The 57,163-nt window shown below is 34.0% G+C and carries 56 protein-coding genes; 26 read left to right on the top strand and 30 right to left on the bottom strand.

Annotated features, from left to right (window positions below; genetic code table 11):
• The first annotated feature begins 164 nt into the window (after window positions 1-164).
• The gene (locus ACFOUY_RS14805) at window positions 165-326 is read left to right on the top strand and encodes a hypothetical protein (protein ID WP_378961673.1); all 162 of its coding nucleotides are present in this window, start codon (window positions 165-167) and stop codon (window positions 324-326) included.
• A gap of 3 nt (window positions 327-329) precedes the next feature.
• Here ACFOUY_RS14805 and ACFOUY_RS14800 read toward each other — a convergent pair whose 3' ends face one another.
• From ACFOUY_RS14800 to ACFOUY_RS14790, 3 genes are all read right to left on the bottom strand, one after another.
• Window positions 330-1,058 (bottom strand): esterase family protein, encoded by a 729-nt coding sequence (locus tag ACFOUY_RS14800; RefSeq protein WP_378961670.1) that lies wholly within the window; start codon window positions 1,056-1,058, stop codon window positions 330-332.
• Between the two features lie 41 nt (window positions 1,059-1,099).
• A complete protein-coding gene (locus ACFOUY_RS14795) occupies window positions 1,100-1,711 on the bottom strand; it encodes an SGNH/GDSL hydrolase family protein (RefSeq protein ID WP_378961668.1) in 612 nt (203 codons plus the stop codon).
• A 73-nt stretch (window positions 1,712-1,784) separates the two neighbouring features.
• Window positions 1,785-2,657 carry a hypothetical protein gene (locus ACFOUY_RS14790; RefSeq protein WP_378961666.1) on the bottom strand — a complete coding sequence of 291 codons (873 nt, stop codon included), beginning with the start codon at window positions 2,655-2,657 and terminating at the stop codon, window positions 1,785-1,787.
• Window positions 2,658-3,016: 359 nt separating this feature from the next.
• Here ACFOUY_RS14790 and ACFOUY_RS14785 point away from each other — a divergent pair, with 359 nt between their 5' ends.
• The 5 genes from ACFOUY_RS14785 to ACFOUY_RS14765 all read left to right on the top strand — a co-directional run bounded on the left by ACFOUY_RS14785 (window position 3,017) and on the right by ACFOUY_RS14765 (window position 9,991).
• Window positions 3,017-6,286, top strand: coding sequence for a SusC/RagA family TonB-linked outer membrane protein (locus ACFOUY_RS14785; RefSeq protein ID WP_378961665.1), 3,270 nt, complete (start codon window positions 3,017-3,019; stop codon window positions 6,284-6,286).
• A gap of 11 nt (window positions 6,287-6,297) precedes the next feature.
• On the top strand, window positions 6,298-7,824 hold the full coding sequence (locus ACFOUY_RS14780) for a RagB/SusD family nutrient uptake outer membrane protein (protein WP_378961663.1): 1,527 nt from the start codon (window positions 6,298-6,300) through the stop codon (window positions 7,822-7,824).
• A gap of 81 nt (window positions 7,825-7,905) precedes the next feature.
• Window positions 7,906-8,829 carry a glycerophosphodiester phosphodiesterase family protein gene (locus tag ACFOUY_RS14775; RefSeq protein WP_378961660.1) on the top strand — a complete coding sequence of 308 codons (924 nt, stop codon included), beginning with the start codon at window positions 7,906-7,908 and terminating at the stop codon, window positions 8,827-8,829.
• Between the two features lie 267 nt (window positions 8,830-9,096).
• Window positions 9,097-9,483, top strand: a complete 387-nt coding sequence (locus ACFOUY_RS14770; protein WP_378961658.1) for a MerC domain-containing protein — start codon at window positions 9,097-9,099, stop codon at window positions 9,481-9,483.
• Window positions 9,484-9,556: 73 nt separating this feature from the next.
• Window positions 9,557-9,991: a Fur family transcriptional regulator gene (locus tag ACFOUY_RS14765; RefSeq protein WP_378961657.1), complete on the top strand. Its 435-nt coding sequence runs from the start codon at window positions 9,557-9,559 to the stop codon at window positions 9,989-9,991.
• Window positions 9,992-10,064: 73 nt separating this feature from the next.
• On the opposite strand, the gene ACFOUY_RS14760 is transcribed toward ACFOUY_RS14765, so the two are convergent.
• Both ACFOUY_RS14760 and ACFOUY_RS14755 read right to left on the bottom strand, forming a co-directional pair.
• Window positions 10,065-10,235, bottom strand: a complete 171-nt coding sequence (locus ACFOUY_RS14760; RefSeq protein ID WP_378961655.1) for a hypothetical protein — start codon at window positions 10,233-10,235, stop codon at window positions 10,065-10,067.
• Between the two features lie 222 nt (window positions 10,236-10,457).
• A complete protein-coding gene (locus ACFOUY_RS14755) occupies window positions 10,458-11,318 on the bottom strand; it encodes a helix-turn-helix domain-containing protein (protein WP_378961653.1) in 861 nt (286 codons plus the stop codon).
• Window positions 11,319-11,518: 200 nt separating this feature from the next.
• Between ACFOUY_RS14755 and hxlB the strand changes: the two genes are divergently transcribed.
• Both hxlB and hxlA read left to right on the top strand, forming a co-directional pair.
• Window positions 11,519-12,118, top strand: coding sequence for a 6-phospho-3-hexuloisomerase (gene hxlB, locus ACFOUY_RS14750; RefSeq protein WP_378961651.1), 600 nt, complete (start codon window positions 11,519-11,521; stop codon window positions 12,116-12,118).
• 38 nt (window positions 12,119-12,156) lie between these two features.
• Complete coding sequence (hxlA, locus tag ACFOUY_RS14745; protein ID WP_378961649.1) at window positions 12,157-12,789, top strand: 3-hexulose-6-phosphate synthase; 633 nt, start codon at window positions 12,157-12,159, stop codon at window positions 12,787-12,789.
• Window positions 12,790-12,851: 62 nt separating this feature from the next.
• On the opposite strand, the gene ACFOUY_RS14740 is transcribed toward hxlA, so the two are convergent.
• The 13 genes from ACFOUY_RS14740 to ACFOUY_RS14680 all read right to left on the bottom strand — a co-directional run bounded on the left by ACFOUY_RS14740 (window position 12,852) and on the right by ACFOUY_RS14680 (window position 27,559).
• Window positions 12,852-13,601: a sulfite exporter TauE/SafE family protein gene (locus ACFOUY_RS14740; RefSeq protein ID WP_378961648.1), complete on the bottom strand. Its 750-nt coding sequence runs from the start codon at window positions 13,599-13,601 to the stop codon at window positions 12,852-12,854.
• Complete coding sequence (locus ACFOUY_RS14735) at window positions 13,550-13,948, bottom strand: FixH family protein (protein ID WP_378961645.1); 399 nt, start codon at window positions 13,946-13,948, stop codon at window positions 13,550-13,552. The genes ACFOUY_RS14740 and ACFOUY_RS14735 overlap by 52 nt, the downstream gene beginning before the upstream one ends.
• 38 nt (window positions 13,949-13,986) lie before the next feature.
• Complete coding sequence (gene ccoG, locus ACFOUY_RS14730) at window positions 13,987-15,357, bottom strand: cytochrome c oxidase accessory protein CcoG (protein WP_378961644.1); 1,371 nt, start codon at window positions 15,355-15,357, stop codon at window positions 13,987-13,989.
• Window positions 15,341-16,288: a cbb3-type cytochrome c oxidase N-terminal domain-containing protein gene (locus tag ACFOUY_RS14725; protein WP_378961643.1), complete on the bottom strand. Its 948-nt coding sequence runs from the start codon at window positions 16,286-16,288 to the stop codon at window positions 15,341-15,343. Before ACFOUY_RS14725 ends, ccoG begins: the two co-directional genes overlap by 17 nt.
• A gap of 9 nt (window positions 16,289-16,297) precedes the next feature.
• Window positions 16,298-16,453 (bottom strand): hypothetical protein, encoded by a 156-nt coding sequence (locus ACFOUY_RS14720; protein ID WP_378961642.1) that lies wholly within the window; start codon window positions 16,451-16,453, stop codon window positions 16,298-16,300.
• A 2-nt stretch (window positions 16,454-16,455) separates the two neighbouring features.
• A complete protein-coding gene (gene ccoN, locus ACFOUY_RS14715) occupies window positions 16,456-18,597 on the bottom strand; it encodes a cytochrome-c oxidase, cbb3-type subunit I (protein ID WP_378961641.1) in 2,142 nt (713 codons plus the stop codon).
• Between the two features lie 69 nt (window positions 18,598-18,666).
• On the bottom strand, window positions 18,667-18,846 hold the full coding sequence (gene ccoS / locus ACFOUY_RS14710; protein WP_378961640.1) for a cbb3-type cytochrome oxidase assembly protein CcoS: 180 nt from the start codon (window positions 18,844-18,846) through the stop codon (window positions 18,667-18,669).
• Complete coding sequence (locus ACFOUY_RS14705) at window positions 18,843-21,224, bottom strand: heavy metal translocating P-type ATPase (protein ID WP_378961639.1); 2,382 nt, start codon at window positions 21,222-21,224, stop codon at window positions 18,843-18,845. The genes ccoS and ACFOUY_RS14705 overlap by 4 nt, the downstream gene beginning before the upstream one ends.
• 11 nt (window positions 21,225-21,235) lie before the next feature.
• Complete coding sequence (gene hemN, locus ACFOUY_RS14700; protein ID WP_378961637.1) at window positions 21,236-22,582, bottom strand: oxygen-independent coproporphyrinogen III oxidase; 1,347 nt, start codon at window positions 22,580-22,582, stop codon at window positions 21,236-21,238.
• On the bottom strand, window positions 22,582-23,013 hold the full coding sequence (locus ACFOUY_RS14695) for a Rossmann-fold NAD(P)-binding domain-containing protein (protein WP_378961636.1): 432 nt from the start codon (window positions 23,011-23,013) through the stop codon (window positions 22,582-22,584). The genes hemN and ACFOUY_RS14695 overlap by 1 nt, the downstream gene beginning before the upstream one ends.
• Window positions 23,014-23,441: 428 nt before the next feature.
• Complete coding sequence (locus ACFOUY_RS14690; RefSeq protein ID WP_378961635.1) at window positions 23,442-24,473, bottom strand: response regulator; 1,032 nt, start codon at window positions 24,471-24,473, stop codon at window positions 23,442-23,444.
• Window positions 24,474-24,488: 15 nt separating this feature from the next.
• The gene (locus ACFOUY_RS14685; RefSeq protein WP_378961632.1) at window positions 24,489-25,682 is read right to left on the bottom strand and encodes a PAS domain-containing sensor histidine kinase; all 1,194 of its coding nucleotides are present in this window, start codon (window positions 25,680-25,682) and stop codon (window positions 24,489-24,491) included.
• 50 nt (window positions 25,683-25,732) lie between these two features.
• Window positions 25,733-27,559: a hypothetical protein gene (locus ACFOUY_RS14680; protein WP_378961631.1), complete on the bottom strand. Its 1,827-nt coding sequence runs from the start codon at window positions 27,557-27,559 to the stop codon at window positions 25,733-25,735.
• A 351-nt stretch (window positions 27,560-27,910) separates the two neighbouring features.
• On the opposite strand from ACFOUY_RS14680, the gene ACFOUY_RS14675 reads away from it, so the two are divergent.
• The 3 genes from ACFOUY_RS14675 (at window position 27,911) to ACFOUY_RS14665 (ending at window position 31,934) form a co-directional block, all read left to right on the top strand.
• Window positions 27,911-30,352 (top strand): outer membrane beta-barrel family protein, encoded by a 2,442-nt coding sequence (locus ACFOUY_RS14675; protein WP_378961630.1) that lies wholly within the window; start codon window positions 27,911-27,913, stop codon window positions 30,350-30,352.
• A 436-nt stretch (window positions 30,353-30,788) separates the two neighbouring features.
• Entirely contained in the window at window positions 30,789-31,559 is a 771-nt protein-coding gene (gene xth / locus ACFOUY_RS14670; RefSeq protein WP_378961628.1) for an exodeoxyribonuclease III, read from the top strand.
• A 96-nt stretch (window positions 31,560-31,655) separates the two neighbouring features.
• Window positions 31,656-31,934 (top strand): hypothetical protein, encoded by a 279-nt coding sequence (locus tag ACFOUY_RS14665; protein WP_378961627.1) that lies wholly within the window; start codon window positions 31,656-31,658, stop codon window positions 31,932-31,934.
• Between the two features lie 16 nt (window positions 31,935-31,950).
• Here ACFOUY_RS14665 and ACFOUY_RS14660 read toward each other — a convergent pair whose 3' ends face one another.
• Both ACFOUY_RS14660 and ACFOUY_RS14655 read right to left on the bottom strand, forming a co-directional pair.
• Window positions 31,951-34,344: a hypothetical protein gene (locus ACFOUY_RS14660; RefSeq protein ID WP_378961625.1), complete on the bottom strand. Its 2,394-nt coding sequence runs from the start codon at window positions 34,342-34,344 to the stop codon at window positions 31,951-31,953.
• Window positions 34,345-34,799: 455 nt separating this feature from the next.
• Window positions 34,800-35,096 (bottom strand): RNA recognition motif domain-containing protein, encoded by a 297-nt coding sequence (locus tag ACFOUY_RS14655; protein WP_378961624.1) that lies wholly within the window; start codon window positions 35,094-35,096, stop codon window positions 34,800-34,802.
• Between the two features lie 292 nt (window positions 35,097-35,388).
• Between ACFOUY_RS14655 and ACFOUY_RS14650 the strand changes: the two genes are divergently transcribed.
• From ACFOUY_RS14650 to ACFOUY_RS14630, 5 genes are all read left to right on the top strand, one after another.
• Window positions 35,389-36,261: an OmpA family protein gene (locus ACFOUY_RS14650; protein WP_378961623.1), complete on the top strand. Its 873-nt coding sequence runs from the start codon at window positions 35,389-35,391 to the stop codon at window positions 36,259-36,261.
• 545 nt (window positions 36,262-36,806) lie between these two features.
• Window positions 36,807-37,376, top strand: a complete 570-nt coding sequence (locus ACFOUY_RS14645; RefSeq protein ID WP_378961622.1) for a UbiX family flavin prenyltransferase — start codon at window positions 36,807-36,809, stop codon at window positions 37,374-37,376.
• A gap of 89 nt (window positions 37,377-37,465) precedes the next feature.
• The gene (gene mtaB / locus ACFOUY_RS14640; RefSeq protein WP_378961619.1) at window positions 37,466-38,788 is read left to right on the top strand and encodes a tRNA (N(6)-L-threonylcarbamoyladenosine(37)-C(2))-methylthiotransferase MtaB; all 1,323 of its coding nucleotides are present in this window, start codon (window positions 37,466-37,468) and stop codon (window positions 38,786-38,788) included.
• Between the two features lie 159 nt (window positions 38,789-38,947).
• Complete coding sequence (locus ACFOUY_RS14635) at window positions 38,948-40,099, top strand: prolipoprotein diacylglyceryl transferase (protein WP_378961617.1); 1,152 nt, start codon at window positions 38,948-38,950, stop codon at window positions 40,097-40,099.
• A 59-nt stretch (window positions 40,100-40,158) separates the two neighbouring features.
• The gene (locus tag ACFOUY_RS14630; RefSeq protein ID WP_378961615.1) at window positions 40,159-40,950 is read left to right on the top strand and encodes an inositol monophosphatase family protein; all 792 of its coding nucleotides are present in this window, start codon (window positions 40,159-40,161) and stop codon (window positions 40,948-40,950) included.
• Between the two features lie 118 nt (window positions 40,951-41,068).
• Here the strand turns inward: ACFOUY_RS14630 and ACFOUY_RS14625 are convergent, their stop codons facing one another.
• The 5 genes from ACFOUY_RS14625 to ACFOUY_RS14605 form a co-directional block, all read right to left on the bottom strand.
• Window positions 41,069-41,620 (bottom strand): NifU family protein, encoded by a 552-nt coding sequence (locus ACFOUY_RS14625; protein ID WP_378961613.1) that lies wholly within the window; start codon window positions 41,618-41,620, stop codon window positions 41,069-41,071.
• A gap of 87 nt (window positions 41,621-41,707) precedes the next feature.
• On the bottom strand, window positions 41,708-43,054 hold the full coding sequence (purB, locus tag ACFOUY_RS14620; RefSeq protein WP_378961611.1) for an adenylosuccinate lyase: 1,347 nt from the start codon (window positions 43,052-43,054) through the stop codon (window positions 41,708-41,710).
• A gap of 132 nt (window positions 43,055-43,186) precedes the next feature.
• Window positions 43,187-43,399, bottom strand: coding sequence for a hypothetical protein (locus ACFOUY_RS14615; protein ID WP_378961609.1), 213 nt, complete (start codon window positions 43,397-43,399; stop codon window positions 43,187-43,189).
• Between the two features lie 94 nt (window positions 43,400-43,493).
• Entirely contained in the window at window positions 43,494-43,658 is a 165-nt protein-coding gene (locus ACFOUY_RS14610) for a hypothetical protein (RefSeq protein WP_378961607.1), read from the bottom strand.
• A gap of 130 nt (window positions 43,659-43,788) precedes the next feature.
• Window positions 43,789-44,004 (bottom strand): hypothetical protein, encoded by a 216-nt coding sequence (locus tag ACFOUY_RS14605; protein ID WP_378961606.1) that lies wholly within the window; start codon window positions 44,002-44,004, stop codon window positions 43,789-43,791.
• Window positions 44,005-44,211: 207 nt separating this feature from the next.
• On the opposite strand from ACFOUY_RS14605, the gene ACFOUY_RS14600 reads away from it, so the two are divergent.
• The 4 genes from ACFOUY_RS14600 (at window position 44,212) to ACFOUY_RS14585 (ending at window position 47,075) form a co-directional block, all read left to right on the top strand.
• Entirely contained in the window at window positions 44,212-44,778 is a 567-nt protein-coding gene (locus ACFOUY_RS14600) for an RNA polymerase sigma factor (RefSeq protein WP_378961605.1), read from the top strand.
• 8 nt (window positions 44,779-44,786) lie between these two features.
• Window positions 44,787-45,881, top strand: a complete 1,095-nt coding sequence (locus tag ACFOUY_RS14595) for a trypsin-like peptidase domain-containing protein (protein ID WP_378961604.1) — start codon at window positions 44,787-44,789, stop codon at window positions 45,879-45,881.
• Between the two features lie 162 nt (window positions 45,882-46,043).
• On the top strand, window positions 46,044-46,679 hold the full coding sequence (locus tag ACFOUY_RS14590) for a peroxiredoxin (RefSeq protein WP_378961602.1): 636 nt from the start codon (window positions 46,044-46,046) through the stop codon (window positions 46,677-46,679).
• Window positions 46,680-46,877: 198 nt separating this feature from the next.
• Window positions 46,878-47,075 (top strand): cold-shock protein, encoded by a 198-nt coding sequence (locus ACFOUY_RS14585; protein WP_378961599.1) that lies wholly within the window; start codon window positions 46,878-46,880, stop codon window positions 47,073-47,075.
• Window positions 47,076-47,144: 69 nt separating this feature from the next.
• Here the strand turns inward: ACFOUY_RS14585 and ACFOUY_RS14580 are convergent, their stop codons facing one another.
• From ACFOUY_RS14580 to ACFOUY_RS14565, 4 genes are read right to left on the bottom strand one after another with little or no spacing between them, the layout of a single operon-like run.
• Window positions 47,145-48,326, bottom strand: a complete 1,182-nt coding sequence (locus ACFOUY_RS14580) for a THUMP-like domain-containing protein (RefSeq protein WP_378961597.1) — start codon at window positions 48,324-48,326, stop codon at window positions 47,145-47,147.
• A gap of 13 nt (window positions 48,327-48,339) precedes the next feature.
• On the bottom strand, window positions 48,340-49,605 hold the full coding sequence (locus tag ACFOUY_RS14575; RefSeq protein WP_378961596.1) for an aspartate kinase: 1,266 nt from the start codon (window positions 49,603-49,605) through the stop codon (window positions 48,340-48,342).
• Between the two features lie 3 nt (window positions 49,606-49,608).
• Window positions 49,609-50,076, bottom strand: coding sequence for a GNAT family N-acetyltransferase (locus ACFOUY_RS14570; protein WP_378961595.1), 468 nt, complete (start codon window positions 50,074-50,076; stop codon window positions 49,609-49,611).
• A gap of 9 nt (window positions 50,077-50,085) precedes the next feature.
• Window positions 50,086-50,787 (bottom strand): YggS family pyridoxal phosphate-dependent enzyme, encoded by a 702-nt coding sequence (locus ACFOUY_RS14565; RefSeq protein ID WP_378961594.1) that lies wholly within the window; start codon window positions 50,785-50,787, stop codon window positions 50,086-50,088.
• Window positions 50,788-50,799: 12 nt separating this feature from the next.
• Here ACFOUY_RS14565 and ACFOUY_RS14560 point away from each other — a divergent pair, with 12 nt between their 5' ends.
• From ACFOUY_RS14560 to ACFOUY_RS14550, 3 genes are all read left to right on the top strand, one after another.
• A complete protein-coding gene (locus tag ACFOUY_RS14560; RefSeq protein WP_378961592.1) occupies window positions 50,800-51,399 on the top strand; it encodes a DUF4296 domain-containing protein in 600 nt (199 codons plus the stop codon).
• 2 nt (window positions 51,400-51,401) lie between these two features.
• Complete coding sequence (locus tag ACFOUY_RS14555) at window positions 51,402-53,780, top strand: endonuclease MutS2 (RefSeq protein WP_378961591.1); 2,379 nt, start codon at window positions 51,402-51,404, stop codon at window positions 53,778-53,780.
• 71 nt (window positions 53,781-53,851) lie between these two features.
• A complete protein-coding gene (locus ACFOUY_RS14550; RefSeq protein WP_378961589.1) occupies window positions 53,852-54,943 on the top strand; it encodes a PQQ-dependent sugar dehydrogenase in 1,092 nt (363 codons plus the stop codon).
• Here ACFOUY_RS14550 and ACFOUY_RS14545 read toward each other — a convergent pair whose 3' ends face one another.
• Entirely contained in the window at window positions 54,944-55,108 is a 165-nt protein-coding gene (locus ACFOUY_RS14545; RefSeq protein ID WP_378961587.1) for a hypothetical protein, read from the bottom strand.
• 147 nt (window positions 55,109-55,255) lie between these two features.
• Between ACFOUY_RS14545 and ACFOUY_RS14540 the strand changes: the two genes are divergently transcribed.
• The 3 genes from ACFOUY_RS14540 to ACFOUY_RS14530 are packed head-to-tail and all read left to right on the top strand — an operon-like array spanning window position 55,256 to window position 57,058.
• Window positions 55,256-55,957, top strand: a complete 702-nt coding sequence (locus tag ACFOUY_RS14540; RefSeq protein WP_378961585.1) for a CoA transferase subunit A — start codon at window positions 55,256-55,258, stop codon at window positions 55,955-55,957.
• Window positions 55,958-56,006: 49 nt separating this feature from the next.
• Entirely contained in the window at window positions 56,007-56,369 is a 363-nt protein-coding gene (locus tag ACFOUY_RS14535; RefSeq protein ID WP_378961584.1) for a four helix bundle protein, read from the top strand.
• Between the two features lie 29 nt (window positions 56,370-56,398).
• Window positions 56,399-57,058 carry a CoA transferase subunit B gene (locus ACFOUY_RS14530; protein ID WP_378961583.1) on the top strand — a complete coding sequence of 220 codons (660 nt, stop codon included), beginning with the start codon at window positions 56,399-56,401 and terminating at the stop codon, window positions 57,056-57,058.
• Window positions 57,059-57,163: the final 105 nt, after the last annotated feature.

Here is a 57,163-nt window from a genome sequence, read left to right as displayed (position 1 = left end):
TGTTTTAATACACCATTAAAATACAAAAAAGGGAGCAGAAAACATAGTTTCTAACTCCCTTTTTTAAACAATTTTATGGGTGGACTTTTTCAGTGCCCTCGAAAATTATCAGCCTTTTTTATCGCCATCCAAATGTTAAACTTTGCCTGAGTGGGCATCTTCATATGAAAGATAAGGTTGTGTATAATGGCGTTACTTATTTGTGTAATGGCGCTGTTTCTGGTGCATGGTGGAATGGAAACAGGAGAGAAACCGCACCTGGTTATGGGTTGATTGACCTTTTTGCCAATGGAAGTTTTGAAGAGAAGTATGTGAATTACCTATAAAAATTAAATATAGAGCGGCACCATTTTTCTCCAGAAATAGGGTTTGTGTGCATCGCTTTCCCAGGTATGAAATTCGTTTCCTATTCCTTTTTGCCAAAGTAAACTGCTTAAATATTGATTGTTGCTTAAAAACGGATCGGTTTCTCCAACAGCCAGAATAATATGCATTTGCCTAACTGCATCAAGTTGCTCGCTATCATTTAAGTTGGCAATATATTGTGCAGGCATATTGTAATAAACTTTTTCATTATGAAATCCATTCAGTAAATCTTTGAAATTGCCAGGAGCATCAGTTAAATCATATCTTCCACTAATGCCAACAGCCTTTTTAAATATTTTTGGATACTTCATAGCTAAATTGATTGCATGATAGGCACCCATGCTACAACCGGCAGTTTCGATATAGTTTGAATCATTTTTTAAATATATGAGCGGGATGACTTCTTCTAAAATATACTTTTCATATTGTAAATGGCGTTCTATTCGAACTGTAGGAAAAACATCATCATTATAGAAACTTTCTCCATCTACACTATCTACACAAAATATCTGAAACGTTCCGTTTTCTATTCCTGATTTTAATGCATCAATAATACCCCAATTTTCGTAATCATAAAATCTGGCCATTCTTGTCGGGAAAAAAAGAACTGCTCGTCCACCATGACCAAAAATTAAAAGCTCCATATCTCGTTGAAGACTATTGCTGAACCACTTGTGATATTCTCTTTTCATGTAACATTATCTGTAGTGGAAAAATAATTAGGTGATGTTACTTAGGTATTAATTAATGGTAATGATTTAATCAATCTATCCTTAATAATTTCCGTCCATAAACGATAGCCTTCAGCACTTAAATGAAGTCCGTCGTGGTCATAGTAAGCAGGGTTGGGCTTGCCAGATTTATCTAGCATTTTTTTAAAAACATCGATAAATTTCCAGTTATTATTTTGCTTTATAATTTCACTTTCAATCAAATTATTGGTGTATCTAAATTTATCGGCCATTTGCCATCTGGAAATACTTGGTTTTAACGAAATAAAATAGCAGGGTAAGTCGCTAAACTTTAAGTTAGCCTTAACCATAAGTTGCTGAAAAAAGATAAAAATTTCTTCAGGATTTCTTCCGTCGCCCAAATCATTGTCGCCAGCATAAACAACAAGAGCTTGGGGTTTGTAATCGCTAAGTATCCGTTCGAAAAACCAAACACAGGCAGCCAATGTAGCCCCTCCAAAGCCGAGGTTGGTTACTTTTAAATCTGAAAAATCTCCTCTCAAATTATTCCACAATCGGATTGAAGAACTTCCGTAAAAAATAATTCCACAGTCTGCTCTATCTTTCAGATGTGTTTTTTCAAGTTGTTTAACCTCTTCTTCGTACCAATACATTAAATTAAAGATAGTAACACTATAACTAAATAAATATTTTTGGTTTTAATTGGCATGCTTAGCAAAGGAATTTTTATTCCCAGCTTAAATTCATTAAACTAACATTATTCTTCCGGGAAGAGCTTACTGCAATTCCATGTTGTTCGTTATCGGTTAGGGTAAAGCCTTCCAATTCATCTGCTTTATCTGTATCTACAACTTTAATTACCTTTTCTTTTCCTGTTTCAATTGATTTGTCCAAATCAAGAAACGTTAATCTCCATTTGCGGCCTTCAATCTGATTTTGGATAAGTACCAATATCCCTTTATCTTGTATGAAATATAGATTTTGTACCCATGGCGAACAAGTAAATTTCTTATATAAAAGACCTTTTTCACTTGTCTTGCGAGCTTTTGTCAATTTGTTAGCGTCGTAAAGGCGAACCTCGTTAGCCTTATTGCCATAATCTGCAGTGGCCATTAGCCATTTTCCTTTATGGTTTACATATTCGGGTCGCGTTCCTTGAATACAAGCATCGTCTTCTATAGTGTTCAATAAATTTCCATCAAGTGTTCCGGTTTTCAAAAAACCATCCCAGTTAATGTTGTAAATCATTGCTTTCCAAATTGTGCCTTCTGCATTTTGACGAACTGAATTGCCAATAAAAGTTGGCATTCCTGCTCTTCTGGCAATTCCTGTAGGGTGCTTAATTATGTTTTCGCCTTTAATCGTAAATCTGTATTCTTTATTTTGATAAACAAGCGAATCTTTTTCTAAATGATAAGCTCGCATTACGCCAACCTCTCGGTCGCCATATAAATAGTAATTGCCATTTTGGAGCGAAATCCCCTGACAAGCGCCTAAAGAATCAAGAGTGAAAGATTTAACCAATTTTCCATCAATATCGTAATTGCTGATAGAGGACATGAACAAACCAGCAACTAATCCTGTGTAAAGTAATTTCATTTTTTTAGTGGATATAAGGTGTTAAAATATTGATATATAATGTTTTGAGATGTTTTTCGGTTGAATGAAAATTTATTAGAATTGATGATGTAAGCTAATAATCGATTCGTTAAGGAAATGTTAAGAATCGATTATTTCTGTTGATGTTTAATTTTCGTTAAATGATAAACCAGATAAAAACTGCACAAATTCTTCTCTCAGAATTAATATAGAAGATACATAGTGTTAAAAGTACACTTATACTTTTGTTGCCAGCAGAATAAGCTAAGGCAGACTTTTAACTAAAGTTAAAGTTAAGCTAATGCTGCAACACGCCTCACCAAACCAACATTATTTAAATTATTACTAACAACAAAAAGATGACATCATTTTTTTTAACAGCTGGTATTAGAAGTACCTGCAGTAAATTACTTTTGCCAATAGGATTGCTGGCAATTTGTAATGCTCCGTTAATGGCTAAAGAAAGTAATAACCTTTCTTTTTTTAGTGTAAAAAGCAAATTGGCTTTTACCGTAAGCGGTATCGTTACAGATGAAAAACAACAACCAATTCCAGGTGTAAGCGTTTATGATAAAAAAACGAAGAAAACGGCTGTAACCGATGTAAATGGTAAGTATTCTATCTCTTTAGAAGAAGGAACTACTTTAGTATTTGCCTTTGTAGGTTATAATTCTGAAGAGGTTTCAGTATCAGCTAGCCGTACCTTAAATATTACGCTAAAAGAAAGTAATAACACCTTAGATGAGGTGGTTGCTATTGGTTATCAAAAAATCAGAAAATCTGACGTTACTGGTGCAATCAGTAGCGTTAAGGCATCAGAATTGAATTTAACATCACCAACTGTTGGTCAGGCGTTGGTTGGTAAAGTGGCAGGTGTGCAGGTTTCTCAAACAAGCGGTGCGCCTTATGCAGGCACCAAGATAAGAGTTAGGGGAGTGGGTTCCATCAACGCAAGTTCAGATCCTTTATATGTAATTGATGGTTATCCGGCAGGAAATAATATTTCTATTAACCCTGAGGATATTGAAAGTATAGACATTTTAAAAGATGCGGCATCTACAGCAATTTATGGTTCAAGAGCATCTGGCGGTGTGGTTTTAATTACCACTAAACGTGGCGCAGATGGTAAAGGCCGTTTCGAATATGATGTTCAGGGTGGCGTTTCTCAGCTCGCCAAAAAGATAGATTTATTAGATGCCAACCAGTTTATTCAGTTATTAATTGATGGTCGTAATAATGCTTACAAAGATTTGTGGGTAAACGCAGGTAAAACCTGGAACGATGCCATGTTTGGCGATAACAATGCTACACGTATTACAAATGTAGGTAATGGTAGCAGTGTAAGTATTCCAACCGACCTTTATAATTTCTCAACTCAACAAGCAATTCCTGCAAAATACAATACTGATTGGCAAGATGAATTGTACAGAAATGCAGCCTTTCAACGTCATAATCTTTCATTTTCTGGTGGAAATAAAGATGTTAGATATTTTATGAGTGGTGGCTATCAGGATAACGACGGTATTGTAACGAACACCAATCAAAAAGTAATCAACTTTAGGGCAAATATTGATGGAAATGTGAGTGAGCGTTTGCATGTTGGTGCAAATATGTCTTACACTCAAAATACAAACCGTGAGGTTCGTGAAGGTCGTTACGATTTAAGTCCGATGATGTCGGCTTTAATATACCTTCCATATTTACCTGCTCGCGATGCAAATGGTAATCCGATTCAGTTTGGAATGGCTTCTTTAGCATCTGTGTATGGTATTCAAAATCCAGAAAATCCTTTGGCAACAGTAGAGCAAGTTAATATTACCAGAAAAGGCGATAGAAGTACCTATAATGCAAATGCAGCTTATAAAATTATAGATGGTTTAAGTTTTAAAGCAAATTTAGGTATGCAAACTTATAGCGAAAAGTATGATTTTTATCTACCGACAAGTTTAAGTAATGGTAATAATCCTCCATACTCTACCGCATCTTTAGCTGCGGCAACGGCAATTGCGCAAAACTTAAAACAAATAGATCAGTTGGCAGAGTTTACTTTAAATTACAACAAAACATTTGGTAAGCATAAGATTGATATTTTGGGTGGTTACTCAGCTCAAAAAACAACGAGTGATGTAATCCGTGTTTCGGCAAAAGGATTTCAAAATGATAATATTGGCGAAATTACCGATAAAGGTGCTGATGCAAGTTTCTTTACTTTAGATAATGCCGGCAAATCTGCCAATACCTTGCTTTCTTATTTTGGTCGTTTTAGTTATAACTACGCTGGTAAATATTTCTTAACGGGTTCATTCCGTCGCGATGGTTCTTCAAGGTTCGGGCCGTTAAATAAATATGGTAATTTCCCATCTGTAGCTGCTGGCTGGAATCTTTCGGAAGAAGAATTTTATCACAACTTCCTTGGTGAGCAATCTACGGTAAAATTAAGAGCAAGCTGGGGTTTAAGTGGAAACAACAATATCCCTAACTACAGAACACAACAAGAAATGAGCTCGCCAGGTGGTGCCGTTTTTGGAAATACTATTTCAACTGCTATTTGGCCAAATTCAATTCAAGAGGCTAAATTAGGATGGGAATCTACTTCTCAATATAACTTTGGTGCCGATATCGGTTTATTTAAAAACCGCGTTTCGGTAATAGCCAACTATTATCTGAGTTATTCTTACAACTTATTATTTAATCAACCAATTTCAGCAATCTCTGGTACCTCATCAATATTAACAAACCTTGCAGATAGCAAAATCAGAAATAAAGGCTTTGATGTTCAGGTTGATGGACGAGTTATTCAGAAGGAAAACTTTACATTAGGTTTAAGCGGAAATATTTCCCTAAACCGTAATAAGGTGCTAAATATGGGTGGAGCAAGTACAATTTTAACCAATGGTGCTGAGCGTTCTTATATTACACATATTACGCAAGAAGGACAGCCAGTTGGTATGTTTTACGGATTTAAAGTATTAGGCAGATTAACAGCAGATAATGTAGGTAAAGTTGCGCCATCAGCATCTTCTACTAATCCGGCAAAAATTGGCGATTTATATTTTCAGGATACTGATGGTAACGGCATAGTTAACGATGCAGATAAAACCGTTATCGGAACACCATATCCTAAATTTACTTATGGTTTTGCTTTAAATGCATCTTACAAAACCATCGATTTCAGGGCATCTTTTAACGGTTCTAAAGGTAATCAGGTATTAGATGGGCAGGATTATTACTTGTATAATTTTGAAGGTTCTGGAAACCAATATGCAGAAGTTGCAGACCGCTACAGAAATGAAGCTAACCCAGGTAGTGGTTTAAACTACAGAGCATCTCGTGCAGGAACGCAAAGCAACAGTACACGTTTATCATCATTCTACATTCAGGATGGTTCATATTTCAGATGTACAAACATTACTTTAGGTTACAGCTTCCCTAAGTCGTTAGCAAATACACTTAAAGTAAGTAATATCCGAATTTATGCTAGTGTAGATAACGCTTTTACCATTACAGATTACAAAGGCTACAACCCAGAAGTTGATTATAGCGGCGGTTCTAATTTAACGCCTGGCGTAGATTATGGCAATTATCCTTTAGCAAGAAATTATAACCTTGGTGTTAAACTTACTTTTTAGAATTTAAGAAAATGAAGAAACATATTTTAATATCGGCTTTAAGCATAGCAGTTTGCTTAAGTGCCTGTAAAAAAGAATTTTTAGAACAAAACAATCCAAACGCTATTACGGTAGATAATTATTTCAAATCGGAAAATGATGTATTGCTTGCTGTTAATGGTGCTTACCAAGCTTTAAGAAGCAGCAATACCGTTGGCGAAAACAGTGGTTTGTTTACAGATGAGCGCTCTGATGATACTGGACGTAACGATAATCAAAGTAACGCTGGTGAGCCATTTCAATTTAACGATTTCTCCCTTTTACCAAGCAACTCTTACCTAAAAAGTCATTGGTTAACGCTATATCAATCAATAACAAGAAGTAACGTTATTCTATCAAATATTGATAAAGTAACCTTTACAAATGTAGCTAATAAGAATATTTACGCTGCTGAAGCTAAATTTATAAGAGCAATTATGTATTTTGAATTGGTTCGTAAGTGGGGTCCGGTTCCTTTAGTAACCAAGCAACTTTTAACTACTGAAGAGGTTACCGCAAGCACTTTTCGTGTTCCGGAGGCCGATGTTTATGCACAAATTGTTGCAGATTTAAAAGATGCTTTAAACAGCGATTTGCCAAATTTTCAGCCGGTTTCCGGAATCGGAAGAACTTCTAAAGCGGCAATAAACGCTTATTTAGGTAAAGTATATTTAACAATGGCCACTACACTTCCTGCAAACAAGGCCGAAAACCTTACCAATGCAAATACCTATCTTTTGGCTGCATATAACATGCGTGGTTTCGGTAATTTATCTGAAATTCCTTATGCTGATGTTTTCGATGTAAATAAAAAAACAACTTGTAAAGAACTTATTTTTCAGATTAATTACAAGCAGGGCGATATTAATTACAGTTCAAGTATTGCTGCAAATAATCAAGCCAGAGGCGAATCTATCAATTCATTAAAAGTTTCTACAGGTATTGGAGGTAATGTAAAGCTCGATTTAATTGATGAGTACGAAGCTGGCGATTTAAGAAAAGACTTCTCTGTAAAATATGCAAATGATGCTAACGTTAAAGATTGGTTTATTACCAAATTTCGCGATGCGAGTGCTGCCGCATCTATAAATGGCTACGGAGGAAACGATTGTATTATGATGCGTTATGCTGATGTAATTTTAATGCTTGCCGAGGTTGCTAATTTACAAGGTAACGATGCTTTAGCTACGCAGTATCTTGATATGGTTAGAGCAAGAGCTGGCCGACCGCTTTATGCAGTTGCCAAAACCGACCCTGTTTACGCGGCAAAATTCCCGACAATGAAACTTGCTATTTTGCATGAAAGACGTGTAGAGTTGGCTTTTGAACATCAAAGGTGGTTCGATTTACTAAGAGCTTTCTCTGCAACCGAATTGGTCACATATCTTAAAGCTAAGCCACAAGCTTCTTATGGAATTGCTAAACTATCTAACGTAACCACAAAAGACAGATATTTTCCGATTCCTTTTGATGAAGTAAAACTTGACCCAGTAAAAATGTATCAAAATCTGGGTTATTAACTGTTAATTCTTACAACTTATAAAAATATGGTGGTTGATTTTATCAATCGCCATTTTTTATAAAATTTAATATTTTAAAACATGAAAAATAATTTTGCTACCTATAAAAGTTTTAAAACGATTCTTTTAGCTGTTTTATTTGTAATACCAATAATTACGGTTTCAGCACAAAACCCAGCTAAGAAATTAGCTGCGATTTTTAATAAAGGCAATAAAGAAATCTTGGTAGCAGCCCATCGAGGCGATTGGCGAAATGCTCCAGAGAATTCGTTGAAAGCACTTTTAAATTGCATAGAAAAAGGCTTTGATATTATGGAATTAGATGTTAAAATGACCAAAGACAGCCAAATGGTTGTTATGCACGATAATACAATAGATAGAACAACCAATGCCAAAGGAAAAGTAAGCGATTACACCCTCGAAGAAATTAGAAAATTCCGATTAAAGAATGGTTTAGGCAGAGTTACACCACATCCAATTCCAACAATGAATGAAATGATGCTGGCTGCAAAAGGCAAAATTATTATCAATGTTGATAAGGGAAATGATCATCTTCCAGAAGTTTTTAAAGTTTTAAAAGAAACCGAAACTGTTGACCAAGCCATTGTTAATGTTGGCGATAACATCGATTATGTAGCATTAAGTTCAAAAGAAAAAATCCCTGCCGAAGCTTACCTAATGGTTGTCGTAAATGCAAAACGCAATGATTTTGCAGAAATTATAAAAAGTTATAAAGCGAATAATAAAAGTATTATACAGCCCATTTTCGATACCGATACTTTAGAGAATTTAAAGCGTATTCCAGAAATTGCAAATAACCAAATTATTTGGCTGAATAGCTTGTGGCCATCTTTAAATGGCGGTCACGATGATGATAGAGCAGTAGAGCAAGGAGAAACAGACGAAAGTTGGGGGTGGTTGATAAATAAGAAGCCAGGTATATTACAAACTGATAGACCAACCGATTTGCTTAATTATCTGAAAAAAAGAAATTTACACAATTGAAAGAAATATTAAAAATTAACCATTTAATCAATTCTTAACATTAGGTTAATAGCCTCGCATTACCTTTGTATCATTAAATATTTGGTTAGTATTTAAAAGTTTAGGTTAGTTGATAGAGATAAGCACGGGTGGATGTCCGTGCTTATTTTATTTAAAAGATATGCTCAATTTCACAAATTATAATTTTAATGCAATTTAGTTGCAAATAAATATATAAACGCTTTCAATGCAACATAATTGCCTTTATATTTGTGCTCAATTACAATAATGAAAACTTTTAAACTTAACCTAGATAAACTTGGCATTACAGCATCAACTTTTTGCGCTATTCATTGTGCAATTGTTCCTCTTTTATTGACTTTTCTTCCATTATGGGGGCTTGGCTTTTTAGCTGATGAAAGGGTAGAGATTTTTATGATTGTAATATCTCTCCTGCTCGGAATTTGGTCTATGAGTAGTTCCTATCGTAAATTGCATCGAAAAGTTACGCCGTCAATAATTTTAATAACTGGTTTTTTGCTAATTGCACTTGGGCATTTCTCTGGAATTAAACATTTAGAACCAATATTGATTCCTTTCGGAGGCTTAGCAATAGCTGCTGCACATTTTGTAAATTTAAAACTTGCCCGAAATTGTCCGGCGCCAAATAATTAATTCGAATTTTTAAGCGAATTAATTTTTAGAAAAAGATTTATACCCAGCCAATTAATTAGTTATTTTTACCAAGATGGATAATAATACTGCATATTTTGAAAAGTTGCTGGCTCAAAACGGATTAAAACGTACTGGTGCAAGGCTTCAGGTTCTTGATATTCTTCGAGGGCGGGATTCTGCAACTTCACAACCATTTTTAGAGCAAGTTGTTGGAAAAGATGTAGATCGGGTTACACTCTATCGTATTTTGAGGGTTTTTGAGGAGAAGGGAATTATTCATAAAGTATTAGATAATCAGGGAACGGCTAATTATGCAATTTGTTCGGGCGGTTGTAGCGAGCATGCACACCACGATGAACATGTACACTTTAATTGTGATAATTGCCATCGGATATTTTGTTTAGAAAAAATAAGTATTCCCGAAATTAAAATTCCGGCAGGGTTTAAAGTAGGTGCCCTGAAACTAGTTGCCACTGGTATTTGCGAAGAATGCTACAAGGTATCCTAAAGCAAAAAACAATAGAAATATCTAATTTATAAACTTGGAAAGTTATCTTGTTTACCAATTTTCAGAAGCTTTTCTAGCGAAAATCTCGCTGGGGATCTTTCTTCGGCAAAAGTAACCAAACATAAAATGCCCAAACTAAGGCTGCGGTAGCAAAACCAAGTTCTGGGTCTGATAATTTTGAAGAAGAAAGTACTGCGCTTACGGAGATTAGACACGCAAGCAGAAATAGTAGGATATTTTTCATAATATTCTGTTTGTTAATGCTTGTATGTCAACAATATAGTGAAAAATAATCAATATATAAAAAAGTATATCAAAATTTTTCTGTTCATTTTGTGAACAGTAGTAATTGTGATTGATTTTCGTGTTTTTAAGTGTTTTATTTTGAAACTACGATGCGGATTTGATAGAAAGAGCAATTTATTTAAGTCTTTCTTATATTTATATTGAATTCTGATTTTTTAAGCTAAATAAGTGTGTTGAATTTAGATTCTATGTGTGCTCTTGCCTTTTTTTGAAATTCTTCTGGTGTTTCTCCGGTTTGTTTTTTGAAAAACCGACTAAAATATGGTCTGTCAGTAAATCCTAAATCGTAAGCAATCTCTTTTATGGTTACCTCACTATGAATAATTTTTCTTTTTGCTTCTAAAATAATTCTATCGTGTATAATTTGAGTGCCGGTTTTGTTTAATTTTTCTTTTAAAATTTGATTAAGCCTTTTAGAGCTTATTCCAAGTTTCCCTGCATAAAAATCGATATTGGTTACGGTCTGAAAATTGCTTTCGAGCAACATTAAAAACTCATATAATCTTTTTTGATGGATATCATGATGAGTAAACTCATGTTCCTTTACACTAATGAGTTTCAATAAGAAGACTTTGAGCAGTGCTTTCAGCATTACAAAACTGTTGCTTTCGCGGTTATACTCAGTTTCTATTATGTGGTAAATATCTCCAAGCTCTTTAGATGAAGCTTCATCAAGTCTTAAACACGAGAATTCGCCTTGAACGTTAAATATTCTGAAAAGATCAAGTAAAAAATCTTTGTCTTCTTCTTCCAACATCGATCTTTTAAAAGAAATAAGCTCGCCATTTTTGCCTGCTTTATTTAACTGATGTACACGGTATGGTGGAATCAAATAAATCCAATCGCCTTTTATGCCCAAAGCCGGGTCGCTAATGCCATGAAGTGGGTCTTCATTCTTCAACCAAACTATTTCGAAAAAATCCTTTCTTCCAGGGTCATTTAAATAACTCGGCGGGCAATTGTTCAAATTACGGATATATAGGAGCGATTTCTCCAGGTTAGAAATAGGATTCTGATTCATATCAATCAAAGATATAAGGTAAATAATTATCGAATGGGATAATTGGAACATATAGGAGGACTATTCGGAAATACTGCTTTTTTTATGATTATAATATGACTTTTAACAGTTGTAATGTCCTGATAATCCCACGTTATGTGCCAATTGTATAACCTTTCGGCGTAGTGCTCTTTCTAACTTTGTTGTATCAAAAAATCAATATGGAAACATTAGAAAAAGATGTAGTGGATAATCAGCAATTGATTTGGGATTTACAGCTCAATTTAGATTTAGTGCTAAATGAAAATACACAATTGGCAAAGAAAATAGATTTAGAGTCACTTATTCCATTCATAAACTACATCCAGAAATCTGAGCGCATTTTTATAATAGCAACGGGAAGGTCGGGTTTTGCAATGGGTTGTGCAGCCATGCGATTAATGCATTTAGGTCTTACAGTTTATTTTGCTGGCGAAACTACAACTCCGGCAATTAAAAAAGGCGACTTATTAATCGCGGCATCTGGTTCGGGTACCACAGCAACCATTGTTAGAGCAGCAGAAAAAGGAGTTTCTGTTGGCGCAAGTGTAGTTGCATTAACTACAAATTCTACATCAGCTTTGGCAAAACTTGCTAATCACATCGTTATAATTCCGGCTGCAGAAAAAGAAGACCACGAAGGTGGAAAATCTAAACAATACGCAGGTAGTTTATTTGAACAGTTTTTATTGCTGATGATGGATGCCGTTTTTCAATCCCTTTGGAAAATGGACGAAACACCAGCTGAAGAACTATGGAAGCGACATGCAAATTTAGAATAACAGAGTTTAATTTTTTTTAATCATAAACAAATATAATCATGGCAAAATTACAAGTAGCAATAGATTTATTAACAACAGAAGAGGCATTAGCTTTAGCAGCAAAAGTTGCTCCTTATGTTGATATTATAGAGTTAGGAACTCCATTAATTAAAAATATGGGTTCATCGGTTATTACAGCAATGAAAAATGCACATCCAGATAAATTAGTATTTGCCGACCTTAAAACTGCTGATGCAGGAGAACTGGAAGCTGATATTGCGTTCAAGGCAGGGGCAGATTTAGTTACCGTTATGGGTGCAGCAGGTAATGCAACAATTATTGGTGCGGTTAAAGCAGCAAAAGCGCACGGAAAGGGAGTAGTTGTAGATACAATTGGTTACCCTGATCGTGTAAAAAGAGCACAAGAGGTTACAGAATTGGGCGTTGAATTTGTAGAATTACATGCAGGTCTTGATGAGCAATGGACTGCCGGTTACTCCATTCAGGTTTTAATTGATGAAGCTGCAAGAGCAGGCGTTCCGGTTTCGATAGCTGGTGGTGTAAATATTGATAACATTACTGCAGTAATTAAAGCTGGTGCGCAAGTTGCAGTTGCTGGAGCAGCTATTTACGGAGCAGAAGACCCAGCTGCAGCTGCAAAAGCGCTTCGCGAAGCGATTGATGCTGTATAAGCTAGCGTTTTAATTTTGATCGTATTCGAAGTGCATTAAATAGTCTTCGACTACGATCACAATTACTTACAATCTGCTGTAGAACCAAAATGCAAACCTGTATTTGGCGAAATAAATGGAATGCCGAGCTCTGCTGAACGAAGTAATAGCAATACACCCATAAAAAACATAAACCAGGGGATTATTTTTTTGGTGTTAAAACGGACGTATTTCTTTAAGTAAATCCCACCGAGAGAAATCATCAGCAATAGGGGCAAAGTACCTAATCCAAAAAGAAACATAAATTGCGAACCGTTGATTGCCGAAGCTGAATTAACAGCTGTTGCCAAAGCGAGATAAACCATCCCACAAGGAATTATGCCATTTAGAATTCCGGCAAAAAATTCCCACAATGGTAGCTTAAAAAGCTTACCCATCAATTTACTTATTGGATTTATAAGCTTAAATTGAAATGAACTAAGTTTATTGCTATAATTGGAATTGAGCTGTAGCAGGGTAAAAGAGATTAATAGCACTCCAATAATTACACCCAGCGCTTTTTGGTTGGCAATAATACTAAACGTATTGCCGAGCCAGCCTGCAAAAGCGCCCATTGCAGTGTAGATTAATATGCGGCCAGTTTGATAAAGTAATAAACTAAAGCCAGCGCTCCAGATATTTCTTTTTTCGATAGGTAGAGAAAGCATCAACGGACCGCACATTACGGCGCAGTGCAGGCTTCCTAATAATCCCATCAAAAAAGCAAGTGGCATGTAATTAATCACAGTGTGATACTTTTTTTGTACTGATAATTTTTGTTGTTGCTTTCCCATTTTAAATCCAGCAACCATAAACCTTTATCGGTTACATTCCTTTGTAATAAAATTAAATGGTTTTTGCCAATGGTTTTTCCAGCGAATTTCTTATCTGCTTTAGCGTTAGATGGTCGCATTAAAACCAATGAGTAATTGGCACTATCTTTTAGTTGAAGAATTAACTGATTAGGATTTACTGTGATAATTGGTTCGGCATGTTCTGCAAAAGTGTTTTCCAGCGCGTTGTATTCTTCATCGTAAGTAAGTCCTTTTTCGTAGTAATTGCTTTCTACCAAAGTATCGTTGCCTTGTTTACTAAGCATGTAAAAGCCTAACCCTAAAATAAACAATATAAATATTGCCATCGTTAGCACTATTTTTTTTCCCCAGTTCATAGTTTAAATTATTTAGGATTTGCAAAAAAGCTTGTACTTGCTGTGCTAATCGTTTTATCGTTAGCAACAACCTCAAATTCTACTTCACTTTTATAATTTTTAATTTCGTTAGGTTTTCTTATCAGGAAAAACGTTAAGTGTATGGTTCCTTCCTTTGGTAATATTTTGTCATTTTGGATGAACAGAATACTATCTGTGTTGTTAGCAGATTTAAAGATGAAATTTATTGGTTTGTTGGTTTTGTTAATTAATTCGGCGTTGTACAAATTGCTTATTGTATTATCTGGCCTGATTTGGAATAAAGTTCCACTTGCTCTTAATACCGTTGTTTCTACAATTTGCCTTTTGTAAATAAGTGAGGAGAATAAAACAATAGCAATAAACAGAACAGTAGCATAACCATAAGCTTTTAAACCCGCTTTAAATGGCATTCTGAGTTTTATAAAATCATTATTATAGAAACCTATAAGCCTTTTAGGTTTGTTTATTTTAAGCATTACTTCATCGCAGGCGTCGATACAGGCAGTACAATTAACACATTCTAATTGCGTTCCTTTCCTAATATCAATACCTGTTGGGCAAACCTGAACGCAGAGGCCACAATCTATACAATCGCCTTTTGAATTATTTTGGATGTCTTTTGATGTTTTGCCTCTTGGTTCTCCGCGTTGTTCATCATAAGCAACAATTAAACTCTGGTTATCAAGCAAAACACCTTGTAGTCGTCCGTAAGGACAAATTACGGTGCACACTACCTCGCGGATGTAAGCAAAAACGATGTAAAATATCGCTGTGAAAATCCAGATGGAAATAAAACCAGAGCTATGTTTTGAAACTGGTTCGGTAATTATTTTATACAGTACATCAGAACCAATTATGTAAGCTAGAAAAGTGTTTGCGATGGCAAATGAAATGAGTAGAAACAGGAGATGCTTACCCGATTTTTTAATTATTTTTTCGGCATTCCAGTTTTGTGCATCTAGTTTTTTTTGTCTTATTGCATCGCCTTCAATCCAATATTCAATCCTGCGGAAAATCATTTCCATAAATATGGTTTGTGGGCAGGCCCAACCGCACCAAAGCCTGCCTAGAACTACTGTAAAACAGATGATGAAAAGGATGAAAATCAACATTGCAAAAGCAAAGAGGTAAAAATCCTGAGGCGTAAAGATTAATCCAAAGAATACAAATTTTCGTTCTAAAAAGTTAAGTAAAACCAGCTGTTCATCTTTGTACTTTAAAAACGGGAAGCTAAATAAACAAAGCAACAAGCCATAACTTACCCACTTTCGGTAGTTATATAATTTGCCCGAAGGTTTCTTTGGGTATAGGAAATTACGACCCTTGCTTTTTTGCTCTGCCTTATTTTTTGTTAGCATCTTCTTTTACCTCATTTACTTTCTGATTTGCAGGCTCATATTTTTCTCCCTGAGGCGCTTTTGCACCAACTGGTTTTGTGCCTTCTAACGAGAGAATGTAGTTGGTTACTTCGCTTATTTGTTTTGGTGATAAGGTTTTTTCCCAGCTAATCATCCCTTTTTCTGGAACGCCATATTTTATAGTTTTAAAAATATTGTTTACACCGCCACCATGTAACCAAAATTCATCAGTAAGATTTGGTCCGATTATACCACCACCAGCAGGACCATGACAAACTACACAGTTACCCGTGAAAATAGCTTTACCAGATTCTATAACCATTGCGGAGTTATCTATTTTTACATTACTTTCATCAATCGCATTTGCTGATTTTTGAAGGTAAATTGCTTTGTCTTCAATTGATTTATTTATTTCGGCTTGATAAAGTTGGTCTTGATTTAAGCCATAACCACCGATATAGTAATAGAAAAGATAGCCAATACCAAATAATATTGTTCCGTAGAATAGAAAGTTAAACCAACCCGGAACTGGGTTATTTAGCTCGTGAATGCCATCATAAGCATGGTCTATTACTAGATCTTTCTCTTCCTCAATTGGTCTTAAGCTTAAAATTTTATTCCAGATAGATGGTTTTGTATTCTTTGTTTTTAGCCAGCTATCGTAATCTAAAACTTGCTCTTTTAAAGGTGCAGCATAGGGTGTAGGATTAACTTGCTCTTGGTACATTACCTTAAAAGCATTTAATAAAGTAATCGACACGAAAAGTAAAACCAGTGCAAATATTAATAGAATCAATATTAAGGTTTGCGATTGACTTATCCCTAACAAACTTGGTTCTGAACTTACTGCTGGTGTAGCTACCTTTTCATTTGCTGAAAAAGCGGTTAGGGTAGCAATAGTAAATAGGAGTGTTATGTTAAATTTTTTCATGATAATCTCCTAATCTTTTAAAGGTAATTCGCTCATTACATCAACGTGTTTTTTATTTAGTTTGATAAGGTAAATACTCACTATAATGAAAAATACCAGAAATAATAGCAGCGAACTGATTAAGTAATATTCGCGGCCTGCTAAGTTTTTAAGTTGTTCGAACATGGCTATTGGTTTGATGGAATTACTTCTTTATTTGCTTTAATATCAGTCCCCAGTCGTTGTAAGTAAGCGATTAGTGCAATGATTTCTCTATCGCTTTTTACATTGATGTTGTTTTGCTTTAACTCTGTAGTTATTTTAGTTGCCTGAGTTTTTAACTCATCATTTGCTATTTTATCAAAACCTTCAGGGTAAGGAACACCTAAAGTTTGCATAGCCCTTATTTTGCTTGGCGTTGTTGTGATGTCGAGTTGTTGCTCAATTAACCAGGGATAAGGTGGCATAATACTTCCAGGCGACATCGAAGTTGGATCTAACAAGTGATTGAAATGCCAGGCATCAGAATATTTTCCGCCTTCGCGGTGTAAATCCGGACCAGTTCGCTTGCTTCCCCATAGAAATGGATGGTCATAGACAAATTCTCCGGCTTTGCTATACTCTCCATAACGTTCTGTTTCTGAGCGGAAAGGTCTAACCATTTGTGAATGGCAGTTTACGCAACCTTCGCGAATGTATAAATCTCGTCCCTGCAATTCTAAAGCAGAATATGGTTTTACACTTTTTATGGTTGGTACGTTCGATTGTATGGTAAATGTTGGCATCATTTCAACCATTCCTCCAATTAGGATAATGATTAAAGAAAGTACCATGAACTTCATTGGTTTGCGTTCTAATACCCTATGCCATTTTTTATCCATCGGATTTGTTTCTACAATCACTTCTGGTAATGGCATCGCTTCAGCAGCTTCGTTAGCGACTAAATTTCCTTTTAACATGGTTTTAGCCAGGTTAAAAGTCATTACAATTGTACCCAGCAAATAGAAAGCACCACCAACCGCACGGAAAACATGCATTGGAATAATTTGAAGAGTTACAGCTAAAAAGTTAGGGTATTTTAAAAGTCCTTCCTCCGTAAACTCTTTCCACATTAGGCCTTGTGTAAAACCTGCCCAGTACATTGGTATGGCATAAAAAAGAATACCCAATGTGCCAATCCAAAAATGGAAACCCGCTAGTTTTTTAGAGTAGAGTTCAGTTTTGTAGATTCTAGGGATTATCCAATATAGTACGCCGAAGGTTAAAAATCCATTCCAGCCTAGTGCGCCAACATGTACGTGAGCAACAATCCAATCGGTAAAGTGCGCAATACCATTAATTTGTTTTATAGAAAGTAACGGACCTTCGAAAGTTGCCATACCATAGCAGGTTAATGCAACAACCATAAATTTCAAAGTCACGTCATCGCGAACCTTGTCCCAAGCGCCTCTTAAAGTTAGTAATCCATTAACCATACCGCCCCAACTTGGAGCGATAAGCATAATGGAGAAAACAATTCCTAAAGATTGTGCCCAGCCAGGTAAAGAAGAATATAATAGATGGTGCGGGCCTGCCCAGATGTAAATAAATATTAACGACCAGAAATGCAGGATACTTAACTTGTAAGAATAAACTGGTCTGTTAGCCATTTTAGGTAGGAAATAATACATCATTCCCAAATACGGAGTAGTTAAGAAGAAGGCTACTGCATTGTGGCCATACCACCATTGTACCAATGCGTCTTGCACTCCGGCATACACATAGTAACTTTTCATAAATGAAATTGGCAGCTCGAATGAGTTAACGATATGTAAAACCGCAATGGTTACAAATGTTGCGATGTAAAACCATATGGCAACATACAAATGGCGCTCTCTTCGTTTGATGATTGTGCCAAACATATTTACTCCAAAAACTACCCAAATCAGTGTAATTGCAATATCTATTGGCCATTCCAGTTCAGCATATTCATGAGAAGTAGTAAAGCCAAGAGGCAGTGTAATTACAGCAGAAACAATAATTAATTGCCAACCCCAAAAATGAATCGCACTTAAAACATCGCTAAACATTCGGGCTTTTAATAACCTTTGTAATGAATAATAAACGCCCATGAAAATGGCGTTTCCAACAAAAGCAAAAATTACGGCATTGGTGTGTAAGGGGCGGATACGACCAAATGTAGTGTATTGGCTACCCATATTCATGCCTGGTTTTATGAGCTGCATGGCAATGATGAGACCAACAGTCATCCCGATTACGCCCCAAACAATGGTTGCAATTCCAAAGTTTCTGACAATTTTGTTGTCGTAAGTAAATTTCTCTAACTGCATAATAATTAAAAAGGGGTTTGTTAGTTTTTGTTCAGCAAATGTATCTAAGGCGTTATTGCCTAATTATGATTATGGTTTGTTTGAAATATGATTTTCATCACTTTTGGTTTCTTCCTCATCGAAAAGGATTCTTATCCCAGGCGTGTAAACATCATCGTGCTGGCCAGTTTTTGAGGCCCAGAAAAATGCAGCTAGAAAAATCAAGGCCATTAAAACACTACAGCCAACTAAAAAATATAATATGTTCATAGCTTGTTTTTTCTGGCAAAAAAGTGAGTTGCAATAGAAGTGAAGGAGATAATGGTTATCGTGCTAATTGGCATCAATACGGCAGCCACTAGTGGGTAAAGTGTGCCTTGTACCGCAAAATAAAGTCCCACACAATTATAGATTATGGCTATAGCAAAACTGATTTTAACCACCTTTAAACCATCGCGACTTAGTGCTACGAAATTTGGTAGTAAACTTATGCTCTTGCCTGTTAGTATTGCATCGCAACCTGGCGTAAAATTGTTGATGTTATCTGTTATTGCTATGCCGAAATCGCTTTGTTTTAAGGCTCCGGCATCGTTTAAACCATCGCCAAGCATCATAACTTTGTGGTTTTTTCTTTGTTCTTGAAGCACATAATCCAATTTTTGATGTGGACTTTGTTTGAAATTTATTTTTGCATTTGCTGGGAACAAATTTTTTAATTTGGTGTGTTCTTGATTTGTATCGCCGGATAATACGTGAAGCTGAAATCTTTTAGCCAATTTTTGAATAAGGTGTGGCAATCCTGGGCGCCATTTTTGTGTAGTTTGAAAACTTCCCTTGTAATGATTGTCTATTGCAACATGAACACCATTACTCTTATGAAATCTGATGTTTTCTGGAAGTATAGAACTATTGCCTAAAAAGATAAGTTTGTTATGAATTGAACCAGATATTCCATTTCCTGGACTTTCCAGATAGTTTGTAACCGGCATAAAATCATCGCAACATAAATATTTTAATATGTGCCTACTTAAAGGATGAGATGAGTTTCTAACTAAAGATGCAACCAGTTTCTGTTCATGATAATCTAGTATTCCTGTAAAAGAAAGATCTGCGTTTTCTGTACTTGTTAATGTTCCGGTTTTATCGAAAATTATGGTGTCGCAAGCTGCTAAAGCTTCAACAGCATCTGTATTTTTTACATAAAAGCCCTTTTTATCAAAAATTGATAGAATTGCAGAAAGTGTAAAGGGTGTACTTAATGATAAAACACACGGACAAGCCACAATAATTACTGCCGTAAAAGCTGCCCACGCTTTATGACTATCGTTTTGCAATAACCAATAAATTGTAGCCGAAAACGCTATACTGAACACGGAAATGCTGAAATACTTTGCAACGCTGTCGTTAAAATTCTGCTTCTTTATGTCAGATTGGTAATTTTCGTTGTTCCACAATCCCGTTAAATAGCTTTGAGATACAGGTTTTATAACTTCAAGTTCTACTGCTTCAGCTGTCTGACGCCCGCCGGCATAAATAATTTCGCCCAAAACCTTGTGTACAGGTTCTGCTTCGCCAGTTACAAAACTCATGTCCATCCAGGCATCACCTTTCATTAAAATCGAATCGGCAGGCACAATTTCCCCGTTTCTAATCCAAAGTCTATCGCCAATTGCAATTTGCTCAATGGCAAGTGGTTTTTCCTTGCCATCTTTAATTGTTGTTACTGCGATTGGGAAGTAGGAGCGGTAATCTCTGTCGAAAGAAATGTGATGATAAGTTCGTTGCTTTACCCACTTGCCCATCAATAGAAGAAATACAAGTCCGGTTAATGTATCGGCAAAACCTGGGCCGTTATTGAAAATTACATCAAAAGCAGTTCTAGAAAACAACATGGCAATTATAAGAGCCAAAGGCGTATCAAGGTTAATTTGTTTATGCTTTAAACTTGTAATGGCCGAAACGAAATAATCTTTACCACAATAAAATGCTGCCGGTATCGAAAATGCAAGATTTAGCCATCCGAAGAGATGTTGGAATTGTTTTTCTAAACTGTTTAATCCAAAATATTCTGGGAAACTAAAAAGCATTACATTTCCCATTAAGAAGCCTGCAACTGCAATTTTTTGAACTAATAATTTGTTAATTGAATTATTGTTTTCCTTAACAACGTCTTGCAAACTAATTAAAGGTTCGTAACCAATTTTGCTTAAAATTTCGACCAGTTTACGTAACGAAATTTCTTCGTGTTTAAAGCTAATCGTAACCTGACGCTTCAGGAAATCTATCCTCGAAGAAAATATGGCTTCGTTGATTTTATATAAATGTTCCAATAGCCAAATACACGAGCTGCAATGGATAGCAGGGATATAAAAAGTTATTATACTTGCCTTTTCGTGTTTATAATCTAACAGCTGATTGATGATTGCATCTTCGTCAAGATATTCGAAATGGCTATCGTTTTGAGTTCTTTTTCCGGGTCTATCATTATAAACATAGTAGTTGCAAAGGTTATTTTCTGATAGTATTTTGTAAACAGTTTTGCAGCCTACACAACAGAAATCATGTCCACCTAAACTAAGTTTAATATTATCTAAACACTCTCCACAATGGTAACAAAGCTCTTTTACTATGGTGTTATGATTTTTCATAAACTATAAATTTATATAGCGATGCTAAATATTTGATTATTAGTTTCTTTTTCCCAAAGTCGCTCATCAAAGGCCATACAGATATTTCTTAAAAAAGCCTTGCCTTTCAGTGTTACATTTAACTGGTTTTCATTAAGAGAAACTAATCCATCTTCAATTAATGGGACTAATTTATGGTGAACCGTTTTTGGTATTCCACTATGAAAAAGACTTTTTCCATCGCACATTATATTTCGAATATGTTTGCGTAAAATTAAATCTTTACGAGATAGAATATGTCCTTTTTCAATTGGGAAATGGCATTTCTCAATGCGTTCTAAGTAAGTTTCAACTGTTTTTACATTTTGTGAAAAAGCAGTATAACTATCGCTAATTGATGAAACGCCTAAACCAATAAGCAATTGAGTATGCTGATGCGTGTAACCCATGAAGTTTCGGTGTAAAGTATTTTTTTGCGCTGCAACAAATAAACTATCGTGTTTTTTTGCAAAATGGTCCATGCCAATATTTTCATAACCCGCTTTTATCAAAGTATTTTTGCCAAGGTTGTATAAGATGAATTTTACTTCACTGTTTGGTAAATCCTTTTCTGTGTAACGGCGTTGTCCGGGTTTTAACCATGGTACGTGTGCGTAGCTGTAAAATGCAATCCTATCGGGATTCATTTTAATAACGTAATTCAAAGTTTCTGTTAATCCATCAATATTTTGAAATGGAAGACCGTATATTAAATCGAAGTTGATTGATGTATAGCCAATATTTCTTGCCAGTTCAGTAATTTCCTCAACCTGTTTTGGCGTTTGAAAGCGGTTAATCATTAATTGTACTTTTGGGTCGAAATCCTGAATTCCGAAACTTAAGCGTTTAAAACCTAGTTGATAAAGCGTGATTAAATGCTCTTTTGTGGTGTTATCTGGATGGGCTTCAAATGAAAATTCTGCATCGTCTGATTGATCGCATTTTTCTAAAATCCCATTAATAAGCTTTTTAAGATTATTTGCACTGAAAAATGTCGGTGTACCGCCGCCTAAATGCAATTCTTTGATTTTAGGTTTGCAACCTAAAATATTAAGATACATATCCCATTCTTTTATTAGGGCATTAATGTACGGTTGCTCAACTCCGTGATTCTTAGTGATTCTGGTGTTGCAGCCACAGTAAGTGCAAAGACTTTCGCAAAAGGGTAGATGGATGTATAAACTGATGCCTTCGGTTTTATAATCTTCGAAAGTGTTTTTTACAGAGATTAACCATTGTTCTTCACTAAATTTATCAGTTTCCCAAAATGGTACGGTAGGATAGCTAGTGTAACGTGGAGCCGCAACATTATACTTTTTAAGCAATGCTAAAGTGTCCATTAGGCTTTATTTAATGTTTTTGTAACAGAACAGTTGTTTTGGCAACAGCAAGCATTTCCAACGCACTTACCCGCTGCCCAGTTATCCAAATTTTTTACCACTTGCTGCATTCTGTCTAACGCACTCTGCCCATTTTTAAAAGGAACATTTGCAATTTTGAATCCGGCTGTAGCAGCAGATTTTAAATCTAGATGATTGGTTTCGAAAGAAGATGTTGCAATGTATTTTATACCAAGTTCTTTCAGTTTTTCGATTAGCTCCTGATTAACTATATCGTTATTAAAAACAAGTAGGGTTTCCTTTCCGGCAGCAAAAGCAATAGTTTCAGCTGAAAGACTATTTGCGATAATAGTTATATCGTGCTTTTTGTGATTGGCTAGTACCAGATATTCTTTTTCTTCGGGCTTAATGTTGTAAGCAATCGCTTTCATAAACAAATTTTTAGTTCTCAAAACTATAATTTGTTGATTATGTGGGCTGTGAGTTTAGTCATCTGAAAAAGTGATTCTCATCAGAATTGTGCTGGTTTGTTATTGGCCGTCTTTTTGAATGAAGCTTGGCAAATGGAAAATATATGAATTGGATTAACAGCTTAAAAGATTTTCCACCCAGGTCGAAATGGCGGTTTTAGTTTATATTGAGTGTAGTCGACATACTACCACTGACTTTTTATAAACTGATGTTTTTAAACCTTTTAAGGCATCTAAGAAAATCTAAGTTTAAATGGTCTAACATCTCTTAAATGGTTAATTTTTATTACAATAACATCATTTATATTGATTTTTATGAAATAAATTAACCTTCAGGATGAACTGTGTTTTTGTGTTTAATTATAAAAAGGACTTTGACAGACTTAAGTTTATTGTTTTACGTTCTTCAGCTTAGAAATAGCGCAAATTTTAATTGCGTTACCAGTTTTCTCTATTAATTTTTCTTCTTTAAAATCAGCGAGCATTCTACTTACTGTTTCGCTTGCTGTGCCCACCATTGCGGCCAGATCATCTCTCGAGATTTTAATAGTTGAACAATCATTTTCGATGTTACCAAATTTCTCCGCAACTTGAATCAAGGCATCAGCAACACGTTTTCTAACCGAAAAATAGGCGAGTTGTAACATTTGATTTTCTTTCTCTCTGATGCTTCCAGATAACAATCGGATAAATGCAGCAGATAATGGTTGATGTTGATAGAGGTAATCCGTAAAATCTGCTTTTGGAATTAAAATCAATTCGCAATCTGCAAGAGTTGCGGCATTGTCTTCATAATCAGATTCTGTAAAAAGACTTTCATAGCCAAAGAAATCGCCAGGTTGGTAAAGTGCAGAAGAAAGTTCTCTTCCATCCTTAAACCGCTTGTAGGTTTTAACCTGACCTTGTTTTATGTAATAAACATGTGTTGGCTCATCTTCCTCAACATAAATAATTTGCTTGTTTGCCAAAATTCTGCCTTTTCCTTTTTCTACTAGCCCTGCAAATAAAGATTTTGTATCGATATCATTTCCAGTAAAGTTACCGCTTGTTTTACTCTTTCTAAGTCTTCCTTCAATCGCATTAAGCAGTTCTATATCATCAAAAGGTTTTGTTAAATAATCATCGGCACCCATTTCCATTCCTTTACGCATATCAGCTCTTTCGCTTTTTGCAGTAATGAAAATGAATGGAATTGTTGATGTTCTAGGATTTTTGTGCAAAAGATAAAGTACGCCATAACCATCTAGTTCAGGCATCATAATATCGCAAAGAATTAAATCTGGATGATGTGTTGTTGCCTTTTCTACTCCAATTTTACCGTTATTGGCTGTAAAAGTTTCATAACCAGCAAGCGTTAAAATTTCTGCAGTACTCTCGCGAATGTCATCGTTATCTTCTATAATTAGAATTTTCTTTTTCATTGGTGTGAATTGGGATTAGTTACTTGCAAAGGGAAATTTTAAAAGAAAAGTGGTGCCAATATTTTGTTCGCTTTCGCAAGAAACAAAACCATTCATCAAGCCAACATATCGTTTAACAATGTTTAAGCCTAGTCCGGTTCCGGGAATACTGCCTGTATTGTGCGCTCTAAAAAAAGGTTCAAATAAGTTATTTAAATCGGTTTCTGGAATTCCAATACCGTTATCTTTTATTTCAATAACCAATTCATCATCTTTTAAAATACTATTAAACTGAATCATTGTGTTTTCTCCGGAATACTTTATAGCATTGGAAATCAGATTAATTATGCTGTTCTTTAGTAAGTTTAAGTCTAAGTAAACTTGGGCTGAAATACCTTGATGCTCGTAAATAATATGTTGGTCTTGCTTGCTGATAAGCTGCATTTCCTCGACAATTTCTTCTGCGAAATTTATAATGTTAAACTCTGTAGGATGAACTTCTACTTTTCCAGCTTCCAGTTTCTCCAGAGAAAGAAAATCGTTTAGGATTGTAGTTAAATTACCAACTGCATTCTTAATTTTGCCGGTATGCTTTTCAATATTTTCGGTGTCTTGTTTTGGCGTATATTTATCAATTAAAGTTGCGGATAATTGTATAGAACTTAGTGGAGTCCTAAACTCATGAGATGCCATTGATACAAATCTGGTTTTAAGTTGATTAAGTTCTTTTTCCTTAATAAATAATTCATTTACATGTTCCTTTGCAGATTCTAATTCTGCAACCAGTTTCACTAAGTCCCTTGTTCTATCTCTAATCTTATCTTCAAGCTCTTCTGTATAGCTTTTAATTCTTGCTTCATCTTCCTTGTGCTTACTTAAATCATGAATAAAGCCGGTATAAATCTTCCTATCACTAAATTTAACTTCGCTAACGCCAAGGCGGAAAGGGAAAGTAGAGCCATCTTTTCTTTGCCCGATAACCTCACGACCAATGCCTATAATTCGTTTATGTCCGGTGTTGTCATAATTTTTAATATATCCATCGTGCCGTTCTTTATCTGGTTGAGGCATTAAAACTGATACATTTTTACCAACCAATTCTTTGCTTTTGAAACCGAAAAGCTTTAATGCTGCGGGATTAACATGTTCTATAATGCCCCTGTCATCAATCGTGATTATACCATCTATCGCGTTTTCGATAATGGCACTTAGTAATTTTGCTCTTTCCATAAACCAATCACGTAATATTAATCATTTGAGTAGAATTTCAGATCAAAATTTTATTTTGTCTGGCTCAAAATTAACAATTGTGTGTTTATCGCATTAATGCTAAATACGGTTTCTTCCAAAAGTCTTACCTGTTCTTCGCTCCATATTTTTAAATCACAATCAGCCTTTTGAATACTTTCCCTATAAAAATCTATTCCTTTCATCAATTGACTGTGAAATTTATTTAAGTAATTCTTTTTCTTTTGATTAATACAGTTTATGTTAATTTTTAGTTCATCATTAAAGCCTTGAATATCTTTTTTTAAATAATCAATATAAAGTCTTAATTCCTTTACAAACAGGTTTGGTCGGTTAACATTTTCAAGCAAATTAGTTTTGCCGTAAATATGATCAACCATTTCTTTTAGACTATATTTTTTGGAGAAGTAAGCCAGATTCGGTCCAGGACAAATACTAACTGCTCTACTTTCCTTTGATTTTAAAATCTCATCTTTAATGTAAATAGAACTGCATAATCCTTCGCAAAGGCAAACCTTTTCGGTAACTAAATCAATTTGCTTTTTTAATTCATTTTCTGCCAAAGCCGATGCTTTTAAAGCTTTAATCTTGAGGTTTTGATATTGTCTAGAAGCTGTACAGATTGGTTGTTCGGTAAATTCGGTATTGGTGCAAAGGTATTTTTTGGTACACGGACTTCCTGGTCGGTTTTTTGAAATGCGGTGCAACCTTTCTTTCTCTGCAGTACTCTTTTTAAAATTATTAAAAGGAATACCTAATGGCGAAGAGTTACTTAAATAAAAATCGCTTTCAGTAGCTTCTGCTAAATTAGTTAAAGTTTCTTCATCAACATTTGTGGCTTCTTCAACCAACAAAAACGGACTTCCCCAACCAGCAGCATCAAGGCCATAAGTTTGCATTAAATAATTATGCTCATCTGAAGTTCCAATTCCACCTTGTGCAGTAATTTTTTGCGTTGGCTTGGTTATAATGTCTATATTTTTCTGATTCAGGGCAGATAAGTAAATTGCCCAAAGCTCTTCCATTAATATTGCTCTGTTCTCTTTAAATTCTTGCAAAATAGGTCCCAGTAAGAAGCCTTCAGTTGCAAAAGCATGTCCGCCGCAATTTAGGCCAGATTCAATTCTGAATTCAGAAACCCATAAACCTTTTTTTGCCAGCATTTTCGCTTGTATTAATGCCGAACGGTAGTCACTAACTTTTAATATTATTTTTTTCGAAAAATTAGATTCTGCATCTGGATAGAAATCTGCAAAATCTTCAATATAGCTATATAATCGTGGGTTCAATCCTGCAGAAATAACAACCGAAGATTGTAGTTCGCTATTAGCAAACCCTCTTAGTGTAGCAAGTGCATCTGTATTTTCGTTTCCTAAATTAAGACTATCAGCAAAATTTACCTTATCTACTTTTGCCATAATATTTACGTCGATACTGCCAGCTTTCACTTCATTTCTTAGCTGATTTTCTAACGCATCTCTTTTTCTCCCGAATGGAAGGTTAAGCATAACATTATAGAATTTCTTTTGGATACTATTTTCATCAAGAAATTCAAAGTAACTGCATAATTCTGTTCCTTTATCAAATGTTTGTTTTTTAATTGATTCTATTTGATTATCAACCAATTTTTTTAAAAGATTTAGGTATGCCGTTATTCTTCGGGCTCTACTATCGGTTTCAGATTTATGGATTGTAACATAGGGCTCATTGTTTAAATCTGAATGATATTTACGCATTCGCTCGCAAAGTTCATCATCAACAATAGAAACAACAGACGAAATTCCAAACTTGGCAACTTTTAAAGGTGTATCAATTGAATAGGCGAGGCCTAAAACCGGTATATGAAAAGTATGTGGCATGATGTGTTTTAAAAGCAAATTAACGCAAGTTGAATGCTTAAAAAAGTGATGATTATCACTTTCCTGATTGACTAAGGTTATATTTTCGATAACTATTTTTAATCCCTATTAATGGACATACCAGATATTTAGATTGCATAAATGATATCTATTTCATCATCAAACTGTATTATTTTGTTTGTCTTGGTTTTGTTACTTGTTGTTGTCAATTGGTAATCAAGTAGATATGATTTTTCTGCAGAATGTTGATTTTGTCATGCAACTAATTTTATAGTTTTTCGTCTTATGAAAGTGCGAGCTAATTGCACCATTATGACAACAAACTAATTATCTGCTAATCCTTTAAGTTTTATGAGAAAAAATATCTGCCAAACCTTCTCCATTTTATTATTATTAATTTTATTTCCCTTTATTTCATTAGCTCAGGAGCCTTCTGGAACTATTAAAGGAAGTGTTGTTGATTCTGCATCTAAAAAACCTATAGAATTTATAACTATTGCCATTAAAAAAGATGGCACAGTTTTTAAAACTACAGTTACACCAGAAAACGGGCAATTTGTTTTCGAAAAAATTCCTTTTGGCAGTTACACCTTAACAGCAATTGCTGTTGGTTATGGTACAAAAACGGTTCCGGCCGAACTTAAAGCTGGGACTACTAATTTTGATGCTGGTAAACTCTTGCTTGCTTCTCAAACTAATAATTTATCAGATGTTTCTGTAACTGCTCTACGCCCAATTATTAAGCAAGAAGTGGATAGGATTAGTTATGATATTCAGGCTGACCCCGAAAGTAAGGTTTTAACCGCATTAGATATGATGCGCAAAGTTCCGCTGCTTTCTCTTGATGCAGATGATAACATCAAATTAAAAGGTAGTGGTAATTATAAAATCTTAATTAACGGAAAACCATCGAGCATGGTAGCCAGAAGTCCGAAAGATGTTTTAAGAAGTATGCCCGCTTCATCAATTCAGAAAATTGAAGTAATTACAACGCCACCAGCTAAATATGATAGTGAGGGGCTTTCGGGCATTATAAATATCATCACCAATAAAAAAATAGATAATGGTTACAACGGAAGCTTAAATCTTCGTCACCAATTTCCGGTTGGTGGACCAGGTATCGGCGGTTTTGTAACGGTAAAACAAGGCAAATTTGGAGTTACCGCTTACGGCGGGACAGGTTTTTATAGCTCTCCTGAAACAGAAATTATCAACTCCAGATTAACAACTGGTACAAATCCTTCTGAATTGTTAAATATTGGTCGACGAAAATTCGATAATAATTACCGTTATGGAGGTGCTGAATTAAGTTTTGAAATTGATACTTTAAACCTGATTACTGCTGAAGTTAATCCTTATGGGGGCTATAATAAATCGAACAACACACAGATATTCCGGTTAACTAGTCCAGCTCAGGTTACTACTTACGATTTGTTAAGCCAGAATCGTTTCGATTGGGGTGGCTTGGATATGACATTGAATTACCAATTAGGTTTTAAAAGCAATAAAGAACGATTGTTAACTTTTTCTTACAAGTATAGTAATGGTAATAATCCGCAGAAAAACGATTTAACTTTTAGTAATCGTCAAAATTATAACGATCCAAATTATATTCAGCAAAATGATAGCCGTTCAAGAGAGCAAACTATTCAGCTAGATTATGTTCATCCAGTTAAAAAGTTAAACATAGAAGGCGGTATTAAAGGTATTCTGAGAGATAATAACAGTAATTTCGAATATCTCGGCTTAAATAATGCAACGGGTAATTATGAAATCGACCCTGCAAGAACAAATATTTTCAATAATAATCAGGATGTTATTGGCGCTTACAATTCGTATTCTTACAATTTAACAAATTGGGGATTTAAGGCTGGTGTTAGAATTGAAGAAACATTTGTTAAAGCTGATTTTATTAGCAATGCATCAAATGTAAACAGCGATTATTTTAATATCATTCCTTCATTTTCAGTTAATCGGAAATTTAAAGATCAAAGCAATCTAAACTTTGGGTACACTCAGCGTATTGAAAGACCGGGGATTGATAATCTAAATCCATTTGTAGATAGGTCTGTACCAAACTATGAATCGACAGGGAATCCTGATTTGGAAGCAGTTTTAAGTAATAATTTCGAGTTAACGTACAGCAAGTTTAAAAAAGGGTCAGTTAACGTTGGTGTAAGTTATAATTTCGCCAATAATACGATTCAAAATATCTCAGTTTATAGCGATGTAGATAAAATTACGAGAAGCACCTTCGCCAATATTGGTAAAGACAAAACATTAACAACAAACCTAAACGTAAACTACCCATTAACACCAAAATGGAATTTAAGTTTAAGTGGAAACATTGGTTACAAATGGCTGGAAGGAGCAATTAACGGTGTTTTAACTAAAAATGATGGGATGACTGGTTATTTTTATGCAAATACAGGCTACAAATTCGAACGCCAATGGAGGGTTAATGCAAGCTTTAATTACAGTGCTCCCGATGTACTATTGCAAGGAACATCTGGAGAGTATTACTACATGTCGTTCAGCGGAAGCAAAGAGATTATTAAAGATAAACTAACTTTTTCTGCAGGTATAAATAATCCATTTGCTAAATACAGGTACTACGAAACATTTACCCAAGGAACTAATTTTATGCAAACCTATCGCGGTCAAAACTATAATCGTTCTATTAATGTAAGCCTAAACTGGAAATTTGGAAAACTGAAAGACGCTATCAAAAAGAGTCAACGGAGCATTAGTAATGATGATGTGAAGAGTAGCGGTAGTAAATCTGGAAGTTAAAATGAAGGGTCTGTATCAAAATTGATTTTTTGAAGTAATGTTAGCACAATAACATTTTGAGCGGTCGTCTTTCCCGTGAAAACCTATCGTAAAGCGATATAAAGGTTATGAAATAAAAGCCTTTTGAAGCATTAAGATGCCCAGCCAAGCTCAGCATGAAGATATCGCCAAATTAAATTCTTTTACAAAAGCTGAATTTTTTATTGTGATACAGGCTCTTAATTTTTAAAGGCATGAAAAATTGTAGCAATAATTAGTACACAAACAATTGCCTGAAGTACAACTATGGTTTTGTTTTTCATATTCATTTCAATTTTTTTATTTAAACGATTGGTGAAGAAGTAACGCTACATTGTTAAAAAAATCAGCTTTTATTTCTTTACTTTTTATTACGATTTTTTATCATTATTGTAATTGAATCTTAAAATTAATATCAATGAAAATTGCAACGTATAATGTAAACGGTGTTAATGGTCGTCTTCCGGTATTGTTACGCTGGTTAGAAGAAACACAACCCGATATTGCCTGCTTACAAGAGCTTAAAGCACCAAATGAAAAGTTTCCGATTGAGGCAATTAATGCCGCTGGTTATAATGCAATTTGGCATGGTCAAAAAAGCTGGAATGGGGTCGCAATTCTTGCAAAGAATAAAGAGATAAAGGAATTAAGAAGAGGTTTAGCTGGCGATGATGAAGATTTACAAAGTCGTTACATTGAAGCTATAATTGATGGTGTAGTTGTTGCTTGTTTGTATTTGCCAAATGGTAACCCGGCTCCAGGCCCAAAATTAGACTATAAACTTGCCTGGTTTGAGCGCTTAACTGCACATGCTGCAACTCTTTTAGAACGTAATTTACCAGTTGTAATTTGTGGTGATTATAATGTTATTCCGACAGAATTAGATGCTTACAAGCCTGAACGTTGGGATGATGATGCACTTTTTCGTCCAGAAGTTAGAGCGGCTTACCATAATTTGGTCGCTCAAGGTTGGACAGATGCAATAAGAAAACTTTATCCAACGGAAACGATTTACACTTTTTGGGACTACTTCCGCAATGCGTATGGAAGAGATGCAGGTTTGCGAATTGATCATTTTTTATTAAGTCCGTTATTGCAAGATAGGTTAGTAGCTGCAGGAGTGGATAGAAATGTTCGAGGCTGGGAAAAAACAAGTGACCATGGACCAGTATGGATAGAAATTAAGTAAATAACAACCAATGTAATTTTTTTGTATTCTATCTGTTACAGCTTGTGAATGAGTAAAATATTTTATTAATTTAAAGCATTACAAAACCTAAAGCTTATGAAGAACTCGAAAGACGAAAAGAAAATTACGGCCTTCTTGAACAAAATTAAATCTGAGTGGCCAGGGAAAATCGAAAGATTTGAATTTAAAACTGCAACAGTTATTTACGTTCATCTAAAAGAAGGTATTTCTAGCATAGATTTTCTTGGAAGCTTATCGCGGAAAGTAGAAAAACTTGTTGATTTTACCATACCAATTATTCTTTATCACATCGAAAGTGATGGTATGAATCTTCGTTCACATCCAATAAACTGGTATTCTTCTTTAAGCAAATAAATATGAATAGGAAGCTTTATTTAACTATGAAACTTCTTATGCCAGAAAACACGTTATTTTCAGTAATACCTTGGATTATGATTTTAAAATTATCGGCAATATCGCTTGTTTTAAAATTTAATTCTGCATTTCCATTTTTATCAGTTATAATCCCTGGCTTCCAAAAAAGTGTAGATAAATATTGAATTTCTTCTGTTTGATTGCTAACACCATAAAATATTCTTTCTCCATAAATTCCTCCAATTTTTAAAACTGTCTTCTCGTGTTCCGGACAACCAATGTAATAGTATGGTTTTACCGTAAACCAGGAATCATTTAAATCGGTTCTAATCACATACAGTGTATTGGGCTTTGGCTTAAATCTTTTGGTCGCTTTTTCGTAATTAAAGTGGCCGGCTTCATCAACAAAATCTCCACAGTCATTGGTGCCAGGTTCTCCTTTAAATGCAAACATAGAACCATCTGTATTTTTTGCTTTTATAGTTACTTCCTGTAGGTTATAATTATTTTCCAAGCCTTTTAACATCATATCACTACTAGTCGAGCTATTTGTAATGCTTTTTGTAGGAATATAATTTTTGCTGTTTTCTGAGAGGTTATTCCCAATTGTAAGAAATGGATCTTCAACGTCAATTTTGTAATTAATGTTGTTTTTTCCACTTACCATTAGTGTTATCATTTTGCCTTCATAAGCAAATAAGTGTTCATTTTGCAATGTGAAAGCTCCGTTATTATCTGTAGTAATTAAGCCTGTGTTTTTAGCACCCAATGCAATTAACTGAATAGGTTCTTTAACAGACTTACCATTCCCATATTTTACAACTCCCGTTATTTGAGGTGTAAGATAATTTTTCAAGGTGTCTGTTTTATTATCGATAATATCTTGCCAAGTATATTTTCTCCAGCCCTTAATTAATAGCATATATTCTAAGTATTCCGGATTTAAAAAATCTTTACCAGATGGGTCTTTTGGTAAATTGCCTAAATCATGTTGTAGGTAAACATAGTTTTCAATATCTGCGAAGCTGCTATTTAACCTGTTTTGTTGTATTACAGCGGCAGAAAATAAACCTGTAGCAGGTTTTCCATATTTGTCAGTTAAACGGATTTTAACATTTACACTGTCTTTTTTAGTATAACTTAGCTTATTAACTTCAACTTTAACATCAAGCCTATCGTTGTACCGAGCAAAGAATAATCTTTCGGCAATAGGTTTGCCGCTATCGAAAACTGTGATAGTACAAATTCCTTTAGGTAACTGAAAAAGAGGAATTTTTAAAGAATTTCCTAATGCAGTGGTTTTAGCCTGGAAATTTGCATAAATACCATCTCTGTTTTTTATCAAAATTTGAACACTTTTTTTTGTTTTTGTAAATAAGTTTACCTGTAAAGTATCATCTGTTATGGCGTTTGGTAAATTCAAAACTAGGGTACTTTCGATAGGTTTTGGTAAATGATATGTGCTATCGGACTTGATATAATTACCAGGGATAGTTTTTAATGTGTAAATGCTGTTCTGCGTCGGTTTCAATTTAAATTTCCCAGCACCATAGCTGTTGGTTTCTACAGTGTCAATCGGTTTCTCATTCTGATATAAAATAGCTTTAACTGCTATCGGAATTTGATTATCTATTTGAGCTTCCCAAGCAATCACATTTGGTAAATCGTATGATAAATTTCCTCCCTCGGGAAAGAAACGAACAGTGATTTCTTTTTTTTGCACTCTCGGAAGATTAATTGTTAGATATTGAATTTGTTTATTTAACTTAATCTTTGCCTGTAGAACCGGATTGCTATTAAAAAGATTGACTTCTGGAATTGAAAGAAAAAAATCGTGTTTGTTTTGTGTTATTGCTTGCAAAGTTTTTTTACCATAAGTATATTCAACAACTGGAGTTATTTTAGATTTAGGCTCTTCTTTAAAATTTACCGCAATTTTTGCCCTTAATAATCCATTTTTTGCTGTTGAATCTATGAGATATATAGCTGAAGTGAAATCTTGCCGAGTAATGCTTTTAATGGAAATGTTAGTAGAAAATTTGGCAACTGGGATTTTATTCGCATCAATTAAGTTCGTAAAAGCAATCAATTGGTAATTTCCTGAAGGAATGGTATCTGGTAATGTTAATGCGCCAAAGCTTAATGCATTTCGCATTTTATATTTTTCTGTTAAAATAACTTTTTTAGTAACCATATCTGCCAGCGCAATTGATAAAACATTGTGTTCAACCGTATCTGAACCAAAATTTAATAAGTAGGCACTAAACCATATTGATTCATTATTAGTGTAAACAGTTTTATCAATATGAAGAAATAGTGGTAATGAGCGGTTTGCTCTTTGATATTGCTTTAACTTATCTTCTATTAAGTCGCTACTAATTTGAATTTGCTGAGCGAAAAGATTTCCCAATTGGAGTAAGAAAAATAAAATTATTAACCTTAAATACATATCAATTAGGAATATCTGAAACGAAAAGAGTTATCAATTTAGCTAAAACTAAAAAACTTTAAGAATGAGTCACATTAAATTTACCTTAATGCGTCTAATAATTTGTTTATCAGCTAAATAAAAGATTGTTTGGCTTTGCGTAAAACGATAGTTGAAATAAATCAACTTGGAGTAAAAAATGCAGGATAAATTAATATCCTGCATTTAACAAACAATTAATCAGAGTCTCTCAACAATAATTAATGAATTGTAAGTTTAAGTATTTAATTTCAAACATCAAAAGTATTTTTAATTCTATTTAAGAGTAGATTAAAAAAAAATCAAATAACAATTTTTCGCTTATTTAAACTGTAATAATCTAAAAATATCGTTTTTCGGATACTTTTAATGTGTTTCGGATTTCGAGAGATGTAAAATTACTTAGATGGTCTCTTTACAGCAAATTTTTGAAACTTAGGTTTTTTAGGAGGTTCTTCTTCTGATATTTTAATGCTTAAAACATTACCCTTGAATGATTCTCCATTAAGATTCGAGATAACTTTTTGTGCGTCATCAACCTTTAACATTTCCACGAATGCATATCCCTTGCATTTATGCGTAACTCTATCACGAACAACTTTAATAGTTTCAATGGTGCAGTATAATCCTATAAGCATGGCTAAGTCCATTTCGCTTACGTCGGGCCTAAGCCCACCGACAAAAAGCTTCGTCATTAGAGGTAAATTGTTTTAGGTGTTAAAATTCTGCAAGTTAATTTTTTTAGAGAGATATATCAAGCTTATAAAACAACTTAATTGTTTTATTTTATCACATATTACTAATGAAATCAATTCATTGTAGTAGTATGGGACAACATTTTAAGCATTATAAGGAGTAAGTAATGTTTTTTAACTAAATGGTTGATTATAAGTTAATAAAACTTAAATTTTATACTAAAACTTTAAAAGGGATCGGTTGTTGTGAATGATTAGGCAAAATTTATAATCTTAAAATAAATAAAAAGTTATGAAACTTTACAAATCAATCCCTTTGATGCTCTTGACTATCGTAATGATATCAGGGTGTGTCAGTAATAAAAAATACACCGAATTACAGTCTACTTTTGATAAACTAAGAGAGCGAAACCAAGAGCTTAGTAATAAGTATCAGGATAGCCAAAGAGAGCTTACAGGTGCAAATAGCAGAGTTAAGAGTTTAGAGGAGCAAATTGCTTCTGAAAAAGCAAATACTGCAGCATTACAAGATGCATTAAATAAATGCTTAAGTTCAAGTAATCAAGGAAATGTTAATATTTCTAAGCTTGTCGATGAAATTAATAGTTCGAATAAATACATAAAACAATTAATCAATGCCAAAAATAAAAGTGATTCGCTTAATATGGTGTTAACTAATAATTTAACCCGTTCTTTAAGTCGCGAAGAATTAGGCGATGTTGATGTTCAGGTACTTAAAGGAGTTGTATATATTTCGTTAGCAGATAATATGCTTTATAAATCTGGTAGCTATGAAGTATCAGATAAGGCAAGTGAAACGCTAAGCAAAATTGCAAAGATTATCAAAGATTACAACACTTACGATGTACTTATAGAAGGTAACACAGATAATGTGCCTATTGTACAAACTAATATTAGAAATAATTGGGATTTAAGTGCTTTAAGAGCGTCTTCAGTTGTTCAGGTGTTGCAGGCAAAATACGATGTTGATCCAAAAAGATTAACTGCAGGCGGGCGAGGAGAGTTCAATCCAGTAGCTGATAATAGTACACCCGCTGGAAAAACAAAAAATAGAAGGACACAAATTATCATAACGCCAAAATTAGACCAGTTTATGGAATTGATTGGAAAGGCGCCAGAACAAGCTGCAACTCCAAAGCAATAATTATAAATATTTAGAAACTGTTTAAAAATGATTTATGGATTTTATAAAGGTGCGTGGGGACACGCACCTTGGTTATTGCAGTGGAACGTGTCTCCACGTTCCATAAAGTAATTAAAATTTAAACAGTTTCTTAATTGAATGATGTTTTTTTAAGTCTGGTTAAATGCACTAAAAAGATGAAATGATTGAGCAATTATGTTGATTTTACAACAACTAATGTTTTTAGAAGTATTTCTACGCAGACTGGTAGAAATACTTCTAGTTACATATTTAATACGCTTAGTGTAAGTAAACTAATTTTTGACTTAAAAGTTTTAAATTTTATTTATCGTATTGCTTTGTAATACAGTGTTTTGCGTAATATTAACAGAAATAAGTGTGTCTTTTGTCAGATTTAACAGATAACAATTATCTTTTTTTAAAAAAATATATATATTTGTTCTTACCCTTTCGAGGGTATGTTTTTCATAGGTAGATGTAGGGTCAGAACTTTGTTCTGGCCCTTTTTTATTATGTCTGCTCAATAAACCTTATTTTTGTTTCTCATGATTAAGAAAAAAGTAATTATTGCTGTAACAGGAGCTAGCGGTTCTGTATATGCAAAGGTTTTATTCGATGAATTAATTAAGCTTAGTAATCAAATAGAGGCGGTTGGAGTTGTTATGAGCGATAATGCTAAAGAAGTTTGGCAGTTCGAATTAGGTAATCAGATTTATAACGATTATAAAGACTTTACTTTTTATAGTAAAAATGATTTTAATGCACCATTTGCTTCTGGTTCAGCAAAATATGATACAATGGTTATTGTTCCTTGCTCTATGGGTACTTTAGGTAGAATTGCACACGGAATTTCGAATGATTTGATTTCTAGAGCGGCCGATGTTGTTTTAAAAGAACGTAGAAAGCTCATTGCTGTTGTTCGCGATACACCTTTTAGTTTAATACACATCAATAATATGAAAACGGTAACAGAAGCTGGCGGAATAATTTGCCCAGCAAATCCATCCTTTTATAGTTTACCGAAATCAATAGAAGAAGTTGCGAAAACTGTTGTTAGCAGGGTATTAGATTTAGCTGGTTTTGAGCAGGACAGTTATCGTTGGAATGAAAATTAAATTCTCAATTTGTTAACTTACTGTAAGGATTCCGTAATCTAAAATCGTAAATCAACAATCTAGATTCAAAATTGTATCTTTGCAGCCTAATGAAAAAGGTCGCGTTTTATACACTTGGTTGTAAATTAAATTTCTCTGAAACCTCTACTATTGGTCGTTTATTTACCGATGCAGGTTATGCTGTTGTAGAATTTCAGGATGCTGCAGATGTATATGTTATTAATACTTGCTCTGTAACCGACCATGCCGATAAAAAATGCCGTAAAGTTGTTAAAGAAGCTTTAAAGCATTCTCCAAATGCTTATGTTACAATTGTTGGCTGTTACGCGCAGTTAAAACCACAAGAAATTGCCGAAATAGAAGGTGTAGATATGGTTTTAGGTGCTGCAGAAAAATTTAGAATTGTTGAATATATTTCTGATTTAACTAAAAATCCTAAAGCTATTGTCCATCAGCAGAATATAGAAAAGGTTAACCATAATTTTATTGCTTCTTATTCAATCGGTGATAGAACCCGTACTTTCTTAAAAGTTCAGGATGGTTGCGATTACCCTTGTACATATTGTACCATTCCATTAGCCCGTGGTGCAAGTCGTAGCGATACGATTGAAAACGTAGTTAATCGTGCTAAAATGATTGCAGAAGGTGGTGTAAAAGAAATTGTACTAACTGGGGTTAACCTCGGCGATTTTGGTATTCGCAATGGAGAGCGTGAAGATAAATTTTTCGATTTAGTTAAAGCGCTCGATGAAGTTGAAGGAATTGAAAGAATACGTATCTCTTCTATCGAACCTAATCTTTTGAGCAACGAAATCATAGAGTTCGTTTCAAAATCTAAAAGATTTGTACCACATTTTCATATTCCATTACAATCCGGTTCCGATAAGATTTTAGGTTTAATGCGTCGTCGTTACCGCAGAGATTTATATGTTGAGCGTGTTGCTAAAATTAAAGAAGTAATGCCAAATTGCTGTATTGGTGTCGATGTTATTGTTGGTTTTCCGGGCGAAACAAAAGAAGATTTCTTAGATACTTACCAATTCCTAAATCAGCTTGATATTTCTTATCTGCATGTATTTACCTATTCTGAGCGTGAATTAACTGCCGCCGCTGAAATGAAAGGCGTTGTTGCTGGCAGCGAGCGTAACGAAAGAAGTAAAATGCTTCATATTTTATCTGATAAAAAACGCAGGGCTTTTTATCAATCTCAAATTGGCAGCGAAGCCGAGGTGCTTTTCGAAGCCGACCAAAAAATGGGTTATATGCATGGTTTTACTAAAAACTATGTGAAAGTTCGTGCTAAGTATGATCCAATTATGGTAAACGAACTTAAAGCAATTAAGCTTTTAGAGTTGACTGCCGATGGAGAAGTTGAAGTAGCAGAATTAGAAACCAGTTATGCACATCATTAATATCTGATAACCAATTCAACTATTGAAATGTTGTTATAACAAAGTATTTTGGAGTGATTTTTATCAGATTTTTTTGAGTTCAATAATTCTTCTTTTTGCTTTAGTCATTGAGCTTTAGTCTTTCAGCTTTCTTTCCTATCTTCGCATCAAATTATTTATATGTTTCCTACCGTTTCACACTTTTTAGAATATCTTTTTGGTATTAATTTACCACTTCCATTTAATACATTCGGTGTTTTTGTCGCACTTGCCTTTGTGGCTGGTTATTGGGCATTTACTCAAGAAATGAAGCGTAAAGAGGCGTTGGGTATTCTTCATCCATTTAAAAAAACAATAGTAATTGGTAAACAAGCAACTGCTTCCGAGCTATTATTAAACGGACTTTTTGGGTTTTTAATTGGGTATAAATTAATATATGCCCTCTTAAATTACAGGCTTTTTGTAAGTGATGCGCAAAGCATACTCATGTCTACAAAAGGAAATATTATTGGTGGTATTTTGTTGGGTTGTTTATTTGCTTATTGGGATTATAAAGAGAAAGATAAGCATAAACTAGTAAGCCCGAAAGAAACTCAGGTAACCGTTCATCCTTACCAAATAATGAGCAATTTAATTGTTTGGGCGGCTGTTTGGGGATTTTTGGGTGCTAAATTTTTCGATAATTTAGAATATTGGGATGATTTTGTTCAACATCCAATTGAAAGACTATTATCTTTTAGTGGCTTAACTTTCTATGGTGGATTGATTTGTGGTGGTGCAGCTGTATTAATAATCGCAAAACGAAACGGAATTAAGCCGTTACATATGTTAGATGTTGGTGGTCCGGGAATGATGTTAGCTTACGCTGTTGGGCGTATTGGTTGTCATTTATCTGGAGATGGCGATTGGGGAATTGTAAATCCTAATCCTAAACCATTTTCATGGTTGCCAGATTGGCTTTGGTCTTACAAATATCCAAATAATGTAGTAGGCGAGGGCATCCCAATTCCGGGTTGTGGTGCAGGCAAATTCTGTAACGAATTGGCTCAAGGTGTTTATCCAACGCCAATTTACGAAGTAATTGTTTGCTTGATTCTGTTCGCCTTCCTTTGGAAAATAAGAGATAAAATTAAAGCGCCAGGATTGATGTTTGGTATTTATATGATATTAAACGGCGTAGAGCGTTTCTGCATAGAATTAATTCGTGTAAACTCAAAGTACCATGTTTTTGGTTTATCATTTACACAGGCTGAAATGATTTCAACTTTCCTTGTTGTTGGCGGCATTGCATTAAGTGTTTATGCTTTAAGGAATAAGAATAAACTCGCTTAATTTGTCAAATAAGTTCATTTAAAATGTCAACAACCATATCTGTTTGTTGTTAAACAATCATGAATTACGAAATATTATGCAATAAAGTTATTTCAATTGTAAGGCTTACCGGAAATTTTATCCGTAAAGAAGCTATGCAATTCGATGCAAATAAAATTGAATACAAAGGTTTAAACGATATGGTTTCTTATGTAGATAAAACTGCTGAACAGAAACTCGTTCAAAACTTAGAAAAACTAATTCCTGATGCAGGCTTTATTACCGAAGAAAAAACGATTAGCCGTGTAGGGAAAATATATACCTGGATTATCGACCCTTTAGATGGTACAACAAACTTTATTCACGGCATTCCTGCTTATGGGATTAGTGTTGCCCTTTACGAGGATGGTTTGCCTGTTATTGGAGTGGTTTATGAGTTAAATCGCGGCGAAATGTTTTATTCTTACAAAGGAGGCGCTGCTTTTATGAATAAAAAAGAAATTAAAGTTTCTACAAACCCCGATATACAATCAAGCTTACTGGCAACAGGTTTTCCGTATTATCAATTCGATAAACAGCCTCAGTATTTAAAGCTATTGGAAGAGATGATGCAGAAAAGTCATGGTGTTCGCCGAATTGGTGCAGCAGCTATTGATTTAGTTTATACTGCTTGCGGTCGTTTCGATGCTTTTTTTGAATATAACTTACAGCAATGGGATTTTGCTGCTGGTTGCTTTATTGTTCAGCAGGCTGGTGGTGAAGTTTTTGACTTTTCTGGCGGAAACGAATATTTTACCAAGCGAGAAATTTTGGCTACCAATGGAAAACTAACTGGCGAAATGCTTGAAGCAATTAAAAGGCATTTTGCTTAAAGGCATACTCTTGCAGACTTGGTTTAAGGGATATTGATAATAATAAAACTTATCGGCATAAACAAAAATGGCTCACCAATCAGTGAGCCATTTTTTATTTGGTATGAAAAATGCGCAATTATAATGCTTCTGAAACTACATCAGTAACTTCAGGAACCATTCTTTGTAATAAATTCTGAATACCCGATTTTAAGGTAATTGTAGAAGAAGGACAGCCGCTGCACGAGCCACGAAGTTCTACTGTTACAACACCTTCATCAAAAGATTTGTAAGTAATAGCACCACCATCCTGCTCAACTGCCGGGCGAACGTAATCATGCAATATCTGTTGAATTTTAATTTCAGTTTCAGAACCTTCGAAAGCTGGAGCTTCTTCTGCTGTTGCTTCTTTAATTTTTAATTCTGATTCTACCGCACCTTTAACAAATTCTTTTAAAATGGCTTCAATATCAGCCCATTCTGCATCATCTGTTTTAGTTATGGTTACAAAGTTACTGGCGAAAAATACACCAGAAACAAAGTTAAATTTGAATAACTCTTTAGCAAAAGGAGAATGTTCTGCACTTTCTTTAGTGGCAAAATCTTCACTTCCATTAATTAACAGCTTATTAACCATAAATTTCATGGTAGCTGGATTTGGAGTTTGTTCTGTATATACGTTAATGGTCATGTCTTAATCTATTTGAATAAACAAAATTAACAAATACTGATTAATAAAGGTTTCTTACGCTGTCTGTTTAGCGTCAATTTAATTTCATTAAAAAACGCCGGTATAATTAAATGGCGTAATTGTCCTCAATTGTACTTTTACATTTTCAGAAACAGCTAAGCCTTCAATAAATTCTGCAATACTAGTCGCGTTAATTTTCGAATTGGTACGGGTTAATTCTTTTAAAGCTTCATAAGGATTTGGAAAATTTTCTCTCCGCAGTACAGTTTGTATTGCTTCTGCAACAACTGCCCAATTATCATCCAAATCTGCATGAAGCGCTGCTTCGTTTAATAAAATTTTATTTAAACCGCGTAAAGTAGAATTGATTGCGATTAAAGTATGCCCGAACGGGACACCAACATTTCTTAAAACTGTAGAATCAGTTAAATCTCTTTGTAAACGAGAAATAGGTAGTTTTGCTGCAAAAAATTCGAATAAAGCATTTGCAATTCCTGCATTTCCTTCCGCATTTTCAAAATCGATTGGATTAACTTTATGTGGCATTGCCGATGAGCCAATTTCTCCAGCCTTAATTTTTTGCTTAAAGTAATTTTTAGAAATATAGGTCCAGATATCTCTATCTAAATCGATAATGATGTTATTTATACGTTTTAAAGCATCGCATTGCGCTGCAAATTGGTCGTAATGTTCTATTTGCGTAGTATGTTGTGCACGTGTTAATCCTAAAGTCTTATTCACAAATTCATTAGAAAAATCTACCCAATTAACTTGTGGATAAGCAATATGATGTGCATTGAAATTACCAGTCGCACCACCAAATTTTGCACTATTTGGAATTGCTTTTAATGCTTCAACCTGAATGCTTAAACGTTCAGCGAAAACTAAAAACTCCTTACCTAATTTAGTAGGGGAGGCTGGTTGCCCGTGAGTGTGTGCTAACATTGGAATGTCCTTCCATTCTGTAGCTAACGAATTAATTTTCTCAATCAAAGAAGAAATAGCAGGATAATAGCTTTCGTTAAGCGCTAACTTAATAGAATAAGGAATAGCTGTATTGTTAATATCCTGAGATGTTAGTCCGAAGTGAATAAACTCTTTGTAATCTTGAAGTGATAGAGCATCAAATTTATTTTTGATGAAGTATTCTACAGCCTTAACGTCGTGGTTAGTTACTTTTTCAGTTTCTTTGATTTCCAGGGCATCAGTTTCTGAAAAATTTTCATGGATTTTACGTAATTCCCAATAAAGATTTCTATCAAACTTTTCTAATCCTGGCAAGTTAATTTCGCAAAGTGCGATGAAGTATTCGATTTCGACAAAAACACGATATTTTATTAAAGCTTCTTCTGAAAAATAAGCGGCTAAATTTTCGGTTGTTTTTCTGTAACGACCATCAACAGGTGAAATAGCTTGTAGTGAGGTTAAATTCATTATGCGGAATATATTTTTGCCGCAAATTTACTACAATTGATGGATTTTAAGGTCTTTGTTAAGCAAAGAATTGTGTGAAAACAAAAAAGGCCTTGAAATAATTTCAAAGCCTTTTAAAAATTTTAATATTGACTAGTGAGCTTTAGCAGCAGAATCAACTTTAGCAGCAGCAGAATCGATAGTTTTTGTTGCAGAATCGATAGTTGCAGAAGCTGAATCAGCAGTAGCAGCTACTGTAGTATCAACAGCTGTAGAATCAGCACCTTCAGCTTTTTTCTCTGAACAAGCAACAACTGATAAAGATAAAGCTAAAGCTAAAAAGCCTAATTTGAATGCATTTTTCATTTTTGAATTTGTTTTTGGGTTTTTTAATTAATTAATTACCTGTTAATACCATTAAATTAAAAAGGTAACCCAGTTATTTTTATTTTTTTTAAAATTATTTTAAAACCTTTGTAGAAGTATCTTTTTTTAATGTGTCAATAGTAGTTGTATCAACCTTAGTAGTTGCCGGAACTATTGTAGATGAGTCGACTAAAGTAGTATCAATATCCTCCGATTTTTTATCAGAACTGCAGGCTATGACCGATAAAGATACTGACAAAGCTAAAAAAGTTAATTTGATTACATTTTTCATAACAGAAATTCTTTTAATTGACGATTTAAAAAACTGTAAAAATAAAAAAGGCTTTTGAGAAAACCCAAAAGCCAATTAATGTGTCTAAAAATATTGACTAGTGAGCTTTAGCAGCAGAATCAACTTTAGCAGAAGCAGAATCAATTTTAGCAGAAGCAGAATCGATAGTTGCAGAAGCTGAATCAGCAGTAGCAGCTACTGTAGTATCAACAGCTGTAGAATCAGCACCTTCAGCTTTTTTTTCTGAGTTACAAGCAACAACTGATAAAGATAAAGCTAAAGCTAAAAAGCCTAATTTGAATGCATTTTTCATTTTTGAATTTTTTTAAGTATTAATTAATTTACTATTAATGCCGCAAAGGTAAAAAGGTAACCCGATTATTTTTAAAAAAATAAAAATATTTTCTCACCCGTTTTGGGTTACCGTTTTAATGTGGATAGTATTAAACATTTGTTTGTAGCTATAAATATTTTTTTTATCTAATATTGGGTTACTATTTACAGAAAAACGTATTAATTGGTGAATAACGGTTTAAAGAGTTCAGTTCCAACAGATAGAGAGGTTGTTTTAGGTATTCTAAATAACTCAAGCGATACACTTAATAAGTTATATAAGGCATATTTTGCAATGGTTTTGCAATTTATCCTCAATAATAATGGCGATGAAGACGATGCGAAAGATGTTTATCAGGAAGCTATAATTATTTTATATAATAAAATTAAGGAAGGAAATTTTGAATTAAGCAGTAAGTTAAAAACGTATATATATTCAGTTTGTAGGCGAATTTGGTTAAAGAAATTAACTCAAAATAGTAAGAAAACAGGAAATATAACAGATTACGAAGATGTGCTTATTGTGGAAGAGGATGTGGAGCATCATGAGGAAAAAGATGCTGCTTTTGTAAAAATGCAATCTGCGTTAGAGCACTTGGGTGAGCCTTGCAAAACCATTATTCAAGATTTTTATATTAATAGTTTATCCATGCAGGATATTTGCGAAAAGTTTGGTTATACCAATACCGATAATGCAAAAACACAAAAATACAAGTGCCTGCAAAGGTTAAAGAAAATATTTTTTCAACAATAATAATTGAAATGAGAAACGATTTAGAGTTAGATGCAATTATTGAAGATTATCTTTTAGGTAAGCTTAACCCGCAAGAAACAGAGGCTTTTGAACAATTGCGTCGTAACGATGCAACTGTAGATCATAAAGTTGTTTCTCATAAGGTTTTTCTGCACACTATGGAAGAATATGCTCAGCAAATGCTTTTAAAAGAGCAACTTGATAATATTCATGCAGAAATAGACGTTGAAACTCTGGCTTCAGAACTTGCTCCTCATCCATCTCGCATTGTTCAATTATGGCGCAAACATAGGTCGGCAATTGCGGTTGCTGCTTCGTTTATCGTGTTTTCTTTTTTATCTATATATTCTATACAACATAATAGCCAGCAGGCTGATAAGTACGTACAGTTAAGTAAGCAAGTTACTAATGCAGTAAAAACGCAAAATAATTTAATTAGAAAAATAAGCACTAATAATATACCATCAAGCAAACAATCTAATCCTGGTAATTTTGGAGGTACAGGTTTTGCTGTTTCTACAAATGGATATATCGCTACAAACCTGCATGTTATTAACGGAGCTGATTCTGTATTTATTCAAAATAGTGCTGGCGAATCATTCAAAGTGAAAATTGTTTTAAAAGACCCAGAGTTTGATATTGCTATTTTAAAAATAGACGATAAGAACTTTAAAAATTTAGCTGCCCTTCCTTATACAATAAAAAGAAATAGTACTGGTGTAGGCGAAAACGTTTATACATGGGGTTATCCAAAAGATGATGCTGTTTTAGGAGAAGGTTATGTGAGTTCTAAAAGTGGCTTCATTGGTGATACAACTCAATATCAGGTTGCTATTCCTTTAAACCCAGGAAATAGTGGCGGTCCTTTATTAGATAACAACGGCAATCTTGTTGGAATTATCAGCGGAAAAGAAACTTCTGCAGAAGGCGCTTCATTTGCAATTAAATCGAAATACATTTTAGAAGCAATGCGTGCAATTCCTCAAGATTCGATGGGCAAGAAGCTAACTGTAAGTAAGAAAAGTGTTTTATCAGGTATGAAACGTGCTAAGCAAATTGAAAAATTGCAGGATTACGTATTTATGATTAAAGTTTATAATTAATTTACCCAAACAAATTAATATACTTAAAGCCTTGTTGGTCAAAAACCTTCAAGGTTTTTTTGTGCTTTATAATATTGAAATCTAAAAATTATTTCGTCTATGTATTTACTAGACTATTTGTTAGATTTGTTTTAATCAACTTAAATTTTAAATAAAAATATTATGAGCATAAGATTAGGTGATACTGCCCCAAATTTCAAATCGAATACTTCTGTGGGTGAGATTGATTTTTATGAATATCTTGGCGACAGCTGGGGAGTTCTTTTCTCTCATCCCGCAGATTATACACCAGTTTGTACAACTGAACTTGGACGTACAGCAGCCTTAAAAGATGAGTTTGAAAAGCGTAATGTAAAAGTTTTAGCAATAAGTGTAGATTCTGCTGAATCGCATAAAGGGTGGATAAAGGATATTAACGAAACTCAAAATACTTCGGTTGAGTTTCCAATTATTGCCGACCCAGATAAAACTGTAGCTAACCTTTATGATATGATTCATCCGAATGCTTCAGAAACATTAACAGTTAGGTCTTTATTCGTTATCAGTCCTGATAAAAAGGTAAAGCTAATAATTACTGATCCTGCTTCAACAGGAAGAAACTTTAATGAGGTTTTAAGAGTTATTGATTCCCTTCAGTTAACAGCGAATTATAGCGTTGCAACACCAGCTGATTGGAAAGATGGTGAAGATGTTATTGTTGTAAATAGTATTAAAACCGAAGATATTCCGGTAAAATTTCCTAAAGGGCATAAAGTTATTAAACCATATTTGAGAACCACTCCTCAGCCGAATAAATAAATAATAAAAAATTTAATTTATATAATGGTTTATCCTTAAATCTGTTGTATTGTGTGTGTAAATTATTATATTTGATAGTTTTGTTTCTTAATTTATGCTTAATCTGGTTGTTTAGTTAGCTTAATTTTCAATTAGTTTCGGAAAAGTTAAAAACAGAGTGATAAGGGTTTAGTTTTTATACATTTTTTTTATTTTTTTATGGCTACCGGAAAAGTTAAATGGTTTAATACTGAAAAGGGCTTTGGATTTATTGTTCAAGAAGACAATAAAGATTTATTTGTACATTTTAAAGATGTTTTAGGCGGAATTGAAAGCTTAAAAGAAGATGATGAAGTAGAATTTGAAGTAGCTGAAGGCAGAAAAGGTTTACAGGCTGTAAACGTTAAGAAAGTTTAAGCGATATTGATAATATTGTACATCCCTAAAAAGGCTTCGAGATTAATTTCTTTCTGGAAGCTTTTTTATTTAATAATGTTGGATGATTTCGGCATTTATTACAATGTTTTCTTCTTTACTGTTTTTAGTAAAAATTAAAAATTTTGTGTCGTCACTTTTTATTTTGAATTTTTTTGTCAGTTCCTCGGCCTTAGCTGGATAGTTCCTAACCACAACGTTTCCAACTAGAAATTTTTGCTTTTTTAAATCGCTTGAAGACAGAATTTCATTAATCTTAAATATTCTACCTGGAAATCTTGTTTCTTTATTATCTGATACGTATAACTGCGTTTGATTATGAAGTTTTTCTAAATTATATCGGTTTCCGATTAAATTAAAGGCGCCAGATTTTAGAAGTGCTGCATCTGGTTCATACAAATAACTAAAATTATTAATTTCTTTTGCTAAAGTTGGCGAGCAGTTTAATTCTGATTTTGAGAAACTGAATAATTTTGTTTCATCATTTATTGTCGCAGCAGTTATTTTGAGTTCTTTAGAAAAGCCTTTTTCAATAATCCAAAGTAATTCTTTACACTCGTTTTTTATGCTTACAACATGAATTTCGCTTACAAATTTTAATTCCTGTAAACCAGCAGTTAAATCGAGTAATGGTGCTGTTTTTATAATAATTCTATTCGATTTTTCGAGCAGAATATCAAGATTGCCAACTACATTTGGCGTACAATCTTTTAGCATAAAAACTTTTCCTTTTGTAGCTCTTCTTGCAGGGTCAATGTATATTGTGTCGAAACTATCCTTATTTTTTAAGAGTTCAAGGCCATCTTTAGCTTCGAAAGTAATGTTTTTAACTTTTAAAGCTTTTGCATTAATGTTGGCTATCTCAGATAATTCAACGTTTATTTCGCAATGCGTAACCTGACTAACGGTTTTTGAAAAGTAATAAGAATCTACACCAAATCCGCCTGTTAAATCAATCAGATTTTCACCTTCGACTAAACCAGATTTATATTTTGCAGTAATTTCTGATGAAGTTTGTTCAATAGAAAGTGTAGGTGGGTAATAAATTCCATCAGTGTTAAACCATGTTGGTAGTTTCTTCTGAGATTTTTTTTTAGCTGAAATTTGATTTGCCAGCTCAGCCGAGCTCACATCTGCAAAGGGGCTTTTAGATAAAGCAATCTGATTAACATCAGCATTTAAATGCGAAGAGATATAATCTTGTACGGCTTTATCTAAAATTTTCCTATTCATTAAAATAGCTTTCTTAAGCTTTGTTTTTCATCACCATTTGGCAAGTATGTCTACTCTTAACCTCCAGCAAAATATCTTTATCAACGGTAACTCTGTCAATAGTTTGTTGGTTGTAGTAGCGTATTGTTACTAATTCGAGTCCTTTATTATACTTAACTGTAAATTGGGTTGAAAGTGCCTGAATAAGTTTCTCGATTTTTTCTTCGTTATCATCTACACTAACCGAAAAGCTAATTGCAGAGTTTAACATCGTATTTATTTTGATTCGATGTTGATGAAAAAGTTCGAAAATATTGCTCAGATTTTCTTCTATAATAAAAGAATAATCTTTTGGGAAAATTGAAATTAAAGCTTGATTAACCTTAAAAATAAAAGAAGGAACTGGTAATGGATTATTATCTTTAGTAATTGCTGTTCCGCTACCTTCTGGCTGAATAAAAGAGCGTACAAAAAGAGGGATTCCTTTATTTTGAAGCGGTTTTATTGTTTTTGGATGAATTACTGTGGCGCCATAATAAGTTAGTTCAATGGCATCGTGATATGATAATTGAGGGATTTTCTCTGTTTCATCAAACCATTTTGGGTCGGCATTTAAAACACCAGGAACATCTTTCCAGATGGTTAGTGCAGTCGCATTTAAACAAGAGGCAAAAATTGCAGCAGAATAATCAGAACCTTCTCTGCCTAAAGTTGTGGTGTAATTTTCGCTGGTTCCGCCAATAAAGCCTTGTGTAACTATTATATTTTCGGCAATTAATGGCGCTAAATCTTTTTGAATAATTTGATTGGTTTTATCCCAATCTACTTTTCCTTCACGGTAAGTATTATCCGTTTGTATGTAATTTCTTGCATCAACCCACAGTGCTTTATTATTAGTTTCGTTAAGCCAGGCAGCAACAATTTTAGTCGAAACCACTTCGCCAATAGAAACAATTTGGTCGTAAATGTAATCAGGATTATTATCGGCTTCATCTTCGATTAACCAATCAATTTCTACAAAGGTATTGGCCACATCATCGTAAACAGGATTTGAACTTCCTTTAAATAACTCCTCAATAATGTTGAAATGGAAATGTTTTATCTCATCGAAAATAGCATGTGCTTCATCGCTTTGAGAAAGATAGGCCCTTGTTAGTTCTTCTAACTTATTGGTGATCTTGCCCATCGCCGAGATAACAATTAGCAATTCACCGTTTTTATAATCGCGAACAATATTGGCAAGATTTTTTACTCCATCGGCATCTTTAACAGAAGCACCACCAAACTTAAAAATATCCATATTTTAAAATGCCTTAATCTGTTCTTTAGAAAAAGATGCGTTTAACCAACCTTCTTCTAATTGTGCTTTATATTTATTGTAAAAATTAATAGCCGGTTCATTCCAATCTAAAACCTGCCAAACCATACCGCTATAATTTCCATTTTTAGTTTCTTCTATAACTTTTTCGAAAAGTACCTTACCAATGCCTTTTCCACGATATTCTTCTGTAACAATGAAATCTTCAAGATATAATCTGCATCCTTTCCAGGTAGAATAACGTGTGTAATAAAGTGCAAAACCAACGATGACTTTATCAACTTCTGCAACAAAGGCTTTCCAAACAGGATTTTTTCCAAAACCAGCATCAATAAAGTGTTCTAAAGAAACCGTTACTTCTTCAGGAGCACGTTCATAAATAGCGAGTTCATTAATTAACTCTAATATTCTTGGGCAATCTGTAGCGGTTGCTGTTCTTATTTCTAAGTTCATCGTTTATAATTAATTAGCTGAAACATCAGCTTTAAAGTGTTTAATAATTCTTTTACCGAAAATTCCGCTTCCAATTCTAACCATTGTGCTACCTTCTTCAATTGCCAGTTTATAGTCAGCACTCATACCAGTCGAGATTTCTTTGAAAGTATCATCTTTACTAAAGAAACTCGCTTTTAGTCCTTCAAAGAAAACTTGTAATTCTTTAAATTCAATTGTAATTTGCTTCTCGTTTTTGGTGTTTGTTGCTATTGCCATTAAACCTACAATGCGAATATTTTTTAACGCTTCATATTCTTCTGAGCGTAGAAGTTCTATCGCCTCATCATAGCCTAAACCAAACTTGGTTTCCTCCTCGGCGATATAAATTTGTAGTAAACAATCGATTACACGTTTGTTTTTTGCAGCCTGTTTGTTTATTTCCTGCAACAATTTAAGACTATCAACACCATGAATTAACGAAACAAAAGGCGCAATATATTTTACTTTATTGCTTTGCAAATGGCCAATCATGTGCCACTCAATGTCTTGTGGTAATTGCGCTTGTTTGTCAACTAACTCCTGAACATGGTTTTCTCCAAAAATCCGTTGTCCTACGTTGTAGGCTTCTAAAATGGCTTCGTTAGTTTGCGTTTTAGAAACAGCAATTAATTTAACTCCATCGGTTTCTACTTCGCTTTTATATTGTTTAAGATTATCAGCTATGCTCATTTATAACTATTTTTGCGTAAAATTAATAACCTTGCCGCAATTAAGGCAACAAATAGTGTTTTAAATTTAAGAATGAGAAGATTAATATCGGTTTTAACGGCAGTAATTATGTTGTGTGGGTGTAAACCTAAAATACCTAAAGACATAATTGAACCCGAAAAAATGCAAAAAATTTTATACGATATACATGTTGCTGACGGCTATATTTCTACAATACTACAACCTGACTCATCAAAGAAAGTTGCAGCAGCCTATTATAAAGGTATTTACGAAAAATTTGGTATAGATTCTGCACAATATAATAAAAGCATGAATTACTATTATGCAAATCCTAAAGATTTGGATAAGATTTATAAAAATATTTCTAAAACATTAGAGTCTCAAAAAAAGACATTAGAAAAAGTTGATTCACTACAAAAGGCAAAAATAGAAAAAGCCAGAATTGATAAAGAAAAGCTGAAGAAAGCTAAAGACTCCTTAGCAAAAGTTCCTGCAAAATTAAAGCAAGAAAAAATAGATAAAGAAAAGGCTGAAAAAGAAAAATTGAAGAAGACTAAAGATTCATTAAGAAAAATTCAGGTAGGATTAAAGCGAGCTCCGGCAGTTAAATAAATATGTTATATCCCGAAAATTGTTTAGAGCGTTTAGGCTTTGTAGAAATTAGGCAGCTTATAAGTAAGCACTGCCTGAGTTCGATGGGGCAAACCATGGTGCAAAAAATGCAGGTAATGAACCGTTTTGACCAGATTGATAAATTTCTGCGCCAAACCAATGAGTTTAAAAGCATTATTCAAAATCAAGAACCATTACAGATTAATAGCTTTTTTGATATTAAATCTTTGATTGAAAAAATTAGAGTAGAAGGAACCTATTTGTTGGAAGATGAATGGTTTCAGATTTATACTTCATTGCAAACTGTTTTTTCTGTTTTAAGGTTTTTTGAGGAAAGGGCAGAAGTTTACCCAACCCTCGAAGCTTTATTTGAGCATTTACCGATAGAGAAAAATATCCTTCGAAAAATTGAGAACGTTATTGATGCAAAAGGGAAAATTAAACCAAATGCATCAAAAGAATTACAAGAGATTACGGCTTCCATTTCGAAAAATGAGCAAGATGTTCGCAAACGAATGGATTCAATTTATAAGCAGGCAATTGCGAATAATTGGGTTGCAGACGGTAGTTTAACCATTCGTGATGGAAGAATGTGTATTCCTGTTTTAGCAGAAAATAAGCGTAAACTTAAAGGTTTTATACATGATGAATCTGCAACTGGTCAGACGGTTTATATAGAACCTGAAGAGGTTTTTACATTAAATAATAAGCTTCGCGATTTAGAATTTGACAAGCGTCGGGAGATTATTAAGATTCTTATTGCATTAACCGATGAGTTGAGGCCTTACTCTCCACTTTTATTGTCTTATCATGGTTTCCTAACAAAGTTAGATTTTGTTAGAGCAAAGGCAATGTTTGCTATTGATATTGAAGCAGAAATGCCAGGTTTATTAAAAGAGCCTAAAACAAAACTGATCAACGCAAGGCATCCATTATTGTTGCTATCATTTGCGGCCGAGAAAAAAACGGTAACGCCATTAAACATTCATATCGATTCATCAACCCGTGTAGTTTTAGTTTCGGGGCCAAATGCAGGTGGTAAGTCAGTCTGTATGAAAACCGTGGGTTTGCTTCAAATTATGTTGCAAACAGGTTTGTTAATTCCTGTTGATGCAAATAGTGAAGTTGGTATTTTCGAAAATATTTTTGCAGATATTGGCGATGACCAATCTATTGAAAGCGATTTAAGTACCTATAGTGCGCATTTAAAAAAGATGCGATATTTTGTAGAGCATGCTTCGCCAAAAACAATGGTTTTAATTGATGAGTTTGGTACAGGTACCGACCCGCAGTTCGGCGGGCCAATGGCAGAAGCTGTTTTAGAGGTTTTAAATAATGAAAAAGTTCGTGGTGTAATAACTACCCACTATTCAAATCTTAAACTTTTTGCGGGCAATACCGAAGGTTTAGAAAATGCATCGATGCTTTTCGATAATGCTAAAATGAAACCACTTTATATTTTGGAAATGGGTAAACCCGGAAGTTCTTATGCTTTCGAAATTGCACAAAATATTGGTTTGCCAAAGGAAGTTATAGCGTTAGCACGACAAAAAACGGGTTCTAATCAAAATCGAGTCGATACAATGCTTGTAGATTTAGAGCGTGAAAAGAAAAATATTTACGATACTAAAGTTAGTCTGGCGAATCAACAAAATAAAGCTAAAAATTTAGTCGCTGAAAATGAAAAGCTTAGAGACTTTTTAGATGAAAACCGCAGAATTTTAATTAAAGAAGCTAAACAAGAAGCGCAGAATATTATAAAAAATGCGAATAAACTTGTAGAAAATACAATTGCAGAAATTAAAGAGAAACAAGCAGATAAAGCAGTAACTAAAGAGCTGAGACAGAATTTGCAACAGGAATTGGTTAAAAATACTGTTCCAAAAGAAAAACCTAAACCACAACCTATCGTAGTTGGTGGCGAAATAGCAATTGGCGATTGGGTTAAGTTTACAGATAGTGAAACTACTGCCGTAGTTTTAGAAATTAATCGCAACGAATTGGTTTTAGCCATTGGCGATTTACGTTCGAATGTTAAAAAGAATCGTGTTCAAAAAATAAGTAATAAAGAAGCCAAAAAGGTTGCTCAAAGTAGTGCGAGTTCGTTTGCAGGCCGAATGAATGAAGCCGTTTCAGGATTTAGAGCTGAATTGGATTTGCGGGGAAAACGTACTGAAGATGCTTTATTTGAAGTTGAAAAATATTTGGATAAGGCAATTATGCTTGGCTTTCCATCCATAAAATTAATTCATGGTAAAGGCGATGGCATTTTACGAAAAATGATTCGTGAATATTTACGCAAATATAGTCAGGTGAGTAGGATGGAAGATGAACATGCGGATAGAGGAGGCGATGGAATTACCTACGTTTATTTAAACTAAAAAATCAGATTATTCTTCTCTGTGATAAAACTAAATATCTGTATCATTGTTGTTTATAAAACCTAAAGATTATGAAAGCAATTATTACAGGTATTTTTGTATTGTTATTTTTTACAACCTGCAAGAAAAATAAAAGTGATGATAGTGATGGAACAGGAAATTTACCGGATGTTGAATTAAAAAGCAAGGTAGTAGTTGCTGGTTTATCACTTCCTTGGGGAATGGTTTACGGACCAGATAATTTTATTTGGTTTACAGAGAAATCTGGTAAAATTAGTCGATTAAACCCAACCTCCGGTCAAATTACCCCACTGCTAACTATTTCTGAAGTTCGCGTTAATGGAGAAGGTGGGCTTCTAGGAATTGCACTAAATCCCGATTTTTCTACAAATCCTTGGGTTTATGTAGCTTATAATTACGGAAGCAGCTATAAAGAAAAAATTGTACGATATACTTATTCTGGCGGAACGCTAAACAATCCAACTATTATTTTAGAAAACATAGGTGCTTCATCAACACATAATGGCTCCCGGTTATTAATTAGTGGTGGTAAGCTTTTTATCTCTACAGGAGATGCTGCTGACCAAAGTACACCACAAAATTTAGCTTCTACTTCTGGTAAGATATTACGCTTAAATTTAGATGGAACAATTCCTTCTGATAATCCTTATCCTAATAATCCGTTATGGTCGTTCGGGCATCGTAATCCACAAGGATTAGTTCAGGTAGGTAATAAAATCTTTTCTTCAGAACATGGCCCCGATTCGGATGATGAAATTAATATCATAGAAAAAGGAAGAAACTATGGTTGGCCAAATATAAAAGGATTTTGTGATGAGGCTGGCGAACAAGCATTTTGCTCGGCAAATACTGTCGCGGTTCCTTTAATTGCCTGGACACCAACTATTGCTCCAAGTGGAATGGCTTTTTATAATTCAGATTATATCCCTCAATTTAAAAACTCTTTGTTGTTAGCTGTACTGAAAAATACAAAATTAATGCAACTTAAATTGGATGATGCACAAACTAAAATAGAAGGAACAAAAGATTTTTATGTAAATACTTACGGAAGAATGAGAGATGTTTGTATATCACCGGAAGGCAAAATATACGTTTGTACTAGTAATGGAAGCGACGATAAAATTATAGAAATTTCTAAGTAACTATTTTTTATCCTTGCCAGGACATTTTTTGCAACGCTTACCCTTTTTATATTTTTCACAACATTTTTTATGTTCTGCTGTGCAGCTAAATATAAAACCCATTCCTTTTTGAAATTCTGGGTCAGTTGGCAAAATGAAATCCTCGTTATCTCTTTCGTTAAACATCTGGTTACAAAGGTAATGTTATTTAGATTAATTCCAATTAAATATTCTTAAAAGGTGTTTTTCAATTAGATATCAGTTAAAATAAAGCAAAGTTTTATAAAGCTATATGCTTTCTGTATTTTAGCACCCTAACCAAAAATTCATAAAATGATAAATAAAGTTGTATCAGGAGCCGAAGAAGCTATCCGCGATATATCTGACGGCGCTACCATTATGTTAGGCGGTTTTGGCCTTTGTGGCATTCCAGAGAATTGTATAACTGCTTTAGTCGATAAAAAAGTCAAAAACTTAACTTGTATTTCTAATAATGCTGGGGTAGATGATTTTGGAATCGGACTAATGCTTAAACAGCGTCAGGTAAAGAAAATGATTTCTTCGTACGTAGGTGAAAATGCCGAATTCGAACGACAACTTTTAAGTGGCGAACTTGAGGTTGATTTAATTCCACAAGGTACATTGGCAACCAGATGTCTTGCTGCAGGTTATGGAATGCCAGCAATTTTTACACCTGCAGGTGTGGGTACGGAAGTAGCAGAAGGAAAAGAAATTCGAAATTTCGATGGTAAAGATTATTTAATGGAATATGCTTTTAATGCTGATTTTGCTTTAGTTAAGGCCTGGAAAGGAGATACCGCTGGAAATCTGGTTTTTCGTTCTACAAGTAGAAACTTTAATCCGGTTATGGCAATGGCTGGTAAAATTACGGTAGCTGAAGTAGAGGAACTTGTAGAAATCGGACAATTAGATCCAGACCACATTCACACTCCCGGAATTTACGTTCATCGAATTTTTCAGGGAAAAGATTACGAGAAAAGAATAGAGCAAAGAACAGTAAGTAAGAGGAATTGATTAATTTGTAAATGTGATGATTAGCTAATTCTGCTATAAACCAAAAAACATGGATGGTAATAAAATAAGCAAAAATCTAATAGTGAAATTAAGCTTTGATTTTTCTCTATTAATCATTGACTTTGCTGAAAGTTTAGAACAAAAAAGAAAGTTTGTTATTTCAAATCAATTATTAAAATCAGGCACAAGTATTGGAGCCAATATATGGGAAGCTCAAAATGCTGAAAGCAAAGCTGATTTTATACATAAAATGAAGATTTCTGCAAAAGAGTGTGAAGAAACTAAATATTGGCTTTTATTGTGTAAACATTCAAGTCAATATCCAAATAGTGATTATTTACTTGAAAAAACAGAAATTTTACAAAAGGTTTTAAATAAAATCATTTCTACATCTAAACGAGTAATTAGCTAATCAACTAATTATCAAATCAACTAATTAATATGTTTTCAAAAGAAGAAATCGCACAGCGAATAGCTAAAGAAATAAAAGATGGTTATTACGTTAACCTTGGGATTGGCATACCAACATTGGTTGCTAACTACATCCCAAAAGGAATAAATATTGTATTACAATCAGAAAATGGTTTACTTGGAATGGGGCCGTTTCCTTTCGAGGGCGAAGAAGATGCTGATTTAATTAACGCAGGCAAACAAACTATAACAACTTTGCCCGGCTCTTCGATATTTGATTCGGTAATGAGCTTTGGAATGATAAGAGCTCAAAAAGTAGATTTAACTATTTTAGGCGCCATGGAAGTTTCGGAAAACGGAGACATTGCCAACTGGAAAATCCCGGGGAAAATGGTTAAAGGAATGGGCGGTGCAATGGATTTAGTTGCATCAGCAAAAAATATTATTGTAGCAATGCAGCATGTAAACAAAGCAGGCGAGAGTAAATTATTGCCAAAATGTACTTTGCCATTAACGGGTGTAAATTGTATTAAGAAAATAGTTACCGAACTTGCTGTTTTAGATGTTTTACCCGAAGGTGGTTTTAAATTATTAGAACGGGCACCAGGTGTAAGTATTGAGTATATTAAACAATCTACACTGGGTAGATTAGTTGTAGAGGGCGATATTCCGGAGATGAGATTGGATTAAAAAAAAGAGGCTGTCTCAAAATAAATGAGGCAGCTTTTTTTGTGTTTAAATAAATCTGGAGTGTTATCTGTCTGTTGCTGGTTAGAAATATTTTATTTAACCATT

The organism is Pedobacter jamesrossensis, assembly GCF_042650905.1.
Classification (GTDB): Bacteria; Bacteroidota; Bacteroidia; order Sphingobacteriales; family Sphingobacteriaceae; genus Pedobacter; species Pedobacter jamesrossensis.
This window is presented reverse-complemented; position numbering and strand designations above follow the sequence as displayed.

Excerpts from the sequence above, each read along its gene's own strand:
- ACFOUY_RS14805 (WP_378961673.1), top strand. The coding sequence starts at position 165 with ATGAAAGATAAGGTTGTGTATAATGGCGTTACTTATTTGTGTAATGGC.
- ACFOUY_RS14800 (WP_378961670.1), bottom strand. The coding sequence starts at position 1,058 with ATGAAAAGAGAATATCACAAGTGGTTCAGCAATAGTCTTCAACGAGAT.
- ACFOUY_RS14795 (WP_378961668.1), bottom strand. The coding sequence starts at position 1,711 with ATGTATTGGTACGAAGAAGAGGTTAAACAACTTGAAAAAACACATCTG.
- ACFOUY_RS14790 (WP_378961666.1), bottom strand. The coding sequence starts at position 2,657 with ATGAAATTACTTTACACAGGATTAGTTGCTGGTTTGTTCATGTCCTCT.
- ACFOUY_RS14785 (WP_378961665.1), top strand. The coding sequence starts at position 3,017 with ATGACATCATTTTTTTTAACAGCTGGTATTAGAAGTACCTGCAGTAAA.
- ACFOUY_RS14780 (WP_378961663.1), top strand. The coding sequence starts at position 6,298 with ATGAAGAAACATATTTTAATATCGGCTTTAAGCATAGCAGTTTGCTTA.
- ACFOUY_RS14775 (WP_378961660.1), top strand. The coding sequence starts at position 7,906 with ATGAAAAATAATTTTGCTACCTATAAAAGTTTTAAAACGATTCTTTTA.
- ACFOUY_RS14770 (WP_378961658.1), top strand. The coding sequence starts at position 9,097 with ATGAAAACTTTTAAACTTAACCTAGATAAACTTGGCATTACAGCATCA.
- ACFOUY_RS14765 (WP_378961657.1), top strand. The coding sequence starts at position 9,557 with ATGGATAATAATACTGCATATTTTGAAAAGTTGCTGGCTCAAAACGGA.
- ACFOUY_RS14760 (WP_378961655.1), bottom strand. The coding sequence starts at position 10,235 with ATGAAAAATATCCTACTATTTCTGCTTGCGTGTCTAATCTCCGTAAGC.
- ACFOUY_RS14755 (WP_378961653.1), bottom strand. The coding sequence starts at position 11,318 with ATGAATCAGAATCCTATTTCTAACCTGGAGAAATCGCTCCTATATATC.
- hxlB (WP_378961651.1), top strand. The coding sequence starts at position 11,519 with ATGGAAACATTAGAAAAAGATGTAGTGGATAATCAGCAATTGATTTGG.
- hxlA (WP_378961649.1), top strand. The coding sequence starts at position 12,157 with ATGGCAAAATTACAAGTAGCAATAGATTTATTAACAACAGAAGAGGCA.
- ACFOUY_RS14740 (WP_378961648.1), bottom strand. The coding sequence starts at position 13,601 with ATGGGAAAGCAACAACAAAAATTATCAGTACAAAAAAAGTATCACACT.
- ACFOUY_RS14735 (WP_378961645.1), bottom strand. The coding sequence starts at position 13,948 with ATGGCAATATTTATATTGTTTATTTTAGGGTTAGGCTTTTACATGCTT.
- ccoG (WP_378961644.1), bottom strand. The coding sequence starts at position 15,357 with ATGCTAACAAAAAATAAGGCAGAGCAAAAAAGCAAGGGTCGTAATTTC.
- ACFOUY_RS14725 (WP_378961643.1), bottom strand. The coding sequence starts at position 16,288 with ATGAAAAAATTTAACATAACACTCCTATTTACTATTGCTACCCTAACC.
- ACFOUY_RS14720 (WP_378961642.1), bottom strand. The coding sequence starts at position 16,453 with ATGTTCGAACAACTTAAAAACTTAGCAGGCCGCGAATATTACTTAATC.
- ccoN (WP_378961641.1), bottom strand. The coding sequence starts at position 18,597 with ATGCAGTTAGAGAAATTTACTTACGACAACAAAATTGTCAGAAACTTT.
- ccoS (WP_378961640.1), bottom strand. The coding sequence starts at position 18,846 with ATGAACATATTATATTTTTTAGTTGGCTGTAGTGTTTTAATGGCCTTG.
- ACFOUY_RS14705 (WP_378961639.1), bottom strand. The coding sequence starts at position 21,224 with ATGAAAAATCATAACACCATAGTAAAAGAGCTTTGTTACCATTGTGGA.
- hemN (WP_378961637.1), bottom strand. The coding sequence starts at position 22,582 with ATGGACACTTTAGCATTGCTTAAAAAGTATAATGTTGCGGCTCCACGT.
- ACFOUY_RS14695 (WP_378961636.1), bottom strand. The coding sequence starts at position 23,013 with ATGAAAGCGATTGCTTACAACATTAAGCCCGAAGAAAAAGAATATCTG.
- ACFOUY_RS14690 (WP_378961635.1), bottom strand. The coding sequence starts at position 24,473 with ATGAAAAAGAAAATTCTAATTATAGAAGATAACGATGACATTCGCGAG.
- ACFOUY_RS14685 (WP_378961632.1), bottom strand. The coding sequence starts at position 25,682 with ATGGAAAGAGCAAAATTACTAAGTGCCATTATCGAAAACGCGATAGAT.
- ACFOUY_RS14680 (WP_378961631.1), bottom strand. The coding sequence starts at position 27,559 with ATGCCACATACTTTTCATATACCGGTTTTAGGCCTCGCCTATTCAATT.
- ACFOUY_RS14675 (WP_378961630.1), top strand. The coding sequence starts at position 27,911 with ATGAGAAAAAATATCTGCCAAACCTTCTCCATTTTATTATTATTAATT.
- xth (WP_378961628.1), top strand. The coding sequence starts at position 30,789 with ATGAAAATTGCAACGTATAATGTAAACGGTGTTAATGGTCGTCTTCCG.
- ACFOUY_RS14665 (WP_378961627.1), top strand. The coding sequence starts at position 31,656 with ATGAAGAACTCGAAAGACGAAAAGAAAATTACGGCCTTCTTGAACAAA.
- ACFOUY_RS14655 (WP_378961624.1), bottom strand. The coding sequence starts at position 35,096 with ATGACGAAGCTTTTTGTCGGTGGGCTTAGGCCCGACGTAAGCGAAATG.
- ACFOUY_RS14650 (WP_378961623.1), top strand. The coding sequence starts at position 35,389 with ATGAAACTTTACAAATCAATCCCTTTGATGCTCTTGACTATCGTAATG.
- ACFOUY_RS14645 (WP_378961622.1), top strand. The coding sequence starts at position 36,807 with ATGATTAAGAAAAAAGTAATTATTGCTGTAACAGGAGCTAGCGGTTCT.
- mtaB (WP_378961619.1), top strand. The coding sequence starts at position 37,466 with ATGAAAAAGGTCGCGTTTTATACACTTGGTTGTAAATTAAATTTCTCT.
- ACFOUY_RS14635 (WP_378961617.1), top strand. The coding sequence starts at position 38,948 with ATGTTTCCTACCGTTTCACACTTTTTAGAATATCTTTTTGGTATTAAT.
- ACFOUY_RS14630 (WP_378961615.1), top strand. The coding sequence starts at position 40,159 with ATGAATTACGAAATATTATGCAATAAAGTTATTTCAATTGTAAGGCTT.
- ACFOUY_RS14625 (WP_378961613.1), bottom strand. The coding sequence starts at position 41,620 with ATGACCATTAACGTATATACAGAACAAACTCCAAATCCAGCTACCATG.
- purB (WP_378961611.1), bottom strand. The coding sequence starts at position 43,054 with ATGAATTTAACCTCACTACAAGCTATTTCACCTGTTGATGGTCGTTAC.
- ACFOUY_RS14615 (WP_378961609.1), bottom strand. The coding sequence starts at position 43,399 with ATGAAAAATGCATTCAAATTAGGCTTTTTAGCTTTAGCTTTATCTTTA.
- ACFOUY_RS14605 (WP_378961606.1), bottom strand. The coding sequence starts at position 44,004 with ATGAAAAATGCATTCAAATTAGGCTTTTTAGCTTTAGCTTTATCTTTA.
- ACFOUY_RS14595 (WP_378961604.1), top strand. The coding sequence starts at position 44,787 with ATGAGAAACGATTTAGAGTTAGATGCAATTATTGAAGATTATCTTTTA.
- ACFOUY_RS14590 (WP_378961602.1), top strand. The coding sequence starts at position 46,044 with ATGAGCATAAGATTAGGTGATACTGCCCCAAATTTCAAATCGAATACT.
- ACFOUY_RS14585 (WP_378961599.1), top strand. The coding sequence starts at position 46,878 with ATGGCTACCGGAAAAGTTAAATGGTTTAATACTGAAAAGGGCTTTGGA.
- ACFOUY_RS14580 (WP_378961597.1), bottom strand. The coding sequence starts at position 48,326 with ATGAATAGGAAAATTTTAGATAAAGCCGTACAAGATTATATCTCTTCG.
- ACFOUY_RS14575 (WP_378961596.1), bottom strand. The coding sequence starts at position 49,605 with ATGGATATTTTTAAGTTTGGTGGTGCTTCTGTTAAAGATGCCGATGGA.
- ACFOUY_RS14570 (WP_378961595.1), bottom strand. The coding sequence starts at position 50,076 with ATGAACTTAGAAATAAGAACAGCAACCGCTACAGATTGCCCAAGAATA.
- ACFOUY_RS14565 (WP_378961594.1), bottom strand. The coding sequence starts at position 50,787 with ATGAGCATAGCTGATAATCTTAAACAATATAAAAGCGAAGTAGAAACC.
- ACFOUY_RS14555 (WP_378961591.1), top strand. The coding sequence starts at position 51,402 with ATGTTATATCCCGAAAATTGTTTAGAGCGTTTAGGCTTTGTAGAAATT.
- ACFOUY_RS14550 (WP_378961589.1), top strand. The coding sequence starts at position 53,852 with ATGAAAGCAATTATTACAGGTATTTTTGTATTGTTATTTTTTACAACC.
- ACFOUY_RS14545 (WP_378961587.1), bottom strand. The coding sequence starts at position 55,108 with ATGTTTAACGAAAGAGATAACGAGGATTTCATTTTGCCAACTGACCCA.
- ACFOUY_RS14540 (WP_378961585.1), top strand. The coding sequence starts at position 55,256 with ATGATAAATAAAGTTGTATCAGGAGCCGAAGAAGCTATCCGCGATATA.
- ACFOUY_RS14535 (WP_378961584.1), top strand. The coding sequence starts at position 56,007 with ATGGATGGTAATAAAATAAGCAAAAATCTAATAGTGAAATTAAGCTTT.
- ACFOUY_RS14530 (WP_378961583.1), top strand. The coding sequence starts at position 56,399 with ATGTTTTCAAAAGAAGAAATCGCACAGCGAATAGCTAAAGAAATAAAA.